General features: G+C 67.3%; 58 protein-coding genes, 1 tRNA gene and 1 pseudogene. 33 read left to right on the forward strand and 27 right to left on the reverse strand.

Translation table 11 applies throughout. The annotated features are described in order from the left end of the window. Positions 1-46 precede the first annotated feature (46 nt). Together FG154_RS15915 and FG154_RS15920 are read right to left on the reverse strand one after the other, a co-directional pair. Positions 47-991: a phage tail tube protein gene (locus FG154_RS15915; protein WP_097031797.1), complete on the reverse strand. Its 945-nt coding sequence runs from the start codon at positions 989-991 to the stop codon at positions 47-49. A 24-nt stretch (positions 992-1015) separates the two neighbouring features. Further along, positions 1016-1435: an acyl-CoA transferase gene (locus tag FG154_RS15920; RefSeq protein ID WP_097031798.1), complete on the reverse strand. Its 420-nt coding sequence runs from the start codon at positions 1433-1435 to the stop codon at positions 1016-1018. A gap of 87 nt (positions 1436-1522) precedes the next feature. Here FG154_RS15920 and FG154_RS15925 point away from each other — a divergent pair, with 87 nt between their 5' ends. Next, on the forward strand, positions 1523-1900 hold the full coding sequence (locus FG154_RS15925; protein ID WP_141400098.1) for a hypothetical protein: 378 nt from the start codon (positions 1523-1525) through the stop codon (positions 1898-1900). Between the two features lie 42 nt (positions 1901-1942). On the opposite strand, the gene FG154_RS15930 is transcribed toward FG154_RS15925, so the two are convergent. Beyond that, a complete protein-coding gene (locus FG154_RS15930; RefSeq protein WP_097031799.1) occupies positions 1943-2575 on the reverse strand; it encodes a DUF6441 family protein in 633 nt (210 codons plus the stop codon). A 5-nt stretch (positions 2576-2580) separates the two neighbouring features. Further along, positions 2581-2895 carry a head-tail joining protein gene (locus FG154_RS15935; protein ID WP_097031800.1) on the reverse strand — a complete coding sequence of 105 codons (315 nt, stop codon included), beginning with the start codon at positions 2893-2895 and terminating at the stop codon, positions 2581-2583. A gap of 84 nt (positions 2896-2979) precedes the next feature. Between FG154_RS15935 and FG154_RS15940 the strand changes: the two genes are divergently transcribed. Continuing rightward, positions 2980-3756, forward strand: a complete 777-nt coding sequence (locus FG154_RS15940; protein WP_246100343.1) for a PGN_0703 family putative restriction endonuclease — start codon at positions 2980-2982, stop codon at positions 3754-3756. Position 3757: 1 nt separating this feature from the next. Here the strand turns inward: FG154_RS15940 and FG154_RS15945 are convergent, their stop codons facing one another. The 7 genes from FG154_RS15945 to FG154_RS15975 form a co-directional block, all read right to left on the reverse strand. Beyond that, positions 3758-4771: a major capsid protein gene (locus FG154_RS15945; protein WP_097031802.1), complete on the reverse strand. Its 1014-nt coding sequence runs from the start codon at positions 4769-4771 to the stop codon at positions 3758-3760. A 25-nt stretch (positions 4772-4796) separates the two neighbouring features. Continuing rightward, positions 4797-5162, reverse strand: coding sequence for a head decoration protein (locus tag FG154_RS15950; RefSeq protein ID WP_097031803.1), 366 nt, complete (start codon positions 5160-5162; stop codon positions 4797-4799). 4 nt (positions 5163-5166) lie between these two features. After that, positions 5167-6192, reverse strand: a complete 1026-nt coding sequence (locus FG154_RS15955; RefSeq protein WP_097031804.1) for a head maturation protease, ClpP-related — start codon at positions 6190-6192, stop codon at positions 5167-5169. Between the two features lie 4 nt (positions 6193-6196). Next, positions 6197-7642: a phage portal protein gene (locus FG154_RS15960; RefSeq protein WP_246100345.1), complete on the reverse strand. Its 1446-nt coding sequence runs from the start codon at positions 7640-7642 to the stop codon at positions 6197-6199. A 79-nt stretch (positions 7643-7721) separates the two neighbouring features. Continuing rightward, positions 7722-7937, reverse strand: a complete 216-nt coding sequence (locus FG154_RS15965) for a phage head-tail joining protein (protein WP_093359498.1) — start codon at positions 7935-7937, stop codon at positions 7722-7724. A 3-nt stretch (positions 7938-7940) separates the two neighbouring features. Then, complete coding sequence (locus FG154_RS15970) at positions 7941-9941, reverse strand: phage terminase large subunit family protein (protein WP_114348932.1); 2001 nt, start codon at positions 9939-9941, stop codon at positions 7941-7943. After that, positions 9889-10485, reverse strand: a complete 597-nt coding sequence (locus FG154_RS15975; protein ID WP_114348933.1) for a hypothetical protein — start codon at positions 10483-10485, stop codon at positions 9889-9891. The genes FG154_RS15970 and FG154_RS15975 overlap by 53 nt, the downstream gene beginning before the upstream one ends. A gap of 111 nt (positions 10486-10596) precedes the next feature. Between FG154_RS15975 and FG154_RS15980 the strand changes: the two genes are divergently transcribed. After that, positions 10597-10869 carry a hypothetical protein gene (locus FG154_RS15980; RefSeq protein WP_028720222.1) on the forward strand — a complete coding sequence of 91 codons (273 nt, stop codon included), beginning with the start codon at positions 10597-10599 and terminating at the stop codon, positions 10867-10869. 95 nt (positions 10870-10964) lie between these two features. Then, positions 10965-11537 carry a DUF3489 domain-containing protein gene (locus tag FG154_RS15985; protein WP_028720221.1) on the forward strand — a complete coding sequence of 191 codons (573 nt, stop codon included), beginning with the start codon at positions 10965-10967 and terminating at the stop codon, positions 11535-11537. 53 nt (positions 11538-11590) lie between these two features. Here the strand turns inward: FG154_RS15985 and FG154_RS15990 are convergent, their stop codons facing one another. The 11 genes and pseudogenes from FG154_RS15990 to FG154_RS16035 form a co-directional block, all read right to left on the reverse strand. After that, positions 11591-11815, reverse strand: coding sequence for a DUF7220 family protein (locus FG154_RS15990; RefSeq protein ID WP_028720220.1), 225 nt, complete (start codon positions 11813-11815; stop codon positions 11591-11593). Continuing rightward, a complete protein-coding gene (locus FG154_RS21485) occupies positions 11812-12294 on the reverse strand; it encodes a hypothetical protein (RefSeq protein ID WP_177208252.1) in 483 nt (160 codons plus the stop codon). The genes FG154_RS15990 and FG154_RS21485 overlap by 4 nt, the downstream gene beginning before the upstream one ends. Before the next feature lie 202 nt (positions 12295-12496). Next, positions 12497-13006 (reverse strand): annotated as a pseudogene (locus FG154_RS21490) (DNA cytosine methyltransferase); the annotation flags it as partial. Between the two features lies 1 nt (position 13007). Further along, positions 13008-14372, reverse strand: coding sequence for a site-specific DNA-methyltransferase (locus FG154_RS16000; RefSeq protein WP_093359550.1), 1365 nt, complete (start codon positions 14370-14372; stop codon positions 13008-13010). A gap of 416 nt (positions 14373-14788) precedes the next feature. Next, positions 14789-15169, reverse strand: a complete 381-nt coding sequence (locus FG154_RS16005) for a DUF6362 family protein (RefSeq protein ID WP_018303644.1) — start codon at positions 15167-15169, stop codon at positions 14789-14791. Continuing rightward, positions 15162-15371, reverse strand: a complete 210-nt coding sequence (locus tag FG154_RS16010) for a hypothetical protein (RefSeq protein ID WP_425456854.1) — start codon at positions 15369-15371, stop codon at positions 15162-15164. Before FG154_RS16010 ends, FG154_RS16005 begins: the two co-directional genes overlap by 8 nt. Continuing rightward, positions 15368-15892 (reverse strand): hypothetical protein, encoded by a 525-nt coding sequence (locus FG154_RS16015; RefSeq protein ID WP_246100347.1) that lies wholly within the window; start codon positions 15890-15892, stop codon positions 15368-15370. The genes FG154_RS16010 and FG154_RS16015 overlap by 4 nt, the downstream gene beginning before the upstream one ends. After that, complete coding sequence (locus tag FG154_RS16020) at positions 15892-19383, reverse strand: toprim domain-containing protein (RefSeq protein WP_145110062.1); 3492 nt, start codon at positions 19381-19383, stop codon at positions 15892-15894. The genes FG154_RS16015 and FG154_RS16020 overlap by 1 nt, the downstream gene beginning before the upstream one ends. A 395-nt stretch (positions 19384-19778) precedes the next feature. After that, a complete protein-coding gene (locus FG154_RS16025; RefSeq protein ID WP_145110065.1) occupies positions 19779-20129 on the reverse strand; it encodes a type II toxin-antitoxin system RelE/ParE family toxin in 351 nt (116 codons plus the stop codon). After that, positions 20129-20386 (reverse strand): type II toxin-antitoxin system ParD family antitoxin, encoded by a 258-nt coding sequence (locus FG154_RS16030; RefSeq protein ID WP_145110068.1) that lies wholly within the window; start codon positions 20384-20386, stop codon positions 20129-20131. The genes FG154_RS16025 and FG154_RS16030 overlap by 1 nt, the downstream gene beginning before the upstream one ends. A gap of 72 nt (positions 20387-20458) precedes the next feature. After that, positions 20459-21172 (reverse strand): hypothetical protein, encoded by a 714-nt coding sequence (locus FG154_RS16035; protein ID WP_145110071.1) that lies wholly within the window; start codon positions 21170-21172, stop codon positions 20459-20461. Between the two features lie 388 nt (positions 21173-21560). Here FG154_RS16035 and FG154_RS16045 point away from each other — a divergent pair, with 388 nt between their 5' ends. The 9 genes from FG154_RS16045 (at position 21561) to FG154_RS16085 (ending at position 33221) form a co-directional block, all read left to right on the forward strand. Continuing rightward, positions 21561-22016: a DUF2924 domain-containing protein gene (locus tag FG154_RS16045; RefSeq protein ID WP_145110074.1), complete on the forward strand. Its 456-nt coding sequence runs from the start codon at positions 21561-21563 to the stop codon at positions 22014-22016. Further along, complete coding sequence (locus tag FG154_RS16050; protein ID WP_145110077.1) at positions 22013-23338, forward strand: recombinase family protein; 1326 nt, start codon at positions 22013-22015, stop codon at positions 23336-23338. The genes FG154_RS16045 and FG154_RS16050 overlap by 4 nt, the downstream gene beginning before the upstream one ends. After that, positions 23335-23724, forward strand: a complete 390-nt coding sequence (locus FG154_RS16055) for a hypothetical protein (RefSeq protein WP_145110080.1) — start codon at positions 23335-23337, stop codon at positions 23722-23724. The genes FG154_RS16050 and FG154_RS16055 overlap by 4 nt, the downstream gene beginning before the upstream one ends. Positions 23725-23814: 90 nt before the next feature. Further along, positions 23815-24012 carry a type II toxin-antitoxin system Phd/YefM family antitoxin gene (locus FG154_RS16060; RefSeq protein WP_100651825.1) on the forward strand — a complete coding sequence of 66 codons (198 nt, stop codon included), beginning with the start codon at positions 23815-23817 and terminating at the stop codon, positions 24010-24012. Next, entirely contained in the window at positions 24009-25520 is a 1512-nt protein-coding gene (locus tag FG154_RS16065; RefSeq protein ID WP_145110083.1) for a type I restriction-modification system subunit M, read from the forward strand. The genes FG154_RS16060 and FG154_RS16065 overlap by 4 nt, the downstream gene beginning before the upstream one ends. Beyond that, entirely contained in the window at positions 25517-27019 is a 1503-nt protein-coding gene (locus tag FG154_RS16070) for a type I restriction-modification system subunit M (RefSeq protein ID WP_145110086.1), read from the forward strand. Before FG154_RS16065 ends, FG154_RS16070 begins: the two co-directional genes overlap by 4 nt. Continuing rightward, positions 27012-28205, forward strand: a complete 1194-nt coding sequence (locus FG154_RS21095) for a restriction endonuclease subunit S domain-containing protein (RefSeq protein WP_186312401.1) — start codon at positions 27012-27014, stop codon at positions 28203-28205. Before FG154_RS16070 ends, FG154_RS21095 begins: the two co-directional genes overlap by 8 nt. After that, positions 28202-31165 (forward strand): type I restriction endonuclease subunit R, encoded by a 2964-nt coding sequence (locus FG154_RS16080; RefSeq protein WP_145110089.1) that lies wholly within the window; start codon positions 28202-28204, stop codon positions 31163-31165. Before FG154_RS21095 ends, FG154_RS16080 begins: the two co-directional genes overlap by 4 nt. 61 nt (positions 31166-31226) lie before the next feature. Beyond that, positions 31227-33221: a hypothetical protein gene (locus FG154_RS16085; RefSeq protein WP_145110092.1), complete on the forward strand. Its 1995-nt coding sequence runs from the start codon at positions 31227-31229 to the stop codon at positions 33219-33221. Between the two features lie 301 nt (positions 33222-33522). On the opposite strand, the gene FG154_RS16090 is transcribed toward FG154_RS16085, so the two are convergent. After that, positions 33523-33612 (reverse strand) — tRNA-Ser (locus FG154_RS16090). Positions 33613-33766: 154 nt separating this feature from the next. Between FG154_RS16090 and FG154_RS16095 the strand changes: the two genes are divergently transcribed. The 7 genes from FG154_RS16095 to FG154_RS16125 all read left to right on the forward strand — a co-directional run bounded on the left by FG154_RS16095 (position 33767) and on the right by FG154_RS16125 (position 39788). Next, a complete protein-coding gene (locus tag FG154_RS16095) occupies positions 33767-34651 on the forward strand; it encodes a DUF2059 domain-containing protein (protein ID WP_145110095.1) in 885 nt (294 codons plus the stop codon). A gap of 221 nt (positions 34652-34872) precedes the next feature. Further along, positions 34873-35268, forward strand: a complete 396-nt coding sequence (gene rplU, locus FG154_RS16100) for a 50S ribosomal protein L21 (protein ID WP_145110098.1) — start codon at positions 34873-34875, stop codon at positions 35266-35268. A 6-nt stretch (positions 35269-35274) separates the two neighbouring features. Continuing rightward, the gene (gene rpmA, locus FG154_RS16105) at positions 35275-35544 is read left to right on the forward strand and encodes a 50S ribosomal protein L27 (protein ID WP_011910687.1); all 270 of its coding nucleotides are present in this window, start codon (positions 35275-35277) and stop codon (positions 35542-35544) included. Between the two features lie 144 nt (positions 35545-35688). Then, on the forward strand, positions 35689-36240 hold the full coding sequence (locus FG154_RS16110) for a GNAT family N-acetyltransferase (protein ID WP_011910688.1): 552 nt from the start codon (positions 35689-35691) through the stop codon (positions 36238-36240). A 94-nt stretch (positions 36241-36334) separates the two neighbouring features. Then, entirely contained in the window at positions 36335-37363 is a 1029-nt protein-coding gene (gene obgE / locus FG154_RS16115; RefSeq protein WP_145110101.1) for a GTPase ObgE, read from the forward strand. Further along, the gene (gene proB, locus FG154_RS16120) at positions 37363-38475 is read left to right on the forward strand and encodes a glutamate 5-kinase (protein ID WP_145110148.1); all 1113 of its coding nucleotides are present in this window, start codon (positions 37363-37365) and stop codon (positions 38473-38475) included. Before obgE ends, proB begins: the two co-directional genes overlap by 1 nt. Before the next feature lie 50 nt (positions 38476-38525). Beyond that, complete coding sequence (locus FG154_RS16125; RefSeq protein WP_145110104.1) at positions 38526-39788, forward strand: glutamate-5-semialdehyde dehydrogenase; 1263 nt, start codon at positions 38526-38528, stop codon at positions 39786-39788. Positions 39789-39791: 3 nt separating this feature from the next. Here FG154_RS16125 and FG154_RS16130 read toward each other — a convergent pair whose 3' ends face one another. Beyond that, positions 39792-40388: a histidine phosphotransferase family protein gene (locus FG154_RS16130; RefSeq protein ID WP_011910692.1), complete on the reverse strand. Its 597-nt coding sequence runs from the start codon at positions 40386-40388 to the stop codon at positions 39792-39794. Positions 40389-40420: 32 nt separating this feature from the next. Between FG154_RS16130 and FG154_RS16135 the strand changes: the two genes are divergently transcribed. Genes FG154_RS16135 through olsA form a run of 4 tightly spaced genes read left to right on the forward strand, consistent with a single transcriptional unit; the run spans position 40421 to position 42393 of the window. Then, a complete protein-coding gene (locus FG154_RS16135) occupies positions 40421-40600 on the forward strand; it encodes a DUF3553 domain-containing protein (RefSeq protein WP_145110107.1) in 180 nt (59 codons plus the stop codon). Then, a complete protein-coding gene (locus FG154_RS21100) occupies positions 40578-40751 on the forward strand; it encodes a hypothetical protein (protein WP_186312402.1) in 174 nt (57 codons plus the stop codon). Before FG154_RS16135 ends, FG154_RS21100 begins: the two co-directional genes overlap by 23 nt. Beyond that, complete coding sequence (gene olsB / locus FG154_RS16140; RefSeq protein WP_145110110.1) at positions 40748-41533, forward strand: L-ornithine N(alpha)-acyltransferase; 786 nt, start codon at positions 40748-40750, stop codon at positions 41531-41533. The genes FG154_RS21100 and olsB overlap by 4 nt, the downstream gene beginning before the upstream one ends. After that, positions 41530-42393 (forward strand): lyso-ornithine lipid O-acyltransferase, encoded by an 864-nt coding sequence (gene olsA, locus FG154_RS16145; protein WP_145110112.1) that lies wholly within the window; start codon positions 41530-41532, stop codon positions 42391-42393. The genes olsB and olsA overlap by 4 nt, the downstream gene beginning before the upstream one ends. Here the strand turns inward: olsA and FG154_RS16150 are convergent. Beyond that, a complete protein-coding gene (locus FG154_RS16150; RefSeq protein WP_145110115.1) occupies positions 42377-42997 on the reverse strand; it encodes a thiamine phosphate synthase in 621 nt (206 codons plus the stop codon). The two genes, olsA and FG154_RS16150, sit on opposite strands and share 17 nt — an antisense overlap. Positions 42998-43110: 113 nt before the next feature. Between FG154_RS16150 and FG154_RS16155 the strand changes: the two genes are divergently transcribed. The 6 genes from FG154_RS16155 to FG154_RS16180 all read left to right on the forward strand — a co-directional run bounded on the left by FG154_RS16155 (position 43111) and on the right by FG154_RS16180 (position 47566). Beyond that, entirely contained in the window at positions 43111-43842 is a 732-nt protein-coding gene (locus FG154_RS16155; RefSeq protein WP_145110118.1) for an RNA methyltransferase, read from the forward strand. Between the two features lie 73 nt (positions 43843-43915). After that, positions 43916-44230, forward strand: coding sequence for an EthD family reductase (locus FG154_RS16160; protein ID WP_145110121.1), 315 nt, complete (start codon positions 43916-43918; stop codon positions 44228-44230). 84 nt (positions 44231-44314) lie between these two features. Beyond that, positions 44315-45490: a heme A synthase gene (gene ctaA / locus FG154_RS16165; RefSeq protein ID WP_145110124.1), complete on the forward strand. Its 1176-nt coding sequence runs from the start codon at positions 44315-44317 to the stop codon at positions 45488-45490. Next, on the forward strand, positions 45487-46968 hold the full coding sequence (locus FG154_RS16170; protein WP_145110127.1) for a carboxypeptidase M32: 1482 nt from the start codon (positions 45487-45489) through the stop codon (positions 46966-46968). Before ctaA ends, FG154_RS16170 begins: the two co-directional genes overlap by 4 nt. An 8-nt stretch (positions 46969-46976) precedes the next feature. Then, entirely contained in the window at positions 46977-47231 is a 255-nt protein-coding gene (locus FG154_RS16175; RefSeq protein ID WP_011910701.1) for a hypothetical protein, read from the forward strand. Positions 47232-47416: 185 nt separating this feature from the next. Further along, positions 47417-47566 carry a hypothetical protein gene (locus FG154_RS16180; protein WP_145110130.1) on the forward strand — a complete coding sequence of 50 codons (150 nt, stop codon included), beginning with the start codon at positions 47417-47419 and terminating at the stop codon, positions 47564-47566. 64 nt (positions 47567-47630) lie between these two features. Here the strand turns inward: FG154_RS16180 and FG154_RS16185 are convergent, their stop codons facing one another. After that, the gene (locus FG154_RS16185) at positions 47631-48416 is read right to left on the reverse strand and encodes an enoyl-CoA hydratase (protein ID WP_145110133.1); all 786 of its coding nucleotides are present in this window, start codon (positions 48414-48416) and stop codon (positions 47631-47633) included. A gap of 56 nt (positions 48417-48472) precedes the next feature. On the opposite strand from FG154_RS16185, the gene FG154_RS16190 reads away from it, so the two are divergent. After that, positions 48473-48898, forward strand: a complete 426-nt coding sequence (locus FG154_RS16190; protein WP_145110136.1) for a PaaI family thioesterase — start codon at positions 48473-48475, stop codon at positions 48896-48898. Between the two features lie 21 nt (positions 48899-48919). On the opposite strand, the gene FG154_RS16195 is transcribed toward FG154_RS16190, so the two are convergent. Continuing rightward, on the reverse strand, positions 48920-49279 hold the full coding sequence (locus tag FG154_RS16195; protein WP_011910705.1) for a bactofilin family protein: 360 nt from the start codon (positions 49277-49279) through the stop codon (positions 48920-48922). 262 nt (positions 49280-49541) lie between these two features. Between FG154_RS16195 and FG154_RS16200 the strand changes: the two genes are divergently transcribed. Together FG154_RS16200 and FG154_RS21220 are read left to right on the forward strand one after the other, a co-directional pair. Next, positions 49542-51194 carry an amidohydrolase gene (locus FG154_RS16200; RefSeq protein WP_145110139.1) on the forward strand — a complete coding sequence of 551 codons (1653 nt, stop codon included), beginning with the start codon at positions 49542-49544 and terminating at the stop codon, positions 51192-51194. A 119-nt stretch (positions 51195-51313) separates the two neighbouring features. Then, positions 51314-51539 (forward strand): hypothetical protein (locus FG154_RS21220; protein WP_222120565.1); only part of this gene is annotated, 226 nt, incomplete at its 3' end.

Consider the following 51539-nt stretch of genomic DNA (forward strand, 5'->3'; position numbering starts at 1 on the left):
GGTGCCGGACAGCGGCTCCCGTATCGCACGGGAACCGGGGGAAATCTTAAGACAAGGTCTCCACGTCGTTCACGAGGGTTGCGGTGCACATCCGGCCGACGACGCTGTCGCGCGCCGCCTGCCAGTCGAAGGTGGCCTGCACGCCTTGCGGCCCCGAGATCTCGATGCGCGGACGCGGCAGGTAGACGGCGTGCACGGTGAAGGTGAAGCTTTCGCCGGACGGCAGGAGGTAGGCGAACTCCATCTCGCAGGCCTCGCCGTTGATTGCCTGCGTCACCAGCGTCTGGTCGGCGAAGCGCACCTCGATCCGGCCGGTCAGCGCGGCGATGGACGGGTCCGCGCCGTCGATGCGGCCATCCGAGCGGATGGTCTCGATCCGGTCGAGGTTGTTGGCATAGGTGATCTCGGCCGAGACCACGTTGCCGAGGGCGGACCCATTCCGCGTGATCGCCCCGTTGAAATGCCCGAAGCGCTTCAGCTCCAGCGCGGCGGGCGTTCCGGCGCTGGTCGTGGTGCCGACCGTCTCGCCCTGCGCCACCAGCCGGGCTGTCGCGGTCAGGAGCCCGGATCGCTGCATCTGCCAGGTGATCTGGTCGAGCACGCAGCCCGAGTACATCGCGTAGCGCGGCACCTCGGGCATGCCGGTCTCGATCGACATGCTGGGCAGCGTCCAGGACCCCGACTGGAACTCGTGGCTGTAGGGCGCCTCCGCACCCGTGGTCGTCGGTGTCCCGAAGGCCGCCTTCAGCCAGAACCCGAAAGCCTCGGCGTCGAGCGGCACGACGACGTCGCCATCGGCCGTGACCGCATCCTTGATCGGCGCCAGCGGATCGCGGCCGTAGCCGAGAAGCTCCGAGTTCAGCAGTGGCTGCTCGGCGCCGAGCGAGGTGCTGGCGAAGGGCATGCGGGTGAAGCCGCTGGCGGGCGGCGTTCCATAGGTCGTCTCGAACGCAAGCGCCATCAGCGCCCGCGCCCCCTGGGCTCGTGCCATGGTGTTCTCCTCGGGTTGTCGGGATCAGCCGAGCGGATCGGCCGTGGAATAGTGCAGCACCACCGGGATCACGGCCGCCTTCAGGCTGGCCGCGCCCTCGACCGGCAGATCGACCGGGCGCGGGGCTTCGGCCTCGACCCAGTCGCAGAGCCCGCCCAGCGTCCGGTCGGCGGCAAGCGCTGCGCCGATGCTGGCGGTCAGCGTGTCGAACGCAGCGTCGCGATCGGCGCCCTGAACGACCGCCTCGATCTCGGCGCGGTGCTGGTAGTGGTAGCGCAGGGGCGACAGCGTGACTTCGGGCTCGCCTGGTTCGCCGTCGCGCAGGATCAGCAGGCCTTCGGCCGGGACGCGCTCGGGTAGCACCTCGCCGCGGAGGGCGGTGGCGGGCAGCGCCGAGAGCCGCGCGTGCAGCGCGGTGAGGATGGTTTCGCGAGGGGTGGGCATATCTGTCACGCGACTCCGCGCTTGACGTTTGTTTCGAGGGTGTTTGGATTAATGAAGGCCGCGCGGAACCAAGCGGTGGGAGGAAAGATGCTGCTTGATCCGCATAGACTCGAAGAACAGCTACGAGCGGCAACAGCCATCGATGCTGCCGTCCGCGACGCCTATTTGACCTTTGCCCATGCTCATTTTCCTGGCGGGACCACGGTGCGCCCGGCCGGACATGGTTACATAGAACGAGAACTTCGTTTCGAAGCCAAGGGCGACTGGCTGTATTCAGCTGTCCTGAATCAGAAGTGGGTCCTGTGGTACTTTCGGAAGCCTGCCTTGAATGCAGGGCTTATTGATCCGGGCAAGACCAAAGAGCACTTTCCCGCTTCGGAAGAAACGTCACGCGGGGAAATCAAGCTTCGAGTTCGTAGTTCGCCAGAGGCACTTGCTGTGTTGAAGTGGGTGGGCGCTGAATAATGCGCTCCGTCGAGCGTCCGGTTTATTCCAATGGTTGCGCACTCATCCAAGCCGCCCCTCAACCCAATTCGCCACGATCAGACCCGGCACGCTGTCCAGCGCCCGCTCGGCATCCCGGTCTAGGTTGAGCCGCTTCGGCAGCTTGACCTGCGGCACCAGCAGGAAGATCGGCACCGTCGTGCGCCCGCGGCCAGTCTTCGAGCGTGACGCGACACCGAGCCCACGACTGTTCAGCCGTCCCTCTGCCACCAGCAGGCTGGGCCCGCGGCGACGGTAGACGAAGCGGAGCCGCAGCCCCCGGCGGCGCTCCCATTCGCCGGGGGTGATCCTGCCGCCGCGCAGGCCGCGTCCGGCGGCTGGCGTCGGGATCGCAAGCCAGAACCCGTCCTTGGAGCGGATCAGCGGCCCGGTGTCGTGAGCGCCGACGATGACCGGGGCCTTGGACCACACGAGCGCCGCGGCGTTCAGGCTCTCGCCGGCCTTCGGGAAGGTCTGGCTCCGGATCGAGTTGGCGAGCCGCCGGCCGAGCCCCGCGCCGGTGATCTGGCCGCGCCAGGCGGTCTTCAGCCCGGTGCCCGCCTCGCGCATAGCGGCGGTGACGGCCTTCTCTCCGGCCTTCACCTCTGCCGCCATGGCGGCGACGAGGTCCGGGGTGATGTCGAGCTTCAGCTTCATCGCGATCAGGCCGGACGCAGATCCACTGTCCAGACCAGCCGTTCGCGGTCGCGGACGGGCTCGCCCTGGATGAGGAAGGCCTCGCCGTCGATCTCGATGCGGTCGCCGGGACGCGGGTTGGCCACCTCGGAAAGGCGCAGATCGAGCCGGGTGCTCTCCGACCAGATCCGCGCCTCGCCGAAACTGGTGACGTCGTCGGGGCGCCGCAGGATGGCGCGGACCAGCGAAGGCGCGCCGCCCTCGGCGATGTAGACGATGTCACTCGCGAGATGCGCATCCGCGAAGAGCGCCTCGAGGGCGGATGCGAACGCGCTGGCCATGGCTATACTGCTCCCATGAAACAGGAATCGATTTCAGAACGCCCGACGAGGGTCCGAGCCGTCCAGGCGCTGTCAGAGGCGTTCATGGGCCAGCACCCGGACACGTCCCTCGACCCGAAGGGCTACGTTGCAGATTTTCGCGACACCCTGCTTCCGCAGGTCACGCTGAAGGATTTCGAAGCAGACCTGTCCTCAGGCGACGGCAACGAGCTGCAGACCAAGTTCCGGGCGGCCCATTCTTCATCTGGGCTGGCGGTCAACTGCTTCGCGCCGTTTCGGAGCCGGATCGCCGACCTCGCCATGCCGATGGCTGCCGGTTTCGACGATCTTCGCTTCGAACGGAAATGCCCCACCGGACTCCGCGGCGGCCGTGCACCCAACCTCGATGTCGTGCTTTCGGGCCCCGGCGGCGTGGTCGGGATCGAGTCGAAGCTGACCGAACACCTGTCGCCCCACCGAGCCGAATTCTCACCCGCATACGAGGAGCAGATCAGAGACTCGCGGCGCGACCAGGGATACTTCCGCGAAATGCTGCGCCTCCGGGATCGGCCAGACAAGTACACCTGGCTCGACGCTGCGCAGCTTATCAAGCATGCGTTCGGACTGGCACGCAGCTTCCCCGACCGACCGGTGACGCTGCTTTATCTGTTCTGGGAGCCCGCGAACCCAACCGCCGGTCCCGAGTTTGTGGCCCATCGAGACGAGATCGAGGAGTTCAGGGCGCGCGTGGCAGGATCATCGCCGGCGTTCGAGGCGATGAGCTATCCCGAACTCTGGCGCTTCTGGCAGGATACCGAACCGGCCGACTGGCTGGTCCGGCATCTCAGCGATCTTCACGCCCGATACGGCGTCACGCTCTGACTCAGGTCCGCCGTGCCGAGCGCAACACCTGCGGCCGTGTGCAGATCGGGAGCGGGTTGCTCTCGATCTCCAGCCGCACCCATTCGTCGCGGTCCCGGTCGGGGATCGTCCGGGCATAGAGCGGCTGGCCCAGCGTGTTCACCGTCTCGAAGGTGTCGGCTGGGGCGTAGTAGATCTCGAAGAGCCCCTCGATGCCTTCGGGATAGAAGAACGCCTTGTCGGCCGGGACCGTGAAGCCGACCCCGCCCCGGTAGCGGCGGAAGGTGATGCCGCCGAAGCTCACCTCGTCGGCCACGCGGCCGCGCAGGTCGGCGGCGGCTGCGGTATTGAGGTAAGTCTCCCGTACCTCCTTGTGGGCGACGAGATCGGCGAAGAAGGCCGAGCCGCATTCGGCACGAACCTGAACGGCGCCGGCCGAGAGCCCGCCCATCGAGTCCTCGACGCTCTCGATCAGCGCCTGGCAGCGCTTGCGCAGCGCCCCGGAGGCGGGGGTCGCGTTGTCGAGATCGAAGTCGATCTCGGCCGCCGGTGTGATCCCGAACTCGGTGAAGTAGTTCACCACCGTGGCGTGGTCCTTCGGGTCCTTCACCAGCCCCTGGATGCCGTTCAGCAGGTGGTACTCAAAAGTGGTCTCGGCGTCCTGGCGGAGCTTCCTGAGCCGGTAGGCCACTTCGGTCTGCACCTGTTGGGTTGCGCTTTCCGAGCCAAAGTCGCGGACGGACTGGATCTCGGAGGCCCAGAGCACGTCCTGCTTCTTGAACTGGCGGCAGACGAAGGCGCGCATCTCGCGGCGATCAGGAACCTGCTGCTCGTAGGCCGAGCCGCGCTCGGAGAACGGGATCAGCGACAGCGTGCCGTCCCGGCTCTCGATGACGACCGTGCGGGAGCGCACGCCGCGCGGGCTGAAGAGGGCCGAGCCCGAGAGCAGCGCGGGCTTGAAGGGGATGTTCTCGAGCGCGCGGGTCAGCTCGACGATGGTGAAGGCATCGCCTTCGAAGATGTCCATGGTGGCCATGAGGATGCCTCCTGTCGGGATTGGATCAGCGGACGAGGATGCCCGCGGCGAGGAGCGCCGTGTGGGCGGCCGCGATCTCGCCCTCGCTGGGGGTGCCCGCGAAGAAGAGGTCGTGGCGGTTGACGATGGCGGGTCCGCGAACGACGGCGACGGCGGGCGCATCGCCGGCGCTCGCATCCGCATTGCCCCAGAGCACCGCGACGGCTGTCTCGGTGCCGTCGACGGCGGCGGGATCGTGCGCGGCGTATTTGCCGGACGCGGTGATCTTGCCCAGCACCGTGCCGGGCTCAAGCGTGCCCGAGGCGACGGTGATCGTCTCGCGGGTGTAGTCGCGGAAGGCTTCCCAGACGAGGAAACCGCCGGGGTGCGTGCCTTCGACGAGCGTGGTCATGGTGTCATCCTTTCAGCTTGAAGGTGCGGGCGACGATCTCGCCCCAGGGGCGCGCGGCCGAGGAGCGGCCGGGCTGCGGGTGATGGGGCACGATCTCGGGTTCGGCCTCGGCCTTGGCGGCGAGGAGCGCGGCGCGCACCTCGTCGAGGCTCGCGTTCTCTTCGAGGAAGCGGCCGGCCATCTGCGCCTGGCCGGCAAGGAGGCAGAGATCGATGACGGCGCGGGCGTGGCCGATGGCATCGGCCCGGATCGCGGCGGGATCCGGCGGCGCGCCGCTGGGAGGTGGCGTCTCGGCCGGAGGCTGAGCGGTGTCGGCGGCGGCGGCCTGCTCGTTTTCGACATCAGAAAGCTGATCGCCTTCGGCGGCCTCGTCGGTGTCCTCGTCCGCTTCGATCTCGACGCAGTCGGCCGCGTCGTCGGAGTCCTGATCCGCTTCGACCTGCTCTACCAACACCGGCGGCGCATTGCGGAAGCGCCCAATGTCGAAGTTCGCGGCGATGCGGACGGGCTCGATCAGCCGGTCGGCGAAGCCCTGCGCCACGGCGTCCGACGCGTCGAACCATGTCTCGGCGGCCATGAGCGCGGAGACCTCTTCCGGCGTCCGGCCGGATTTCGCGGCATAGCCGGAGACGAGGCTGCCCTTCACCTTGTCGAGCGCCTCGGCCATGGCGCGCATGTCCTCGGCCGTGCCCATCACGAGGCCGGCCGGGTCGTGGATCATCAGGAAGGCGTTCTCGGGCATGACGATCTCGTCGCCCGCCATGGCGACGTAGGATGCGGCGGAGGCGGCGATGCCGTCGATCCAGACGGTGACCGTGCCCTCGTGGCGCTTCAGCGCGTTGTGGATCGCCACCGCGTCGAAGACCGATCCGCCGGGGCTGTTGAGCCGCAGATCGACAGGCGTGCCCTCAGGCAGCGCGCCCAGTTCTGCCAGAAACCCCTTCGCCGAGACCCCGTAGGCGCCGATCTCGTCATAGATTGCTACTTCCGCACCGGTCCCCCGGGCGCGGATCGCATACCAGCTTGCCATGTCGTCACTCCTGTTCGGTGGCCGGATCGGTCGTCGCCGCTCCGTCGTCCGTGTCGTTGCCGGCGCCGTTGCCGGGCTCGGCCCGCGTTGCCGGCGTCGCGCGGGCGCCCTGCGTCTCGCCGGGGCTCGTGCGGTAGCGAAGGCCGAGACCTGTCGCGCGGGCGGCGTCGGCGGCGTTCTCGCGGTCGATTTCCTCGATGTCGTAGCCGGTGGCCTCGACCACTTTGCGCCGCGACGTGATGCCGGCCTCCATCGCCAGCACCTGTGCCTGGATGTCCTTCAGCGGATCGACCCAGTCCCAGCGCGGCGGGATCCACTGCACCGGTCGCACCTCTGCCGGATCGGCCTCCAGCGCGCCCGACAGGACCGCGGTCTCCAGCCAGCGCCGCCAGACTGCCCGGCAGAGCTGGTGCACGATGACGCCATGCTGCAGCTGGCCGATGCGGCGACGGAACTCGACGAGTTCGGCCCTGAGACTCGAGTAGTTCGCTTGCCGGACATCGCCGGTGACGAGGTGATAGGGCAGCCCAAGCGAGGCCGCGACCGAGAGCAGCGTCCGGTACTGGAACGCCTCGTAGCCGCCGCCGACATCCGCCGGGGACGAGAACTTCACGTCTTCGCCGGGCAGCAGCACCTGCATCGTGCCGGGCTCGAGGCTCGCGATGGCCGCCCCGTCGAGATCCGCCTCCGCCTCTCCCATCATGGGCTCTTCCGGCGCGGTCTTGGTGATGAAGCCCGCGAACATCGCCGCGGTCTTCTTCCGGTCGAGCTCGGCGTCGTCGTACTGGTCGAGCAGGAACAGCCGCACCATGGCCGGCGCGATATGCGGCAGCCCCCGGATCTGGCCCGCGTCGATGGGGCGATAGATGTGCAGCACGTCCGCCGCCGGCACGCGCACCGTCTCCGGGATGGCCGCCCCCTGGTCGGTGCTGTCGCCCGGGTGGCGGCGGCGGAAGTGGTAGGCCACGCGGCGCCCGATGGCATCGAACTCGATCCCGCAGCGGATGCGGTTGCCGTTCGCCGCGGTCTCGGTCTTCTCGAAGGGCAGCATCTCGGACTGGAGAAGCTGCAGCTGCAGCGGGACCAGTAGCCCGTCTTCGACCCGACGCGGGCGCATCCGGACGAAGCATTCGCCGGCCACGAACATCTCCCGCGCGACCATGGCCTGCAGGCCGTAGAAGTCCGTCAGCCCGTCCGCGTCGGCCTCGTCTGTCCAGGCGAGCCAGAGCTGCTGGACCCGGTCGCGGAGATCCGCGTCTCCGATGAGCGAGGACGGCTTGATCCCGTCGCCGACAAGGTTCGCGGCGAAGGCCTCGCAGGCGTTGGCGGCATAGCCGTTGGTCACGACCAGCTCTCGGGACCGCGCCAGCAGACGCGGGCCGCCCGAGGCGACCAGCGCGTTGATGTTCTCGAGCGGCGGGTTCCAGCCGCGCAGCCGACGCTTCGCCATGGCGCCCTCAAGGCGAGCGCGCACGGCGGCGGGGCCGCCGGCGGACCGGCGGCGGAAGCGGTCGAAGAAGCCCATGGGTTCAGAGCCCCTTCGCCGTCGTCACGCGCACATGCCGCACGATCCGACGCCCTTCGGCTGCGGCGATCTCACGGTCCAGCGCTTCGATGGCCCGGTCGATCTCGGCGACGCTGCGATAGTCCACGGTCTTGCCGTCGTAGCTGACCCGCGCCACGCCCGAGGACCGCTGCGCGGTCAGCGCGTCGCGGCGGGCGCGGAGCTCTGCGGCCGTGGCCATGGATCACCTCATGTAGCTCGAGCGCACCGCGCGCCGGCGCTGCATCGTTCGTGTCGGGACGGCCGGCGCCGTTGCCGGACCGGCTTCGGATCCGTCCTGCTTCGCCACCCCGAGCTGCGCTTCCAGATCGGCCCACCGCGCCTCGGGCCAGCGATCCGCCCCGAGGATCCACGCGGCGGCGCGGGCATAGACCCGGATGTCCAGCGCCTCGTTGCGCTCGCGGAGCTTCTGCCATTCGAGCCGCGTGAAGCCACGCTTGCCCTTCACCGTCACCAGCTGCTCGGCGGTCAGCTGCTTGAGCCATTCGCCGTCCGCCCAGTCCGGCAGGTGGATCGTGCCGGGCGGGCACAGAGCGCCCGCCGCCTGTTCCTCTCTCGTCGGCCGGTCCTGCCGCAGGAAACGATAGGTCTCGGCCTTGAAGGTCGAGGTGGCCACGGTCCAGAGCCGGGCGCCGCGCCGGAGCCGCTTACCCGCGACGGTCGCGTCGACAAAGGTTGGCCCGGTCACCGGGCTGGTGCGGGTGAACCCTTCGACGCCCTTCACCGGCGCCACCTGCGCGAACCCCACCTGGCGCGACCAGGCATAGACCGCGCTCGTCTCGTAGCCCGTGTCGATCGCGAGCCGGGCGAGCGTCATCCGCTGACCCGAAGCATGCGTCCAGGTCCGCCCGAGCAACTCTGTCAGCTGCTGCCAGCAGGCCGGATCGCCGGGGCCGCCCTCGAGCACGAGGTGATCGACAAGCCAGCTTTCCAGACCCTGACCCCAGGCCCAGACGTCGACCTCGATCCGGTCCTTCTGCACGTCGGCGCCCGCGGTCAGGAACAGCCCCCGCTGCGGCACCGTGCCTGGAGCCCATGCCTCGCGCCGGTCCGCCAGCCTCTGCCAGTCGGGCGCCTCGCCGGTCTCCATCCAGGTCTCGCCGAGGATGGTGTTCCGGAACGCCCGCATCGCCTCGTCGCTGCCCCGTGCCGCCTCATGCGCCCGCGCGATCCGCTGCCAGCTGAGCCAGCCCACCGGCGAATAGAGCGCCGAGAGGTGGTAGCCGACCGTGGTCGGATCGGCGGCCGTCGTGGTCGCGCGCCACTCGCCGCGCTCGAGCATCTGCGTCTTGTGGTGCTCTGCGATGGTCCGCTCGCAGCCCTCGCAGTGATATTCCGCCGTCTCCGGGCGGCCCTTCTCCCAGCGCAGCCGGTCGAACTTCAGCCACTGCATCGCGCCGCAGTGCGGGCACGGAACGAAGAACCGGCGCTGGTCGGACGCCTCGAACTCCCGCTCGATCCGGCTCAGCCCCCGGATCGTCGGGGTTGAGACCAGGAACACCTTGCGCCGATGGGCGAAGGTCAGCGAGCGCGCCTCGGCCAGCGTGACCGGGTCGCCTTCCTCGTCGGCCGACGCCGGATAGGCGTCGACCTCGTCGAGGAAGATGTAGCGCGCCGGGGTCGAGCGCAGACCCACCGCCGAGTTCGCGCCGGTCATGATCAGGATGCCGCCCGCGAACTCCTTGGACAGCATCGTGTTGCCCGCGTCGCGCGAGCGCGCGGGCTTCACCCGCTCCCGTAGCTCGGGGCTTTCGTCGATCAGCGGGTCGATCCGCTGGCGCGAGTTGCGCTTGGCCAGTTCCACGGTGGGCTGGACAGCGAGCATCGGCCCCGGCGCCTGGTGGATCGCGAACCCGATCCAGTTGTTGCCCGCCTCGGTCGCGCCGACCTGCGCCGCCTTCATGAACACGATCCGCTGCGTGGGATCCCCCGGCGACAGCCGGTCCATGATCTCGCGCATGTAGGGCGTGCGCACGGTGCGATACCGCCCCGGTTCGGCCGAGGCGCGACCCGAGAGCATCCGGTGCCGGTCAGCCCATTCCGAGACGGTCAGGTCCGGATCAGGCCGCAGCCCGTTGCCCCAGGCGCGCAGGATCTCGCCTGCGCCGTCGAAGTCCGTCAGCGCGTCATCATCACCGGAAGTCGGGCCGGACCTCGGCGAGTTCGTCGAGGTGGGCGCGTACATGTCTCTCCAGCACCTTCTGCATCGCGGCTGGCTCCACGGTGATCTGCTGGCCGGTCACGTCGGCGCACGAGGCTGACAGTTCGGCCGCCATCAGCGCCGCCGCGCGTGCAGGCCAGTTCACCCACGCGTCCCGTTCCTCCCGCGCCAGCCGGAACACCAGCGCCAGCGCGCGGGCCCGCTCGATCAACTCCCCCTTCAGCTTCTGGAGCCGGATGCGCCGCTCCTGCGCTTTCAGCACCTCGTTCGCGGTCTTCGCCTGCAGGAAGGTCGTGCCGCCGCCGACGGCCGGGACTGCCAGCCCCTGTTCACGCAGCGTGTCGCCAACAGCGGCCACGGCCGCCTCGGGGACGGGCTTCAGCTTCGGCGTGGGCGGCTTGCGGGTCTTGGACGGGTCGGTCGTCTCGGCACGTCTGGCGTCGCTGGCGGCCGCGTTGATGCTGCCGTCGGGATAGAGGACCAGCCGCTCGGCGGCCTTGGCCTTCTGGATCGCGCCCCGCGACAGCCCGACATGCGCGGCGTACTGGCGCTCGCTCATGCCCTGCATCGACGGCTCCGATTATCTATCGAAATCATGTTCTTATCGAGTTGATAAGCAGCGCGACCGGAGCGAACGTCCGTTCAGAAGGACGATGCAACTCACCAAGGAGCCATCACGATGACCACGCGCCTGAACCCGATCACCACCCCGCGCCACGAACTCCGCGCCGAGAAGGCGCGCCGGAATAAGGAAGCCGCGCTCGCGGCCTTCATCGGCAAGAAGGCCGAGATCGACGAGATGCTCGCCCGGCTGCAGACGCTGAGCGACGACCACTTCAACGCCCACCCCGACGAGATCAACTGGGGCCATGTCGGCACCCTCGAACACTACGCCAGCCTCCTGAAGCGCATCACCGACAGCGCCTTCGGCGAGGGCGAGCACGCCCGCTGATCTCCGGCACTGCCGGAACTCCCGCCGCGCGCCCTGCGCGGCTCGGGGTCGTAGGAGGCGCCGCATGACGCGGGCCCGAATACGGAGACGATCCCATGACCAAGCTTTCTGACACCCAAGCCATCATCCTCAGCGCCGCCGCACAGCGCGAGGACCGCATCGCACTGCCGCTGCCCGAGAGCCTGCGCGGCGGCGCCGCTGCCAAGGTGGTCGGCGCGATGCTCGCGAAGAACTTCCTGCAGGAGGTCGACGCCGACACGCGCAAGGGCGAGCTTATGTGGCGCGAGACCGGAGACGGCCACGGCGTCACGCTGGTTGCCACCGACGCGGGCCTTGCCGCCATCGGGATCGAGACCGAGGACGCGAACCCCGCGCCTGCGGGCGCGACGGACGCGCCTACCGAGGAGGCCGCGCCGGACACCCCCACCGTAGCCGAAACCGCGCCCAAGACGCGCACACCGCGCGAGGGCACCAAGCAGGCCACGCTGATCGCCATGCTGCGCGCACCGGACGGCGCGACCATCGAGGAGATCATGGCCGCGACGGGCTGGCAGTCGCACACGGTGCGCGGCGCGATGGCGGGGGCGCTGAAGAAGAAGCTCGGGCTCGAGGTGACCTCGGAGAAGGTCGAGGATCGGGGGCGCGTGTACAAACTCCCCGCCGCCTGACGCGCCGGACCCCGACAAGCTGATGACCGCCGTCCCTACGGGGCGGCGGTCGATCATTTGGCGCTCCGCATCCGGATCGCCTCGAACACCCGCCGCAAGGCGAAGGAACGGGCGATCGAGACGACGGTGAAAATGGCGCCCATCTTCAGGTTCTGCGCAAGCGTCGTGTGCAGCCCGAAGATCGGGAAGATCAGGATCTGCGTCACGACCGCGACGCCGTAGCCGACGATCACGTTGGCGACGGACTCGACCAGCGACATGAGGCGGGTCTGCTTCATGCCGCTGCCTCATCCATCGGCCAGCAGTTCAGCCGCGAGAGTTCGCAGCGCATGCGCCGCAACCAAGGGGACCACGCCGTTGCCACAGAGGCGAAGCCGGTCCACCCGGTGGGCCAACCCATCAGTGCCTCGACGAACAGCGGGTTCAAGGTCCGGCGCGGCTCGGAGGTATCGCTCCCAGCCATCGGCGTCACCAGGACCTGGCGGCCAAGCAGGCCGTTCACCGGCGTGTTCGCGAGTGTCGTCGCCCCGTCCTTGTGATCCCGCGCCGTCGGCGTCATCCACAATCCCACCGCATGGGTCAGATCGGCCGTCTTGCGGTTGCCCGCGCTCGGCTTGCAGCCGTCGTTCGCCATCGGCGTCGGCCAGTCCCGCGCCATGCGGTCCAGACCCTTCTCGTCTCGTCGTTCGCCGCCCCGGCTGCGGAAACTGTCGGTCTGCGGCGTGGGCCACATCGCAGCCGTGGTCGCCAGGTTCATGCCGTGCTGGCCCGCTTTCTGCGACGGCGTCGGTATTGTCTGCCTGTTCTCGTTGGCGCTGGCCCTTGGCGTCGGCCAGAGCCGCAGCAGTTCCGTCCGGTTCCCGCCACTCGACCGGGTGCCAGAGCAGGCGCGCGGGGTCGGCCAGCTCGTCCCCTTCGCGGATGGCGAGGATGAAGAGCCGCTCGCGCTTGTGGGGCGCGCCGACTTCCGCCGCCGTGAAGAGGCCTGCCGCAAGGCGGTAGCCCATGCCGACCAGTCCTGCGGCGACTTCGGGGAAGCCGAGGCGGAGATGATGGGCGACATTCTCGAGGAAGACGAAGGGCGGTTCGACCTCGCCGATGATGCGGGCGACATGCGGCCAGAGGTGGCGCGGGTCGTCGGCGCCCCGGCGTTTGCCCGCGACGGAGAACGGCTGGCACGGATAGCCCGCAGTGACGATGTCCACCGCGCCGCGCCACGGGCGGCCGTCGAAAGTTGCAACATCGTCCCAGACAACAGCCTGATCCAGGGACGCGTCTTCCATCCGCGCCACGAGAGTGGCTGCGGCGAAGGTTTCCCGTTCGACATGGCCCACAGCACGATATCCGGGGATGGCGATGGTGAGCCCGAGGTCGATACCGCCCGCGCCGGAGCAGAGGGAGAGGCCGAACAGACATGCGTCTCCGGCTCCGGAAGCGTCTCCGGAGGAAGGTAGAGCCAGGTCATGCATGTCACGCGGCGGTCTGGCGCTTTCGCGCGGGTTCGGGTTCGGCGTCCGTGTCCGGCGTATCGGTGACGTCGCCCAGCCGCTCCGCCTTCACCTGCGCGAAGGTCCGGCCGTCGCCGTCGAGGATCGCGTCCTTGTCGGTTTCGGCCTGCCAACGCTCCACGGCGACATCGACATACGCCGCGCTGATCTCCATTGCGAAGACGCGGCGGCCATTGGCCTCGCCCGCCATGATCTGCGACCCGGAGCCGGAGAACGGCTCATAGCAGAGGCCGCCCCGCGCCACATGCTGGCGCATCGGGATCCCGAAGGCGTCGAGCGGCTTCGGCGTCGGATGGTCAGGCCGGTCATCCTTGGCGAAGCTGGGAAGCGCCCATGTCGATGGCAGCGTTTCCTCGGCCACCTTCGGCGGGCGGTTCGGGCGACGCCAGCCCATGAAACAGGGCTCGTGCTTCCAGAGGTAATGCGACCGGGTCAGGACGCCCCGGTCTTTCACCCAGATGATTTGCTGATGCACAAAGGCGCCTGCCTTCTCCCAGCAGGCTTCCAGCATCGCCTGGCGGCGCGAGGCGTGCCAGCAGTACCAGGCAGCATCCTCGGCGATGGCTTCCGCCACGGCTGCAGCGATGAACCCGTCATAGAGTTCCGCGCCCTGCGAACTGTCGTCCCAAGTCGTGCCGTAGGACGCCGACCAGTCCTTGTTGCGGGTCGGATGGTTCGAGCCGTCGTAGTCGACGAGATACGGTGGATCGGTCGCGAAAAGGATCGCGCGCTCACCGTTCATCAGGCGGCGCACATCGGCCGCGCTGGTGCTGTCGCCGCAGAGCAGCCGGTGATCGCCGAGGATCCAGAGATCGCCCGTCCGCGACGCCGGATTGCGTGGGGGTTCGGGGATGGTCACCGGCGGCACGGAGCCCCCGGCGCCCTCTTCCTCGCCGCCACCGTCGAGATCGAAGGCCAGCAGCTTGTCGAGTTCGCCATCGGAAAACCCGACCAGCGACAGGTCGAAGTCTTCGGCCAGCAGGTCGTTCAGTTCCGCCGACAGCAGCGCCTCGTCCCAGGTGCCGAGTTCCGTCAGCTTGTTGTCCGCAATCCGGTACGCCCGGCGCTGCGCTTCGGTCAGGTGCCCGAGCACGATCACCGGCGCCTCGGTCAGCCCGAGCTGCGTCGCGGCCAGCACGCGCCCGTGGCCTGCTATCAGTTCGCCGTCCTCGCCGACGAGGCAGGGCACGGTCCAGCCGAACTCGGCCATGCTGGCGGCGATCTTCGCGACCTGATCCGCGCCATGCGCCTTCGCGTTCTTCGCGTAGGGCTGGAGGCGCGACAGCGGCCACGTCTCGATCGCGTCCGGGGCGAAGCTCAACGTCATGATGGGCACGGTTCCTCGGTCGGGTGGATGCCGGTGGCTTCCGGACTCCGGATGCCGGGCCGGACTCCACGCGGGGTCCAGCGGCCACCAGCGGTGTCCGGTCGGAAGGCCAGCGTTCATTGGTGTTTGCGCGGGGCGCGCGTGGCTCCGGCTTCCGGGTGGCTTCCCAAAAATCCGGCCCTGTCGCTGGCGATGTTCCGCGCTTCGCCCGCCAGCATACGATTTCGGCCTGGAAGGAACCGGAAACTCCCTCGGGGTGGACCCCGGCCGGACCCCGCTGGATGCCGGGGTCCAGAAGGCCCCCGTCAACGCAAAGGGGAGAGCGAGCCCTTCGGCGCACTCTCCCCCATCTTGTCCTTTGGATAGCACGATCATGTTGTAGATGTCGAAAGAAAAAATGTTGCAACACATTGGAGTCACTGCGCATTCAGGCGCGCTGCGATCTTGGTCAGCGCCAGCTGCCAGCGTCGCCATGCGGTCGTGCGGTCGCAGCCGAGCTCGCCGCTGATCTGCTTCCACGGCACGCGGGCGGCGCGCGACCAGACCAGCTTGCGCTCCGCCTCCTCGATCCAGAGCACCCAGTCGAAGGTCTGCTCGAGCCGGGTGATCGCGGCGGCCGAGGGCCAGACCCGCATCGGCTGGGGTTCCATCGCCGCGATCTCGCGGCTGGTCCGCACGATGTCGGGCCAGGTGTTGAAGTAGCCCTGCGCCTTCACCGGCGGCAGCTTGCGCAGGGTGCGGAACGCTTCCTCGAAATGATCGGCGACGCAGTCGGCGGTCCATTCGCGATCAGCCATGGCGTGCCTCCCTGTCGGAAGGGCGCGGGCCGTAGAGCTTCTCGCCCAGCTGGCGGACCAGTTCACGCTCGGGCCAGGTGAGGCGGTCGTCATCGGCGGAGACCGCGAGGACGCCCTGTTCCTGCCAGCCCTCGCGCTTGACCTGCTCGGGATCCCGGCGCCGACCGCCGTAGCCGTTCGGCATGAGCCGCATCCCGGTCATGCGGCGGACCCCTTGCCGCCTTTTGCCATGGCCTGACGGACCTGTTCGGCCCGGCGCCGGTTCCGGTCGTTGTCGAGATCAATCCGGCTCAATCCCGTCTCGCGATCGACATGGCTGCCTTCGCCGTGGCGCGCCCAAGCGATCAGGGTATTGGCGATCTTGCTCTGCATCTGCAGCACGGCGCTCTGCGTCGAGGTTGCGATCAGGGGTGCGAGGTATTTCGAGAGGAACGGCAGCCAGTCGGTCGGGTTCAGGATGACGACCTGCTCGACGAGCCCGAGGGGGTCCTCGATCAGGACAAGGATGCCGTTCATCTCGCTCGGCCAGAAGCGGATTTCGAGGCCGGCGCTGGCCGTGCAGTCCTCCGTCAGCAGCGTGTATTCGCAATCGAGCACACGCTCGAGGGCGCAATGCCAATCGATGCGTTCCGCCTGGCTGAGGCGTTGGGCCTCGCGATACCAGTCGGGCAGTTCCGTGTCATGGAAGCGGCCGGCGTCGTAAAGGCGCATCCGGTCGAACATCATGCGTCTATCTCCTCTGTGGGTTTGGGGTGAACGGATCGCGTCGGGGCGACGGGCTTCGCCGCCTCCAGCCGTGCCGAGAGCACATCGAGGGCGGCGCGGCGCGCGACGAGGACGGCCTGCATGCTGGCGGTCAGACGGGATGCGAGGGCGTCGAGACGCACGGCGCTTGACGGACCATTGGCCTCTGATGCATCGCTGTTGCACACCGTCAGCTCGAAGCTGGCGAGTGGCCCGAGGCGGTTGGTGAGCCAAGCTTCCGGATCAGGGATGCGGGTGAGATCGGCGCGAGCGGTCCGGGTGCGATGGCCAGCACCTGTCGGGCGGTAGGTCACTTCCGCAGAGGAAGGGGACAATCTGCTATTATAGAGGTCTCTATAATAGTCATTTGTCCCCTTCCTCTGGCCGTCCTTCTTCGCGGCCTCGCGGGTAGGCCAGAGCTCCGGAAAGCAGGCGGCCATGTCGGCGGCGTTCTCGAGCACGATGCCGGTCAGCGCCATCAGGTCGCGCCGGGTCGGCCGGAGCTCGGACCACGGCACCAGCGCATCCACCGTGATCGGCAGGACCACGTCCGTGAGCAGGTCGATCTCGAGCGGAGTGGCGGCGGTGCGGTTGACACCGCGCCCACGGCCCATCGCCTGGATCAGCTCGCCCTCGCAGATGCTCCAGCGCACCGCCTCGGCGATGGGATCGGCATGTTCCTCCATCGCGAGCGGCGCGGTCCGGTCGCCAGCGAGCCGCACGCGGCGTTCGACCATGGGATACCACCAGCCCGCGTCCTCCGGGTTCGGTGCGGGCATCCGGCCGGTCAGCGCCATGGCGATCAGTTCGACCGTGTGAGGCGCAGGCAAAGTGCGGCCGAGGATCACCATGCCGCCGATCCCGCCCCAGCGGTCGAGCCCGCTCAGCGCGTTGAAATGCACCGCTTCCACACGCGGCGGCAGCCCGGCCGACCTGAGCGCATCGATGGCTGCCTTCTGCCCAACGATCAGCAGATCGATGGCCTGTCCGGGGCGATGGCACTGGCGGGCCCGGAGCTCGATCCAGGCGCGGAGATCGCGCAGACGGCTCGCGGCGGCCTTGCGGTCCCGCTCGGGCGCATCGGCCGAGGGCGTCAGGGCGCGAGCCGAGGTCGGGCTGCCGGTGACCTGGAGGACGCGGACATGGGGCTGGCGCGCGGCGACGGGCGTGCCTAGACGCAACCGCGGCAGGTAGGTTTGGACGAGTTCCGGGCGCAGCGTCGCGTCGAGATGCAGGATCGGCGCTGCGGCCGCCCAGCCGGTCCGCATGCGGCTGCGCCAGCGCAGGCGCAGGGCGCGGACGGAACCGGCGTCGGTCATCTCGTGCACGAGCTCCGCGCCGGCCGCGTCATGGCCGTTGTCCAGTGCCTCGGCGAGGATCAGCCAGAGCGTGGCGCAGCGCCCGGGCGGGGCCCACGGCTCGCCCGCGGGCAGCAGGACCGCCTCGATGCGCTTGCGCCGCTCGACCGGCGACATGCCCGGACGGAGGCCCGCGTCGCGCATCCGGCGGCGTTCCAGCGTCGCGGCGTGGCGGCAGTCGTCCGGCGTGAGACCGACGGCTTCCAGCAGGCCCAGACGCAGCGGACCGGGCTCGGTGACACGCAGCGCCTTGCAGAGGCGCTCGCGCGCGGCGACCAGGTCGGCGGTGGCGCCGACATCCATCTTTCCCTTGCCGGTGTAGCAGGTGACCGAGGTGCGGCCGGGCTCCAGCCCGTCCTGCGTGAGCGTCGCCTTGCCGTCGAAACCGCGCAGACCCGACTGCCAGAAGCCCTCGTCGATGACGAGGAGCCCGACTTCGCCGATGGCCTGCGGCTTCATGTGGAAAAGGCTGTCATGGGCGCAGACGATCACCTGCGCCGCCTGCGCCAGCGGCTTCTGGCGCTGGTAGCCGCACTCGTGGAACCAGGGGCAGAGCAGCAGTTCCGCCCCGTTCTTGACCTTGCAGCAGCTCTGTTCGACCGGGTGCTCGATCTCGAGCGCGTCGAAGGTGGCCTCCGTGTCGAGGCACATCAGCCGGTCGGAATTGTCGTCGGTCGGATCGGGTGCGGTACGGCCCTTCCAGAGCATGGCGCTGAGGCCGAGCGCTTTGAGCTCCGTGACCTGATCGGCGCCGAGATCGTGGCGTGGGACGGCATAGACGACCTTGCGTTGCCCAAGCCCGCCTGCGGCGATCAGCTCGGCGATGGCGGCGCGCGCGCTCGAGGTCTTGCCGAGGCCCACATCGACCGGCAGGCCGAGGAGCGGCGGCAGCGCCGCCCGCGCCACGATGTTGAAATCCAGCGGGTCGCGGTCGGCGTCGGGATTCGTCGCCTCCTCCTGCGCCGCCTCGACGGCGGCCCAGTAGTCCGGGATCGCGGCCATGAAGCCGGCGATGGCCTCGGCAAGGCTGGCGCGGGCCTCGTCGGGCGTCCGGACCGGCGCCGGATAGGTCGGCGGTGGCGGCGGGATCCGGGCCGCACCGGCGACGAGCGCCGCAACGGCGTCCGGCCCCTCTGCGCAAAAAAGGTCGTTGGCGTCGCCAGGGCTGTCGGGCACGGCAAGACGGCCGTCGACCGCGAGCGCGACCTTGCGGGCCGCCTCGACACCGGGATTGCTGTCGCGGTCGGGCTTCGCGTCGTTGTCGGCGACGAGGACGAGGTCGGCCGCCGGAAAGCGCGCCCGCAGCGCCTCGGCGACGGGCATCAGATTGCCGGCATCCATGGCGGCAATGACAATGTGGCCCGTGGCGATGTGCAGGCTCGCACCCGTGGCCCAGCCCTCGCAGATCAGGACGGGGCTTGTGGGCTCCTTAAGCGGCCGGGGGTCCGCACCCACCACCGCGAAATGCCCCTTCTTCGCGCCGCCGGCCAGGAAACGCTTGGCCCCGTCCGGCGCGATGGTCTCGAGACTGTGGATCCGGCCGTCGATGTCCTGCAGCAGAACGATGAGGCGGCGGCCCACGTCCATGCGCAGGGCGAGCGGCTCTGCCTGCTTGGCGACGAGATAGGGGTGGTCGGCCGGGGCGGGACCGGCGCTGGTCCAGATCCGGGCCGCGCGCTCGGCGGCCTCGTCCGCGCGGTTCGGCGCGGGCGCGGCATCGTCATCGGGGTTGCTCTCGGGCGGCGCCGTGGCCGGTGCCGTTGGCGGCTCGCCCGGATTGTTTGCGCGCATTGCGCCTGGTGTCGATCGCTGACGAGTCGGCCGTGGCAGCGCCGCCATGCCGATCCGGTCGGCGATCCAGTCGGTCGCATCGTCGCGCGCCATGCCGAGATCGCGGCCGACGAGATCCGAGAACCAGCCGCCCCGACCTTCCTCGTGGTCGAACCACATCCCCGCCCGCGCGCCCCCGACGACGACCGAGAGGCTGCCCTTGCGGCCCCAGCGCCATTCCTGCCCCGCGCGGAAGGTCGGCTTGCCCAGAAGCTCCACCGCCAGCTCCGGCACGCGGGCGCGCAGCTCGGCATCGAAGGCCCGCCAGTCCCGCCCGCTCATCGCCGGCCCCGCGAAACGGGAGCACGCACGCCAGTTGGCCGGAGGGCCGCAGCGGCAGTGCGGAGGGGTTGGCGGAGACGGGGGGACACGGGGGCTGCGGAACCGGTTGAAGGGCGTCGTTGCCCTCGGTTCTGCCGCGCATCAGAGCGCCCTCGCGACGTCGGAACCGGTCCTCCCGGCCGCAAACCATCGCGCCGGAAAGGGGTGACCCCTTCCAGCAAGATCATGAAATTACGTCAGATCATGGGTGGACCCCAACGGGTCAAATGACTAATCCGGAGCGCCCTTGGCAGCCGTGCCCGATCAGAGGGGTGACCACTCTGCTGCGCGAATGGGGTGAGCGGTTCACCCCTCGATCAGGATGCCGACGCCGCGGGCTCACCCCTCGGTGTTGGCTACTGCCAGGGGTGTTCCGGATCCTTCGGAGGCCCCAGGGCCGCTAGCCGGCGCGGCAGGTCAGAGCGGCCGTGAAGCACGTCGACGACGATCACCTGGTCCGGCATCTCGAAGAACACGATGAAATGCTGTCCCGCCCGCGTGAAGCGCAAATCCTCCGGCAGGTCGGGGTCGATCAGGCGGCGGCAGTCCTGCGAGTACGCCTCACCGGCGGCAATAGCGGCGCAGCGGGCGACGAGGTCCGCCTCGTAAGCCTCGGCCTGGCGCGGCCCAAAGGTCTCCAGCGTCCAGCGTGCGATCTCGACGAGCGCGCGTTCCGCGTGTCGCGTGAGCCGCCAGGGCTTCGGCATCAGGACGCGGTGCGCGCGGCGGCAAAGGCCCTGCGGATCGCGTCCTCACCGGAGCCCTCGGAGAGCACACCCGAGCGTGCCTCCTCGAGCCCCGCGGCGAGCCGGTCGCGCAAGGCGGTCATCTCGGCCTCCTCGCGCTCCAGCAGGCGAAGCCCGGCGCGCAGCGCCTCCGAAGCATTCTGGTAGCGGCCATCGGCAATCAGCCGGTCGATCAGGTCGGTCTGGCTGTCGGTCAGGACGACATTGCGAGTCGGCATCGGCATCTCCCTCGGCGCATTGGCAATATATGCCAGTGGCCGCCCGATGTCGACCAGCGACAATCCCGCGTGTCAGCCGGTCTGTCGCAGATCGGGTCCAAGCACCCGCTTCGCACCACCGCGCTGTGCAGAAGGCAGTCGGATCAGCGTGGCCATGGCGTCGGCGAGCTTGTTCGACACCGGCTCGCCCTCGATCTGCTGCTCGAGAAACCAGTCCATGAGGCATTCCTTCTTGCCCTGGTTCCCCGGTGAAATTCCGAAATGTGCAATCGCGGCCTGCATCAGGTCGAGATAGGGCGTGGTGTATATTGCATCTGCTGCGCCTTGCGCAGGTCGCACCGGCTCCGGGATGTAATCCGGCCAGATCGCCCTCACGAGGAAACGCGCCACGCGGATGTCGATGAATTCCCAATCCCGCGCGGTCAGTCGCCCGAATGAATACTTGCCCTCGCGCCACTGCTCGGGACGTATGCTGGTGTGGTAGCCCGAATGCAGACCAAAGCCGCTACTACTGCCGCCGTTGCCCCAACCATGCGTCCGCTCCTCGGTGAAGCGCCCCTGCGCCAGAAGATCTCCGTCTCGCAGAGCGACGAGCAACTCGGTCTCCGCCTCCGCCTTCCAGGCCACTTTGGGATCCTGCGGCGGGTTCCAGGTCTGGTATGCCGGCACCGGTTTGGGCGGCAGCTTTGCCGCTTCCACCGCGCGCCGCGCGACCGTCACATTCTGCACATGGGCCAGCGCCTCTGCAAAACTCCATTGGGTACGGTCGAGCGATTGCAGCGACATGGGCGGCCTCGTGAATCGATTGGGGACAGTTCGAACATAGTGGGAACGCCCTGATCCCTCAACCCATCGCGGTGTTGCAACATCGGAGGGGTTCACCCTTTCCTGTCGGTCGCGGGCTGACCCGTTCCGAGGTCGCGGCCGGCGGCGCAATCCGACACCGATGGATCATGATGTTCGATCCCGGTCCCATTCGTCGCCCCAACCCACTCGCCCCTTCGGCGATGACGCCCGCAGAGCGCCGTGCCGAGTTGTGCGGCCTGCTGGCGCTCGGGCTGGTTCGGTTGCGGATGCGGGATGGGGGTGAAGTATCTGACAATACTGGAGAGCGTTGCCTACACTATCCGCCCGACCAATGCCGTCATGCAACTCCAACTCACCGGAGAAATGCATGAACAAGCCCGATCCCATCCCCGCGCGCCTGGCCGCGCTCAAGACCACGCCGACGACCGACCTGAAGCAACAGTGGCGCGACCTGTTCGACGGCGAGCCGCCGCCGTTCAACCGGCGCTATCTCGAAAGCCGCATCGCCTACCGCATCCAGGAACTCGCCTATGGCGGGCTGAAGCCCGATACGATCAGGCGGCTTGAGCGGCTGGGCGAAGAACTGGACGGCGGCGACAAGAGGAAGCGCAGCATCCGCGCCGATCGCGACCGCCCGATCACCGGCACGCGGCTGCTGCGCGAGTGGCAGGGCGTCGAGCATATCGTCACCGTCACCGCCGACGGCTTCGAATGGCAGGGGCGGCCCTACAAGTCGCTGTCCGCCATCGCCCGCGCGATCACCGGCACCCGCTGGAACGGGTGGGTCTTCTTCGGCCTCAAGAACCACAGGAGGCGGACATGACGAAGCCGCCCGAGAAAACGAAGGTCGTCCGCAAGTTGCGGTGTGCCGTCTACACCCGGAAATCCTCCGAGGAAGGGCTGGAGCAGGAGTTCAACAGCCTGCATGCCCAGCGCGAGTCCTGCGAGGCGTACATCGCCAGCCAGCGGTCCGAGGGCTGGGTGCTGGTCCGCGATCAGTATGACGACGGCGGCATTTCGGGCGGCACGCTAGAACGCCCCGGCCTGAAGCGGCTGCTGGAGGACATCGAGGACGGGCTAGTCGACGTGGTCGTGGTCTACAAGATCGACCGCCTCAGCCGCTCGCTGGCCGACTTCGCCAAGCTGGTCGAGGTGTTCGACCGGAACGGCGTGACCTTCGTCTCGGTCACCCAGTCGTTCAACACGACCACGTCCATGGGGCGACTGACGCTGAACATTCTGCTGTCCTTCGCCCAGTTCGAGCGCGAGGTTACGGCCGAACGAATCCGCGACAAGGTCGCCGCCAGTCGAAAGAAGGGCATGTGGATGGGCGGGGTGCCGCCTTACGGCTACTGCGTCGAGAACCGGAAGCTGGTCATCGACGACGAGAGCGCCGCGCATGTGCGCTGGATCTTCGCGCACTTCCTCGAGATCGGGTCCTGCACGGAACTGGCGCGAGAGGTCGGCAAGCGCGGCATCCGCACCCCGCGCGGGAACAGGATCGACAAGAAGTACATCTATCGGATGCTCAGCAACCGCGCCTACATCGGCGAGGCGGTCCACAAGGGCGAAAGCTATCCCGGCGAGCACGACGCGATAATTGACGGGGCGACATGGGACCGCGTCCACGCCATCCTGCAGGAGAGCCCGCGCAAGCGCGCTGCCCGAACTCGCGCCGACACGCCCGCGCTGCTGAAGGGGCTGCTGTTCGGTCCCGATGGCGCCGCCTTCTCGCCGACGCATACCCGCAAGGGCGACAAGCTCTACCGTTATTATGTCAGCCAGACCGTGCTGAAGCATGGCGCCGGGTCGTGCCCGGTGGGTCGTGTCCCCGCAGGTGAGATCGAGGCTGCCGTCATCGACCAGTTGCACGCCGTGTTCCGCCAGCTAGAGATAGTGGCGGGCACATGGAAGGCGGCGTGCGTCCACGCTGACGACATCACCGAGGCCGACGCCCGCACGGCCCTGCAGCAGCTCGATCCGCTATGGGACGAACTGTTCCCCGCCGAGCAGGCGCGCATTGTCACGCTGCTGGTCGAGCGCGTGGATATTGGAGGGGGCGGGTTGAAAGTTCGTTTGCGCATTGACGGGCTCGGCAGCCTCGCGCGCGAGATGCTGTCTGGCAGCATCGGAGCAGCGGCATGACCCGCGCGACGGCGGTCCCTGAGACGGTCACAATCCACGTGCCATTCCGCATCGTGAAGCGCGGTGGGCGCAAGGAGATGCAGATGCCGGAAGGCGCCGCGCAGCTGCGGCGGACCGACAACACGCTGGTCAAGGCGCTTGCCCGCGCCTTCCGCTGGAAGCGGATGCTCGAGTCGGGTGAGTTTGCCACCATCGCTGAACTGGCCGAGCGAGAGGGGATCGCGACGTCCTATATGACGCGCATCCTGCGCCTGACGCAGCTTGAGCCTGGCATCATTGAGGCGGTTCTCGACGGACGGCAGAACGATGCCGTTACGCTTGCCAGACTTATGGACCCGTTCCCGATCAGCTGGATCGAGCAGAAGAACATCTTCTTCGGCACCTGATCACCTCGCTGCACGATCTCACGCCACTGCTGCTATTGCTTCATTGGGCCAAATTGGCCAAAAATGGTGAAGGCATAGGCGGGGAGTCGAATGCAGACCCTGAGCGCGAAAGACGCGAAGTACGGCTTCGGACGGTTGATCGATCTCGCCCGCGCCGAGCCGGTGGCGGTGGCCAAGCACGGGCGGACTGTCGTCGTCGTGTTGGCCGTCGAGGAGTATGAACGGCTCAAGGCAGTCGAGGCCGGCGCAGCCCCCAAAGCCCCCGGTGGCGCTCAGAGTGAAGAATGAACAATTCGGCGAACAATGGTCTGCAATTAAAATCTGCGATGTGGGACGCCGCGAATACTCTCCGCGGCTCAGCTGTCGATCGCACCGATTGGAAGGGTTACATTCTTCCCCTGCTTTTCTTCAAGCGCATCTCCGACGTCTGGGACGAAGAGACCGCTGAGGCTCGGGAGATCTATGGCGAAGCGGACCCCTCCCTGTTTCCGGAGGTGCACCGTTTCGTGCTGCCTGAAGGCTGTCACTGGAACGACATCAGAGAAGTTCCGGCCAACGTCGGCGCGGCCCTCCAGAAGGCCATGCAGGAGATCGAGCGAGCCAATCCGGACACGCTTTTCCGCGTATTCGGTTCGGCGGACTGGGGCAACAAGGAGAAGTTTTCCGACGAGTTGCTGAAGGATTTGATCGAGGGGTTCTCCGAGATCGGGCTCGGCAACACCACCGTCAGCACTGACGTGCTGGGTGACGCCTACGAATATCTGGTGGGCAAGTTTGCCGATGTCACCCGCCGCAACAAGGCGGGCGAATTCTACACGCCGCGTAGCGTCGTGCGCATGATGGTCGAAATCCTCGACCCCAAGGAAAGCGAAAGCATTTATGACCCCGCCTGCGGTACGGGCGGCATGCTGCTCGGGGCGATCGAGCACGTGATGCGCAAGGGCGGCGACCCGCGCACCTTCTACGGGAAGATCTACGGCCAGGAGAAGAACCTGACCACAGCAGCGATCGCCCGGATGAACCTCGTCCTGCACGGGATCGAGGACTTCCAGGTGGCCCGTGAGGACACGTTGCGGAATCCTGCCTTCACGGACTCCAGCACGGGCGGCCTCGCCACCTTCGACTGTGTCATCGCGAACCCGCCGTTCTCGCTGAAGGAATGGGGGCGAGACCTGTGGGAGGCCGACCCCTGGGGCCGGGCCCAGTACGGGATCCCGCCTGAGAGCTACGGCGACTACGCCTTCGTCCAGCACATGATCGCGTCGATGGCACCGACGGGGAACAGCCGCATGGCGGTCGTCCTGCCGCAGGGCGCGCTGTTCCGGAAGTCGGCCGAAGGCTCGATCCGGCAGGCCCTGCTGGAAAAGGACATGGTCGAGGCGGTCATCGGCCTTGCGCCGAACCTCTTCTATGGCACGCAGCTGGCCGGATGTGTCGTCATCCTGCGCCGCAAGAAGCCCGAAGCCCGCAAGAACAAGGTCCTTATCATCGACGCCTCCAGTCTGTTCCGCAAAGGCCGGGCGCAGAACTTCATGGATCAGGAGCACAGCGACCAGATCGTCGCCTGGTACCGCGCCTTCGAGGATGTCGAGGATCGCGCCAAGGTGGCGACGCTGGACGAGATCAAGAAGGAAGGCTGGACGCTGAACATCTCGCGCTACGTCCTGCCGCCCATCGGCCAGGACATCCCGCCGCTGCCCGAGGCCGTCGAGGCGTTCAAGACCGCGTTGGCGGATGCCCGGGCAGCCGAGGATCACCTGCGCAAAGTGCTGGTAGAAGGGGGGTGGCTGCAATGAGCGGGCTGACCCAGCGCGAACTCGAAAGCTATCTCTGGGGCGCCGCCACGCTGCTGCGCGGGCTGGTCGATGCCAGCGATTACAAGCAGTACATCTTCCCGCTGATGTTCTTCAAACGGCTGTCCGATGTCTGGGACGAGGATTACCAGCAGGGGCTCGACGAAACCGGCGACGAGGGCTACGCCACCGACACCGCCAACGACCGCTTCGTGATACCTGAAGGTGCGCACTGGAACGATGTGCGTGCAGCACCACGCGATGTCGGCCGGGCGCTGCTGTCGGCCTTCCTAGCCATCGAGGCCGCGAACCCCGAACGCCTGCAGGGCGTTTTCGGCAATGCGAACTGGACCGACAAGGCCCAGATGCCCGACAGCACGCTGAAGAACCTGATCGAGCACTTCTCGAAACATGACCTGACCCTTGCCGCAGTGCCGGAGGACGAGCTTGGCAATGGCTACGAATACCTGATCAAGAAATTCGCCGACGACAGCGGCCATACCGCGCAGGAATTCTACACCAACCGCACTCTTGTGCATCTGATGGCGCAGATGCTGGAACCCCAGCCCGGCGAAAGCATCTATGACCCGACCTGCGGCACCGGCGGCATGCTGATCTCGTGCCTGGCCGAGGTAAAACGGCGCGGGGGCGACATCCGCACCACCGGCCTTTACGGGCAGGAACTGATCACCATCACCGCCGCCATCGCGCGGATGAACCTTGTCATCCATGGCGTGGACGATTTCCACATCGCCAGCGGCAACACGCTGGCCACGCCCGCCTTCGTGCAGGGCGACCGGCTGCGCAGCTTCGACGTGGTCCTCGCCAACCCGCCCTATTCCATCAAGAAATGGAACCGTGGCGCGTGGGAGCAGGATGCCTGGGGCCGCAACTTCCTTGGCACCCCGCCGCAGGGGCGGGCGGATTACGCCTTCTTCCAGCACATCCTGTCGTCGATGCACCCCAAGACCGGGCGCTGCGCGATCCTGTTTCCGCATGGCGTGCTGTTCCGCAACGAAGAGGCCGAGATGCGGCGCAGGCTGGTGGAATCCGACCGGGTCGAATGTGTGCTGGGGCTTGGGCCGGGGTTGTTCTACAACTCGCCGATGGAGGCCTGCGTGGTGATCTGCCGGTCGCAGAAGCCCGAGGCGCGCAAGGGGCGCATCCTGTTCATCGACGCGGTGGCCGAGATTGCGCGCGAACGTGCGCAGAGCTTTCTGCGCCCCGACCATCAGGCGCGTATCCTGTCGGCCTATCAGACCTTTGCCGATGAGCCCGGCTTTGCCACGGTGGCAAGCGTGGCCGATGTGCTGGCGGCCGACGGCAACCTGTCGATTGCCCGCTATGTGAAGCGGCCGAAGGCGGCGGTGGCGGGCGGGGGCGCGACGCTGGCGGCGACCTGGGCGGCGTTTGACGAGGAAGGGCGCGAGTTCTGGTCGGGCATGGACGCGCTGGTGGACATGCTCGATGGCCTGACGCCTGCGGAGGATGCCGATGCTTGAATGGCCGATTTCCAAGGCAGGGTGGATGCGCGTGGCCTTTGGCGACGTTGTGCGCCTGTCGAAAGCGCGCGTTACCGATCCCGAGGCGGCCGGGATCGAACGTGTCGTAGGGCTGGAGCATATCGAACCCGGCGATCTGCGCATCCGGCGCTGGGGTGATGTGGCCGATGGCACGACCTTTACCACGCTGTTCAAGCCCGGTCAGGTTCTGTTCGGCAAGCGCCGCGCATATCAGCGCAAGGTGGCGGTGGCGGATTTCGAAGGGGTCTGTTCCGGCGACATCTATGTGCTGGAACAGGCGAACGACCGGCTGATGCCGGAACTGTTGCCGTTTCTGTGCCAGACCGACGCCTTCTTCGATCATGCCGTCGGCACCTCGGCCGGGTCGCTGTCGCCGCGCACCAACTGGACCAGCCTCGCCAGCTTCGAGTTCCTGCTGCCGCCGATCCAGGAGCAGGCGCGGTTGGTGGACTTGTTGAAAGGAGCAGAGTCGACGACTGAAGCCCTTCGAAGTGTGGTCTCGGCTGCGAAGGTTCTGCGCCAGTCCACCATCGATCACTTTTCGAGCATCTCTGTCCGACCATCCGTGCCGCTCGGTGAAATCTGCGAAATGCAGAATGGGCGGCCGTTCCCCGGTGATGAATACCAGCGCCAAGGACCCCGATTGCTGCGACCGGGCAACCTTGGCGTCAATGGATACTTCAAATGGGATGATGGCGCGACTGTATGCCTTCCAGCGCGATTTGAGGCTGAAGCGGCGGCTTTCGTTGTGGACACTGGCGATGTGGTCATCAATCTAACGGCTCAGTCGCTTGAAGAAGGATTCATGGGCCGCGTGTGTCTTGCCCGTGAAGGTGATCGTTCCTTGCTGAATCAGCGCATCGGGCGGTTTCAGGGTTTCTCGGAGGATTTCCAGCCTGAGTTCGTATTCCGCGTCCTGCAAAGCTCCCGCTTTCAGAACCATGCGGTTCGCATGTGCGAAGGCAGCAAGATCAAGCACCTTTTCTGGCAGCATCTTGCGCCCTTCCTCGTCCCGAAACTGGACTTGGTAGAACAGTTGGCAATCATCGAAACGATCAGGTCAATTGATGTGCAGATCGAAGGGGCCCAAGCACGATTGGCTTCCGCGATGCTTGATCGCGCGAGGTTGTTCGATTTGACGCAAGCCGAAGAGGTCGACGCATGACCTTTACCGAAGCCAATACCGTCGAAGCCCATCTGCGCGACCTTCTCGCGGGCGCGGCCTCGGCACGCCCGGCGCAACTCTCCATCGGCTTCGCCCGCACGGGCGGCAAGGTCGCGGGCCTCGGCTGGCATTACGTCGCCCCCGCCGACCTTCCTCGCCAGCCGCAAGAGGTGCTGGTCGAACCCCATCTGCGCGACGCCCTGATCCGCCTGAACCCCGACATCGCCGCCAACCCCGGCCGGGCCGATGACGTGCTCTACCGCCTGCGCGCCATCGTCATGGGCGCGCGGTCGGACGGGTTGGTCAAGGCGAACGAGGAATTCGCCGCCTGGTCGCTGGGCGAACGGTCGATGCCCTTCGGCGCGAATGGCGAACACGTCACCATCCGCCTGATCGACTTCGACGATATCGAAAAGAACAGCTTCGTCGTCACCCAGCAATTCACCATCCGGGCAGGCAAGACCGAAAAGCGCGCCGATCTGGTGCTGCTGGTCAACGGCATTCCGCTGGTCCTGATCGAGGCCAAGACGCCGGTGCGGTCCAGCCAAAGCTGGCTCGACGCCGCGTTGCAGGTGCATGACGACTACGAGCGGAACGTGCCGGAGCTGTTCGTGCCCAACGTCTTTTCCGTGGCGACCGAGGGCAAGGAGTTCCGCTACGGCTCGGTCCGGATGCCGGTCGACATGTGGGGCCCCTGGCGCGACGGCGACGGGCCGCAGACGATGGGCGCGGTGGAAAAGGCCGCCACCTCAATGCTGCGACCGGCGATGGTGCTGGATATGCTCGACAGCTTCACGGCGTTCGCCACGCAAAAGGGCAAGCACCGCATCAAGATCATCGCCCGCTATCAGCAGGTGGACGGGGTCAACAAGATCGTCGCGCGGGTCGTGGCGGGCCAGCCGCGCAAGGGGCTGATCTGGCATTTCCAGGGGTCGGGCAAATCGCTGCTGATGCTGTTCGCCGCCCGCAAGCTGCGGCTGCACCCCGCGCTGAAGAACCCCACGGTGCTGATTGTGGTGGACCGGATCGATCTGGACAGCCAGATCTCGGGCACCTTCTATGCCGCCGACATGGCCAACATGGTGCGCACGGAAAGCCGCAAGGAACTGGCAGATCTCTTGGCCAAGGACGCGCGGAAGGTGGTGATCACCACGATCCACAAGTTCGCGGAAGCTGACGGCGTGCTGAACGACCGCGACAACATCATCGTGCTGGTGGACGAGGCACACCGCACGCAGGAAGGCGATCTGGGCCGCAAGATGCGCGACGCGCTGCCGAACGCGTTCCTGTTCGGCCTGACCGGCACGCCGATCAACCGCGCCGACAAGAACACCTTCTACGCTTTCGGCGCCGACACGGACGAAGGCGGCTACATGAGCCATTACAGCCTCGGCGACTCGATCCGCGACGGGGCGACGAAGGAGCTGCATTTCGAGCCCCGGCTGGTCGATTTGCACATCGACCAGAAGGCCATCGAGGAAGCCTATGCCGAGCTGACGCAGGGACTGACCGACGAGGACCGGGATCGGCTGGGCAAGGCGGCGGCCAAGATGTCGATCCTGGTGAAATCCCCGAAGCGGATCGCCGCGATCTGCGCCGACATCGCCAAGCACTTCCAGGAGAAGGTCGCCCCGAACGGCTTTGGCGCGCAGGTGGTGACCTTCGACCGCGAGAGCTGTCTGCTCTACAAGCAGGAACTCGACCGCCACCTGCCGCCCGAGGTTTCGGACGTGGTGATCTCGGTTAACAGCGGCGAGCCCGAGTATGCGGCCTTCAAGCGCGACCGCGATGCCGAGGAAAAGCTGCTCGACCGGTTCCGCGACCCGAAGGACCCGCTGAAGATCATCATCGTGACGTCAAAGCTGCTGACCGGCTTCGACGCGCCGATCCTGCAGACGATGTATCTGGACAAGCCGCTGCGCGACCACACACTCTTGCAGGCGATCTGCCGGACGAACCGTCCCTATGGCGAGCAGAAGACCCACGGCCTGATTGTCGACTACCTCGGCATCTTCGACGACGTGGCGCAGGCGCTGCAGTTCGACGAGGAGGGCGTGCAAAAGGCGGTGTCGAACATCGCCGAGCTGATCAACGCCCTGCCGACCGCCCTGCAGAAGTGCCTCGCCTATTTCGCGGGCGTAGACCGGAGCCTGACTGGCTACGAGGGCCTGATCGCCGCGCAGGAATGTATCCCGAACAACGACTTGCGCGACGCCTTTGCGGCCGATTTCAGCGTTCTGGCGCGCATATGGGAGGCGCTGTCGCCTGATCCGGTGCTGACGCAGTACGAGACCGATTATCGCTGGCTGGCGCAGGTCTACGAATCCCTGAAGCCCTCCAGCGGCACAGGGCGGCTGCTTTGGCATCGGCTGGGCGCCAAGACCATCGAGCTGATCCACGAGAACGTCCATGTGGATGCGGTCCGCGACGACCTCGATACACTGGTTCTGGATGCCGAACTGCTCGAAGCGGTCCTCGGCAACCCTGACCCGGAAAAGAAGGCCAAGGAAATCTCGGTCAAGCTGGCGGGCCGCCTACGGAAGCATGCGGGAAATCCGAAGTTCAAGGCGCTGGGCGAGCGTCTGGAGGACCTGAAGAACCGGCATCAGCAGGGTCTCCTACTGTCGATCGACTTCCTGAAGGAGCTTCTGGCGCTGGCGAAAGACGTGGTGAAGACCGAGCGCGAGACGCCAGAGGAAGAGGACATCGACCGGGGCAAGGCGGCGTTGACCGAACTGTTCGAGGAAGCGCGGAACGGCGACACGCCTGTGATGGTCAAGCGGGTCGTGGACGATATCGACGAGATCGTGCGCGCGGTCCGGTTCGACGGCTGGCAAGCTACGCACGCGGGTGAACGCGAGGTCAAGAAAGCGCTTCGCCAGACCCTCTTCCGCTACAAGCTGCACCAGGACGCAGAACTGTTCGAGAAGGCATACGGCTACATTCGAGAGTACTATTGATGATAAGCTATGCGGGAGTGCGGCGATTATCGCTGGCCGCCTTTGCGGACGCGGTAGCAACTTGAAGCTTGCCGCGACATACGCTTCGTCCGAGGCGTTCCGCGCGCATTGGCCCAAGTGCGTCGATGCGCTGTCGCGGCTCTGCGAAGGCCCGCTCTCCCCTCCCGACGATCGCTACTCAATGGCGCGCGCCATGATTGAGGACACGAGAGACCGGCCTGAAGTCGCAGGCATCGAGCAGGCACTGGGCAAACTCTGGGCCTTCGATGAGCGGTTCTTCGGAGACGTCATCGGCGGTAGCGAGCCAGATTTTCGATGGGCCGTCTATTGTTCCGCGTATCTGATCGACGATCCGCATATCGCCGCCGACCTTCTCGACGCGTATTGCCCGCTGCTCGGTACTTTCGCCGTCGAGACATTCGGGGAGACCTTCGTGCGGAAGGTTTGCTCGACCTTTCGGGACGACGTTTCCGAAGTGATTTGGGAGCATCAGGAATTGGAAGCCCCGCGACACGAGAGCGAGTTCTTCGACTGGCACGGACAGTTGAACGGTTCTCCCGACAACGTTCGTGCCGCGCTTATCGCCCAAGCCGGCATACCGCCACTGGAGCACGAGTCCCTTCCGCCTCTGGATGTCATGCGGGTTTTCAGCCCTCAGGTAAGCAGCCCCGCACAACTTGGATCCTCCGCGGATGAATACTTACGGGATCTGGCCCAATTCTATGAACAGCATGGATACATTGATGTCAGCAAGGAACTTTACGACCTTGAGAAAAGGCGCAGCAGGATGACTGATGGCACCCTTTTCAGCAACCTCACGTCCGATGCCATCGCCAGAGTGATCCGCACAGCGAAGCATTCAGTCTGCTTTGCCGCACCCGGCATCCAGATGGAGCCAGCAAAGGCTATGGCCGAGGTGGCCGGGCGGATTGGACCAGAATTGATCACGGTGTGCCTCGATTTTGACGAGCGAGTTATGCGTATGGGGTTTGACGACCTTAATGCCGTTAAGGCATTGCAAGGTGCTGGAATTTCAGTGAACTCAACGCCTGGGCTACGGACCGGTCTCGTGATTGTTGACCACAACGGGTACATCTTCACGCCGACCGCGCTCTATCTCGAAGCGGAAGATCGCCCGGCAGAGGCTCCTAATGCGATGCACCTGTCAAAGGACCAAGTCACTGAGGCTTTGGCACGGCTTTCCCCAGCGGCGAAGGCCATTGCCATCGCAATGGCCAAGACGGACGAAGAGCGGGAGCACATCCGCAGGACGGCCGTGGAGGTGCGGTCGCAGCAAGTCGTCGCAACAACGGTCGAGCAGGTCGAACGCCGGCTTACAGAAGCGCCACCCGTGCGTTTCGACGTCGCCCGGCAGGTCCGCGTGTTTAATGCCTACCTACAGTATGTCGACCTGAAGCTTGAAGGCGCGGCGATACAGCGTCACCGCGTGGCAATTCCACCAAATATCCAAAAGCTCGGCGGCGCCAAGGATCTGGAAGGCCGACTTAAGACCACTTTCGATCTGATTGAGAAGGGCGGCAAGCTTTCGTCGAAGGCGCTTGAGGACAGCCTGAACGAAATCCGGAAGAATTTTACGCCATCGCTTGGCAAGGATCATGGGCGAGTGGTGCTGAAGGCGGCGAAACCGCACCTAGAGGAAAAACTGAAAACCTTCCGGACCGAACTCGAGAAACACCAGGAGACCGTGAAGACCGAGTTACAGGACAAGCTGAACGAGTCACGAAAGCAGATCGTGGATTACTACGCTCCAATTGTCGTGAAGAACCCGCCTGATGCGATGAGGGGCCAGTTCCTGAAGTTTGAAGAGCCAGAAGCGCGCACCTGGCTCGATCATGAGCTTGATCGGGCCTTCCCAAAGGCCGAGGCCCTGATCCAGAAAATGCAACTGGACGTCCGCTATAAAGATGTGACGTTCGAAACGCTGAACCGCGAGGATTTCTTGGCAGCGATCAAGAAGGCCTTCCCGGGTGTCGATTGGGACAAAGCCTACAGTGAGTTCCGGGCCGCAGGAGAAGATCAGGAGCATCAGGGTTGATGCAGGCCTTTGCCAAAAGGAAGCTGCCGACGGGGCGTTGTTCGATTTCAGTTCCCTCTGGAAGAGGTCCCTGAAATCGAAGTGCTTAGCCGATGCATCAAAAAAATTTCATGAATACAGTTACTTGAACGAAATTTACCAAACCTGCGAAGGCAACAGGTCCGGAGAATATCGGCCCTGAGAGACCGCTTCCGAGGCTCTTGGCACCGGGGCCGGTTAACAGCCCGTCCCGCATAACCCTCGAAAACAACGGAAAAATCCGGCCGCAGCCGGATCGGGAGAACGCTTTCGCGGGGGCAAGTGGCGGAGAGACAGGGATTCGAACCCTGGGTCGGCTCACACCGACAACGGTTTTCGAGACCGCCGCATTCGACCACTCTGCCACCTCTCCGCGTCAGGGGTCGTCGTGGAGGGGCGTTTAGCGAAGGTCGCGGACGCTTGCAAGGGTCAAAACGACGGCGGTATCGCGCCGCGCCGCCACGGCGGCCTTGGCAAGGGCCGGGCGAGCCACTAGCTCTGGGCGAAACCACCCCCAGAGGCTTGCCATGGTCCCGTCGTCGCTGTTTCGCCTCGTGCTCCTTCTCGGCGTGGGTGTCGCCCCGATGCCGCTTGTCGCGCAGACGGCGCCGGTTCCGGGCCCGCAGGGCGAGGCGGTGGTCGCCCCCGCGGTGCAGGTGGCGGCGCTGGAAGAGGCGCTGCGGATCGGGGACGTCATCGCCATCATGCGCGAGGAGGGGCTCGAGTATGGCTCGAGCCTCGAGTCGGAGCTCTTCCCCGAACGCGGCGGGGCGCGGTGGCGCGCCGTGGTCGGCCTGATCTACGATACAGCCACCATGCGCAAACGGTTCGACGCGGCCTTTGAGGCCGAAATCGGCGCCGATACCGAAGCCATCGGGCAGATGCTCGACTTCTTCGGCAGCGAGAAGGGTCAGCACATCCTGCAGCTCGAGATCGAGGCGCGGCGTGCGCTGCTCGACGAGGCGGCCGAGGAAGCCGCCAAGGTGGCCGTGGAGAACATGAGCGCGAAGAACGACCCGAGGCTCGAGCTTCTGCGCGAATTCGCGGAGGCGAACGACCTGATCGAGTTGAACGTCGCCGGTGCGCTCAATTCGAACCTTGCCTTCTACCGGGGGCTCGTGGAGGGCGCGGCCTTCGATCAGCCGATGGGTGAGGGCGACATGCTGGCCGACGTCTGGTCCCAGGAGGCCGAGGTGCGGCGCGAGACCGAGGAGTGGCTGTTTCCCTATCTGACGCTGGCCTACGGTCCGCTGTCGGACGAGGATCTGCGCGCCTACATCGACTTCTCGCGGTCGCCGGCAGGGCGCAAGCTGAACGGAGCGACGTTTCGGGCGTTCGATGCTGTGTTTTCCTCGATTTCCCGGGATCTGGGCCGGGCCGCCGCGCGCCAGATGCAGGGCGAGGACATCTGAGGCGCGACGGGGCCGGAGTGCTTGACTCGAGAGGAGCTTTCTAAGATAAGCGCGCATCCCGGCCGGGGTTCTCTGGCAGGGCACTGCATCCGTTGGCGAATCGCCCCTTGGGGACGGCCTCCGGCAAATCACCATGACACCCTTCGGGGTGCGCTGTCCGAAGGCACTGAACGCCGGGTCGCACCGGGGCCGCAGGACGCGGAGCAATGAAGGAAAGACCCATGTTCGCGGTCCTCAAGACAGGCGGCAAGCAGTACAAGGTCCAGGCGGGCGACGTGCTGCGCGTCGAGAAGCTGGCGTGCGAAGCTGGCGACAAGATCCAGTTCAACGACATCCTGATGGTCGGCGGCGAGTCCGTGACCGTGGGCGCGCCCTTCGTGACCGGCGCTGCGGTTCAGGCGGAAGTGATCGCCCAGATCAAGGGCGAGAAGGTCATCCACTACGTCAAGCGCCGCCGGAAGCATTCGTCGCAGCGCACCAAGGGTCACCGTCAGCAGCTCACCCTGCTGCGCGTGACCGACGTGCTCGCCTCGGGCGCCGAAGCCTCGGGCGTGGCCGCCGCGACCGGCACCGCCGATGCGCGCCGCGCCGCTCACAACGCCAGCGCGAAGGAGTAACAATCCATGGCACACAAGAAGGCAGGCGGTTCGTCCCGCAACGGCCGCGACTCGGCTGGCCGTCGTCTCGGGGTGAAGCTCTACGGTGGCCAGGAAGCCATTCCGGGCAACATCATCGTGCGTCAGCGCGGCACCACCTGGTTCCCGGGCGCCGGCGTCGGCATGGGCCGCGACCACACGATCTTCGCCACCGTGGAAGGCCGCGTGCAGTTCAAGAAGGGCCTCAAGGGCCGCACGTTCATTTCCGTGCTCCCGGCCGCGGAGGCTGCGGAGTAAGCCGAACCTTCACAGTTCGTCTGTAACGGGGGGATCGGCACAAGCCGGTCCCCTTCCGCGTTTCCGGCTTCGGTCGGCGAGCGGAGCCCGTGCCGGGGCAGGCCGCTCCCGTCCCAGGTGCCAGTGCTTCAGAGGAGGAAGCCCGTGACGCTTGACATGATCTCGACCACGCTTCCGGCGACGGAGGCCCATCCGGCCGGCGGCCGCCTCGTGCTGCGCCCGGTGCGCAAGTCCGATGCGGGGCTCTTTGCCATGTATGCGGGCGACCGGCGCGTGGCCGAGGGCACGCGCGGCATCCCGCACCCGCTGCCGCCGGGTGCGGCCGAGGCCTTTGTCACCCGCTCGACGGCCGAGGGCCGGTCCGAGGATGTGTGGGTCATGGACGGCTCCGCCTCGGGCCTGTCGGAGGTGCTGGGCGTGATCTCGCTCAAGCGGATGGACCGCGACCAGTCCGAGATCGCCTACTGGGTGGCGCCGGCCTTCTGGAACGCGGGCTTCGCCTCCGAGGCGGTGCGGGCGCTGATCGAGGCCAATCCGCAGGGCTCGCGCACCATCTTCGCCGAGGTCTTCCAGGACAATCCGCAATCGGCGCGGGTGCTCACCAACTGCGGCTTCGAATATATAGGGGACGCCGAGGCCTTCTCGGTGGCGCGCAACGCCCGCGTGCCGACCTGGACCTATCTGCGCCGGCTCTGACCCAACGGTCGCAGGCGTCAAACGACGGGCGGAGGCTTGAGCCTTTGCCCGTTTCTCTCTATCGCCAGAAGCGACCAACCGGAAAGCCGCACCCATGAAGTTCCTCGACCTCTGCAAAGTCTACATCCGCTCGGGCGGGGGCGGGGGCGGCTGCGTCAGCTTCCGGCGCGAGAAGTTCATCGAGTTCGGCGGCCCCGACGGGGGCGACGGCGGCAACGGCGGCTCGGTCTGGGCCGAGGCGGTCGAGGGGCTGAACACGCTGATCGACTTCCGCTACCAGCAGCATTTCTTCGCCAAGTCCGGCCAGCCGGGCATGGGCAGCCAGCGCACCGGCAGGTCGGGCGACGACATCGTCCTCAAGGTGCCGGTCGGCACCGAGATCATCGACGAGGACGAAGAGACGGTGATCGCCGACCTGACCGAGGTGGGCCAGCGCGTCCTGCTCGCGCAGGGCGGCAACGGCGGCTGGGGCAACCTGCGCTTCAAGTCCTCGACCAACCGCGCGCCCGCGCGGGCGAACCCCGGCCAGCCGGGCATCGACCGGACCATCTGGCTCCGGCTGAAGCTCATTGCGGACGCGGGCCTGCTGGGCCTGCCCAACGCGGGCAAGTCCACCTTCCTTTCGGCCACCTCGAACGCCCGGCCGAAGATCGCGGATTATCCCTTCACCACGCTGGTGCCGAACCTTGGCGTCGTGGGGGTGGACGGCAAGGAATTCGTGATCGCCGATATTCCGGGCCTGATCGAGGGCGCCTCCGAGGGCCGCGGCCTCGGCGACCAGTTCCTCGCCCATGTCGAGCGGTGCTCGGTGCTGCTGCATCTGGTGGACGGCACCTCCTCGACCATCGTCAAGGATTACCGCACCATCATTGGCGAGCTTGAGGCCTATGGCGGCGACCTCGCGCTGAAACCGCGCATCACGGCGATGAACAAGATCGACGCGATGGACCCCAAGCAGATCTCCGACCGTCGCCGCGCTCTCGAGAAGGCGACGGGGGGCAAGGTCTTCACCATCTCGGGCGTCGCCGGCACCGGCCTGATGGAGGTGCTGCGCGCGCTCTGGGCCGAGATCGACGCGGCGCGCGGCGAAGCGGCGGAGGAGCATGTGCCGTGGCAACCCTGATGCCCCTTCAGGCCCCCGATATCCGAAGTGCCAAGCGGCTGGTCGTCAAGATCGGCTCGGCGCTTCTGGTGGACGGCGAGGGTCTGCGCCGCCAGTGGCTGTCGGCGCTGGCGCTGGATGTGGCCGAGGCGCGGACGCGCGGGACGCAGGTGATCCTCGTCTCTTCGGGCTCGATCGCGCTGGGGCGGCGGGTGCTGCATCTGCCGCCGGGGCCGCTCGCCCTCGAACAGAGCCAGGCGGCCGCCGCCGTGGGCCAGATCCGGCTCGCCCGCGCCTATGAGGAGGTGCTGGCCCCGCACGGGATCACCACCGCGCAGGTTCTGGTCACGCTGGAGGATACCGAGGACCGGCGGCGCTACCTGAACTCGCGCGCCACGATGGAGACGCTGCTCGCGCTCGGCACGGTGCCCATCGTGAACGAGAACGACACGGTCGCCACGGATGAAATCCGCTTTGGCGACAACGACCGGCTGGCGGCGCAGATCGCGGTCACGGTGGGGGCGGACCAGCTCGTGCTTTTGTCGGACGTGGACGGCTTCTATTCGGCGAACCCGAAGGAAGATCCCACCGCGGAGCGGTTCGATCTGGTCGAGACGATCACGCCCGCGCTCGAGGCGATGGCGGGCGATCCGGTGTCGGGCCTGTCCAAGGGCGGCATGAAGACCAAGATCATGGCGGCGAAGACCGCCGTCGCGGGTGGCTGCGCCATGGCGATCACCGAAGGCTCGGCCATGCGGCCGCTCAAGGCGCTGGAGCAGGGGGCCGCGCGCACCTGGTTCGTGGCGCAGGGCGATCCGCAGGCGGCGCGGAAACGCTGGATCAACGCGATGAAGCCGCGCGGCACGGTCCGGGTGGATGCGGGCGCGGTGCGGGCGCTGCAGGCGGGCAAGTCGCTGCTGCCCGCGGGCGTGGTGGCGGTCGAGGGCAATTTCGGGCGCGGCGATCCGGTCGAGATCGCGGGTCCGATGGGCGAGGTGCTGGGGCGCGGGCTCACCCGCTATACGGCGGTCGAGGCGGTGCAGATCGCCGGCCACCGCTCGGCCGAGATCGAGGGCATCCTCGGCTACAGCGGTCGGGCCGCGCTCATCCATCGCGACGATATGGTGATCTGAGGCCGCCGCCCCGTCCGGGCGGGCCACGGCCTGAAGGAGAGGACAGGGACATGGACGGAACCGATGTGACGATGCTCATGCGCGAGATCGGCGCCCGCGCCCGCGTCGCGGCGGCGGAGCTCGCTTTCGCCGAACCGTCGCGCAAGGAAGCGGCCCTGAACGCTGCCGCCGACGCCATGCGCGCCCGCACCGACGAGATCCTCGAGGCGAACGGGCGTGATCTGGCCTTCGGCGCCGAGAAGGGCCTGACGCCGGCCATGATGGACAGGCTGAAGCTCGATCCCGCCCGGATCGGCGGCATTGTCGATGGTCTGCGGGCGGTGGCGGCCCAGCCCGATCCGGTGGGGCAGGTGATCGCCGAATGGGACCGGCCCACCGGCCTGCACATCCGCCGGGTCCGCACGCCTCTCGGCGTCGTGGGCGTGATCTACGAGAGCCGGCCCAACGTCACGGCGGACGCCGGCGCGCTCTGCCTCAAGTCCGGCAATGCGGTGATCCTGCGCGGCGGCTCCGAGAGCTTCCACTCCTCGGGCGTGATCCATGCGGCGCTGCAGGACGGGCTGCGGCAGGCGGGCCTGCCGGTGGATGCGATCCAGCGCGTGCCCACGCGCGACCGCGCGGCGGTGGCCGAGATGCTGCGCATGGTCGAGCATATCGACGTGATCGTGCCCCGCGGCGGCAAGGGGCTCGTGGGCCTCGTGCAGGCCGAGGCGCGGGTGCCGGTCTTCGCCCATCTCGAGGGCATCTGCCATGTCTATGCCGACGGAGACGCGGATCTCGAGAAGGCGCGCCGGGTTGTGCTGAACGCCAAGACCCGCCGCACGGGCATCTGCGGCGCGGCTGAATGTCTGCTGATCGACCGGGCCTTCCTCGCCAAGCACGGGCCGGTGCTGATCGAGGATCTGCTGAAGGCGGGCGTCGAGGTCCGCGCCGAGGGCGAGCTGACGCAGGTGCCGGGCACCGTGCCTGCGCAAGCCGACGATTTCGGGCGCGAGTTCCTCGACATGATCATCGCGGCCAAGCTGGTGGACGGGGTGGACGAGGCCATCGCCCACATCCGCCGCTACGGCTCGAGCCATACCGAATCGATCCTGACCGAGAACGACGCCACGGCCGACCGCTTCTTCCGCAGGCTCGACAGCGCGATCCTGATGCGCAACGCCTCGACTCAGTTCGCCGACGGCGGCGAGTTCGGCATGGGCGCCGAGATCGGCATCGCCACCGGAAAGATGCACGCCCGCGGCCCGGTGGGCGCCGAGCAGCTCACCAGCTTCAAGTATCTGGTCGAGGGCGACGGAACGATCCGTCCCTGAGGCTCAGAAGGACAGGCGGATCTCGGTCTCGCGGATCTCGGAGGTCAGACGGCGGCCCTGACGGGACATCTCGTCGGGGACAAGCGCGAAATGCACGCGGGCTGCGGACATTTCCACCTGCGCCATCGGGTTCGAGAGCATCTCCCACAGGTCCGCGTCGATCCTGATCTTGTGCGCCTGGCCCACCAGCACCCACCGCGCATCGTTGCGCTCGACCCGGATGCGGCCGCCATAGGCCATCGCCGTCTCGAGGCAGAGGATGAGCAGGAAGGCGAGCTTCACCTCGCGGCGCTGCAGATCGGTCGGGCCCTGCCAGTCGATCTGCAGCCGGCCGCCGCGCGTCAGGTCCTGGAGGATCGACAGGATCTCGGGACGGCCGATCCGCTGCTCGGCGCCCGTCGCGCCAAAGGCCACCCGGAAGAAGCGTATGCGCGCATTGGCATTGGCCACGCTCTCCGAGATCAGCGTCATTTCCGGCCCCCGGATCGACCCGTCCATCATCAGAAGCTCGACGCCATTGCCGATCGCACCGATCGGGCTGATAAGATCGTGACAGATGCGCGAGCCCAGAAGGGCGGCCAGATCGGTCTTTTCGGTCATGGGCGTCTCCAAGAAAGCCGGAAGGAACGGAAATGAACACGCTGCTCGAGCCGGGGATGCTGGTCCGCCATCCGGGGCGACCCGACTGGGGGACGGGCCAGGTTCAATCGAACGTAAAGGGACGGATCACCGTGAATTTCGAGCATGCAGGCAAGGTCTTGATCGATGGGAGCAGGGTTCAGCTTCAACTTGTTCCTGATCTACCCAAATGATGTAGCGAAGCCCGAAGGCGTATTTCAATCATCAATTGAGGGCATTTCGGCGCAGGGTTGTGCCCGGCTGCCGCGGGCGGCGGTTGCATCCGGCGAGGGCATTTCCTATGAAGCCCTGACGGCCGGCGAGGGGGGCAAGATCGGGGAATGATTGCCGACGATCCGCATCTGGAGCTGCGGCTGGCCTCGTCCGAGCGCGATCTGCGGGCGGCGCAGCGCCTGCGCTATCGGGTGTTCGTCGAAGAGCTTGGGGGCGACGGCGACATGGTCGATCATCCGGCCCGCCTCGAGCGGGACGAGTTCGACGCGATCTGCGATCATCTTCTGCTGATCGACCGGCGCCGCGATGCCGGGGCGCTCGAGGATGTGGTCGGCGTCTATCGCCTGCTTCCGGGGGATCGGGCAGCGCACTCGGGGCGCTTCTATTGCGATAGCGAATATGATCTCGGCCCTCTCCGGTCGAGCGGCAGGCGGTTGCTGGAGCTTGGACGCTCCTGCGTTCATCCCGACTTTCGCGGCGGCTCGGCGGTCTTCCTGCTCTGGAGCGGGCTTGCCGACTATGTGCTGGCCCAGGGGATCGAGTTGCTGTTCGGGGTCGCAAGCTTTCACGGCACCGATGTCGAGGCGCTGGCCCAGCCCCTGTCGCATCTTCATGCGTTCCATCTGGCACCCGAGGAGTTGCGCGTGCGCGCAAGGCCCGATCATGCGCAGCGGATGGACCTTGTCCCGGCCGGTTCGGTGGACCGGCGGGCGGCGATGCTGGCGATGCCGCCGCTGATCAAGGCCTATCTGCGCCTAGGCGGCTTTGTGGGCGAGGGGGCATGGGTGGACCATGCCTTCAACACGACCGACGTCTGCCTTCTGCTGGACACGGCGCGCATGTCCACGCGGCACCGGGATTTCTACGCCCGCCGCGCGGTGACCGCGGAATGAGCGACTGGAAGGCGGACCGGCCGGCGCCAAGGCCGATCGGTGCGGCGGGATGGCTGCGCCTGGCGGTGAAGGGTGGCGCGATGGCCCTCCTCGTCTATGGCGGCTTGCTGCTTCTGCTGCTGTTGCGCCAGATCGAGCGGCCGGTCTGCGGCATGGCACGGCCGGTCACGCCCTGGATCACCCAGGGCGTCTGTCGCGGCGCGCTGGCCATCATGGGGCTGAGGGTCCGCGCCCGTGGCAGGCCGATGACGGTGCCCGGAGCGGTGGTGGCCAACCACGGCTCCTGGCTCGACATCTTCGTGCTCAACGCCGTGCAGCGGATCTACTTCGTCTCGAAGTCCGAGGTGGCGGGCTGGCCCGGCATCGGCTGGCTGGCGCGCGCGACGGGCACGGTCTTCATCAACCGCAAGGGCTCCGAGGCGCGGGCGCAGCAGCGGCTGTTCGAGGAGCGGCTCCGGTTCGGGCACCGGCTTCTTTTCTTCCCCGAAGGCACCAGCACCGACACGCTGCGCATCCTGCCCTTCAAGTCAACGCTCTTTGCGGCGTTCTTCACGCACGGGCTGGAACATGCGCTGCATATCCAGCCGGTGACGGTTCACTACATCGCGCCCGAGGGCGAGGATCCGCGCTTTTACGGCTGGTGGGGCGACATGGACTTCGGCAGCCACCTCGCCCGGCTTCTGGCGGCGCCCGGACACGGGAGGGTCGAGATCACCTTCCACGAGCCGGTGCCCGCCGACGGCTTCGACGGGCGCAAGGGGCTGGCGGCCCGTTGCGAGGCGCTGGTGCGGCAGGGCTTCCCGGCGGAGGGGCGCGAGGCGGCCTCGGCCGAAGGCTGGACCCTCAGCCCAGAGGGCTGAGCAGGCTCCGCAGCGCCTCGGCCGCGTCCTCTTCGCGCCAGATCTCCTCTCCGACGGCAAAGAAGTCGGTCACGGTTGCCAGTTCGGCGACCTTCTCGCGCGTCAGCGCGCCCTCGGCCACCACCGGAACCTCGATCATCTCGGACCACCAGGCGAAGAGGTCCGTCTCGGCAAGGCTGCCATCGCCAAGCGCGGTCGCGCCCACCGGGCCGAAGGACACGTAATCCGCGCCGCCCTCGGCTGCGTTGATCCCCTCGTGCCGCGACCGGCCGCAGAAGGCGCCGACGATCGCGTCGGGGCCCAGGTCCTTGCGCAGCTTGCGAACCAGCCGCGCGCCATCGGTCAGATGCACCCCGTCGAGGCCCAGCCGCTCGACCATCAGCACATGGTTCTCGATGACGATCGCCACGTCGCGCGCATGGGCCACCTCGCGCAGGGCATCCGCCGCGCGGGCGATCCGATCCTCGTCCTTGCCGGCCAGCGCCAGCCGCAGGCAGGCGATCCCGGTCGAATCCAGCACCCGCGCCAGCCGGTCGGGATAGATCCCGAGGTCGATCTCGGGCGGCGTGATCAGATAGATCTGCGGACGTTCGGCTTCGGCCATGATGGGTCTCCTTCGGTCGGCGAAGCCTATAGCCGAGGGGCGCCGGCTTGGAAATGCCATTGCGCCGCGTGGGCCTTCTCCCCTAGGAAGCGGCCCGGACCCGAGGGAGCGCCATGAGCATCGAACCCGTCTTCATCCTCGTCCGCCCGCAGATGGGCGAGAACATCGGCGCGGCCGCGCGCGCCATGCTGAACTTCGGTCTCGCCCGGCTGCGGATCGTCGATCCGCGCGACGGCTGGCCCAATCCCAAGGCCGTGGCCATGGCATCGGGGGCGGGACGGCTGCTCGATCACGCGGGGCTCTTTCCCTCGGTGGCCGAGGCGATCCGCGACTGCGACTATGTCTTTGCCACGACCGCGCGGGGGCGCGAACTGACCAAGCCCGTGATGACGCCCGAGCGCGCCATGACCCATGCCCGGGCGTTGACGGGCGAGGGGCGGCGCGTGGGCATCCTCTTCGGTCCCGAGCGGACGGGTCTCGAGAACGAGGATGTCGCGCTCGCCAGCGCCATCGTCACCGTGCCGGTGAACCCCGAGTTCTTCTCGCTGAACCTGGCGCAATGCGTGCTGCTTCTGGCCTACGAATGGCGGCGCCAGCACGACGAGACCCCGCCCGAGGTGATCGACATGGCACGGGTCGATTTCGCAAGCGGCCTCGAGATCGAGAAGCTGGGCGATCATTTCGAGGAGAAGCTCGAGGCGGCGGGCTTCTTCTTCCCGCCCGAGAAGGCGCCGGGGATGAAGCTGAACCTGCGCAACATGTGGGCCCGGCTCGCCCTGACGCGCGCCGATGTCCAGACCCTGCACGGGATGCTGCGCCAGATCGCCTGGAAGCTGAAGCAGTAGCGGGATCGACCATTGGATGAAGCCTCCGCCGCCGGAAACATGTCAGAGTGGCACGGCGGAACGGAGGACAGACATGGCCAGACTGATCGTGATGTATCGCACGCCCGAGGATGTGGCGGCGTTCGACAGGCACTATTCGGGGATCCACATCTGGCTTGCGTCGAAGATGCCGGGCCTGCGCAGCTACGAGATCAGCCACGGGCCCGTCATGACGCCCGACGGCGCCTCGTCCTATCATCTTGTGGCGATGCTGCGGTTTGACGAGATCGCCAGCCTGAAGGCGGCGCTTGCCAGCCCGGAGGGGCAGGCGGCGGTCGAGGATGTGGGCCGTTTCGCCACCGGCGGCGTGGACATCTACATGTTCGACGACCGGGTCGCCGGCGGGTAGCTCCGCGTCCTCGCGCCACTCCCCGCGGGCCCTTGAAGCGGGCAGGCGGGGGGCCTAGTCTCCCCCGCGGAACGGGAGAGCCGGATGGCAGTCAAGAAGCGCAGCATCTTCGAGGAAGTGGGGCAGGGGGCGAAGGCGCCGGTGCCGCAAGGCGGCAGCATCGATCGCGGCCACGGCGGCGCGCGGCGCGGCATCCGGCTGTGGCTGATGGCGCTGTTCGTTCTCGTCATGGCGATGATCGTGGTGGGCGGCCTCACGCGGCTGACCGATTCCGGCCTGTCGATCACCGAATGGCGGCCCGTCACCGGCGCCGTGCCGCCGCTGAACGAGGCGGAATGGACGGCCGAGTTCGAGAAGTACCGCCAGAGCCCGCAATACCGGCTGATGAACGCCGGCATGTCGATGGCCGAGTTCCAGCGCATCTACTGGTGGGAATGGGGGCACCGGCAGCTGGGCCGCGTGATCGGCCTCGTCTGGGCCGTGGGCTTCCTCGGCTTCCTGGTTGCCCGCAAGATGCCGCGGGGCTGGTGGCCTCGGCTGCTGGCACTGGGGGTCCTGGGCGGCATCCAGGGCGGCATCGGCTGGTGGATGGTAGCCTCGGGGCTCGAGGGCGACCGGGTCGCGGTCGAGAGCACGCGCCTTGCGGTTCACCTGAGCCTTGCCTTCATCATCCTCGGCATGATCGCCTGGCAGGCGCTCCTCCTCGGGCGGACCGAGGCCGAACTCTTCCAGGCCCGGCGCCAGCGCGAAGGGCGCCTCTACGGCATGACCACGGTGCTGATCGTGGTGGCCTTCCTGCAGGTGGTGCTGGGGGCGCTTGTCGCCGGCATCGACGCGGGCCGCGGCTTTCCGACCTGGCCCGACATGAACGGGACCTTCCTGCCGGCCGACATGCTCTATGTGCCGGGGGTCGAGACCGACTGGCGTAACCCGGCCTGGTGGCTGGGGCTGCTGCAGAACCCCGGGTTCGTCCAGTTCCTGCACCGCATGGCCGGCTATGCGCTGGTGGCGCTGGGGCTGGTCTTCTGGATCTTCGGCCGGCGCTCGAAACACCGGGCGACGCGCGGGGCCTTCGACCTGCTTGCGCTTGCGCTTCTGGCGCAGGTCGCGCTTGGCGTGGGCACCGTGCTGTCGGCCGCCGAATGGCAGGTGGCCATCGCCCATCAGGTCGGCGCGGTGGTGATCTGGGTGCTGATCCTTCATGCGCGCCACCTCGCGCACTATCCCCGCGTGGGCTCGATCCGGAAAGGAACGCTATGAGCGCCGATGTCGCCTTCACCGAGCTGATGGACTATCAGCGCCAGACCGAGGCGCTCGCGCAGGTCATGGGCCGGCTCTCGTGGGACCAGGAGACGGTGATGCCGCGCGGCGCCGCCGAGCAGCGGGCCGAAGAGATGGCCGCGCTGGAGGGGGTGCTGCACGCCCGTCGCACCGATCCGCGCATCTCCGAATGGCTGGAGCTGGCCGAGCCCGAGGATGAGGAGGACGAGGCGCAGCTTCGCCTGATCCGCCGCAGCTATGAGCGGGCGACCAAGGTGCCGGGCCGGCTCGCGCAGGAGATCGCACGCGTGACCTCGGCCGCGCAGGGCATCTGGGCCGAGGCACGGGCCGCGGACGATGTGGCGATGTTCCTGCCGACGCTGACCGAGGTGATCCGCCTCAAGCGCGAGGAGGCGGCGGCGCTGGCGGTGGGCCGCGACCGCTACGATGCGCTGATCGACGATTACGAGCCCTCGGCCACGGCGGCCTCGATCTCGGCGATCTTCGACCGGATGCGCCCGCGCCTTGTCGCGCTGCGCGAGGCGGTGCTGGGCGCCGAATACCAGCCGAAGCCACTCTCGGGCCATTTCGGCCTTGAGGCGCAGGTGCGCATGGCCCGCGATCTCGCCGCGACCTTCGGCTATGACTGGACGCGCGGGCGGATGGACATGGCGGTGCATCCCTTCTCGTCGGGCTCGGGCAGCGACGTGCGCATCACCATGCGGGTGGTCGAGGCCGACCCGTTCAACTGCTTCTACTCCACCATCCACGAGGTCGGCCACGCCGCCTACGAGCTGGGGATCGACCCCGACTACGCGCTCACCCCGATCGGGGCGGGCGTCTCGATGGGCGTCCACGAGAGCCAGAGCCGCATCTACGAGAACCAGCTCGGCCGCTCGCGCGCCTTTACCGGCTGGCTCTTTGGCCGCATGACCGAGCGGTTCGGCGATTTCGGCATTGCCGATGCCGAGGCCTTCTATGCCACCGCCAACCGCGTGCAGTCCGGCTACATCCGCACCGAGGCCGACGAGGTCCATTACAACCTCCACATCATGATGCGCTTCGACCTCGAGCGCGGGCTGATCCGCGGCACGCTCGAGCCCGAGGATCTGGAAGAGGCCTGGAACGCACGCTTCCTCGAGGATTTCGGCGTGGCGGTGGACCGGCCCTCGCACGGAATGCTGCAGGACGTGCACTGGTCGGTCGGCCTCTTCGGCTATTTCCCGACCTATGCGCTGGGGAACGTCTATGCCGGCTGCCTGATGAAGGCGATCCGCGAGGCGGTGCCGGATCTCGACGAGCAGCTTGCGCGCGGCGATACCTCGGGCGCGACCGGCTGGCTGCGCGAGAACCTGCAACGGCACGGCGGGCTTTACACGCCGCATGAGACCGTCACCCGCGCCTGCGGCTTCGAGCCCTCGGAAGAGCCGCTGCTGGACTATCTGGAAGCCAAGTTCCGCGGCATCTACCGACTCTGACGGCGGTCATGGAAGAGGACGGCTTTGCCCGGGCGGTCTGGCGTGCGGCGCGACGCAGCGCCGCCACGCTGGTTGCGAGCCTTTGGCGCGGCCTTTCCAGCGAAGAGGTGGAGGCCCGCATCGCCGCTCGGCCCCCGCGCGATCAGGCGGCAATCGTGGCCGGCGTGCTGGCGGCCCTGTTCCTTACCAGCACGCTGTTCGCGCAGGCGGGCGTGGTGGGGTTCCTGATCTTCCTGCTTCTGGTGGTGGTTCTGGTCCGCTGATGCGATCACGTTCAGTTGATCGCTGCGGGCGGCAGCGACAGACCGCTTCTTCTTCAAAATCTTGCCTGTCGCTTCGTGCGACGCGCCCGGCGTGCGCGGCAAAATCGCGCGGGCAGGGTGATCCGCCGCATCCATGCACCCGTATTTCCGTCACGACAACCCAGACAGGAAAGGGAACTGATATGATGAACTACCTGATCATGGAATATGTTCTGACCTTCGGGACCATCGGTTTCGTCCTCGTGCTCGCCTACATCAACATCCGCCAGACCGAGAAGCAGCTGGAAGACTCCCGCAAGCGCCGTCAGGCTCAGGCGGTCCCGGCCGCCGAGTGATGAAGTCCGGCCGGGCGAGGGATTGCCCGGCCGGTGTCTGCCGTGGACGCGAGGCGTCCGATCCTCAGGCCCAGTCTGGCCTGCGCTTTTCCAGAAAAGCCTTCACCCCTTCCTCGGTGTCCCGCCACATCATGTTGTCGGCCATCACCGCCCCGGTGAATGCGTAGGCGGCCGCCAGCCCCATGCCCGACTGATCGTAGAAGGCGCGCTTGCCGGTCCGCACGGCCGCATCCAGCTTTCCCGCCACCACCTCCGCCAGCTTTCGCACGTCCGCCGAGAGATCCTCGGCCGGGGCGATGCGGTTGATCAGCCCGACATCGCGCGCGCGCTCGGCATCGATGAACTCTCCGGTCGTCAGCATCTCGAAGGCGACCTTGCGCGGCACGACGCGGGTCAGGGCGACCATGGGGGTCGAGCAGAAGAGGCCGATGTTGACCCCGTTGACCCCGAAGCGCGTGCCATGCGCCGCCACCGCCATGTCGCACGAGGCCACCAGCTGGCAGCCCGCCGCGGTGGCGATGCCATGCACCTCGGCGATCACCGGCTGCGGCAGGGCCGGGATGGCCTGCATCACCGCAGCGCAGCGGGCGAAGAGGTCGGAAAAGTAGGCCGCGCCCCGGTCTTCGGACTGCCGTGCCGCCTGCATCTCGCGGAGGTCATGGCCGGCGCAGAAGGCCTTGCCCGCGCCTCGCAGCACGATGACGCGGATGCTCCGGTCCTCGGCCAGCGCGCGAAACTGCTCTTTCAGGGCGGCCAGCATCGCGTCCGATAACGCGTTCAGCGCCTCGGGCCGGTTCAGTGTCAGCGTCGCCACGGCGCCGCTGTCCTCGCGCAGCAGGATCTCGGTCATCTTGTCTCTCCTCCCCTTTGCGGTCAGCCTAGCGGGCCGGAAGCAGGGAGGAAAGCATGGGGCTGAGACTGGAGGCCGCGGAACTGTCCGCGTTCCTGACGCGGGAGTTTCCCGAGGTGGCGGACGATTTCGAGGTGCTCTCGGCCGGGGATGAGCTGGCCATGCGCCTGAAGGTCGGGCCGCAGCACCTGCGGCCGGGGGGCACCGTGTCGGGGCCCTCGATGTTCGCGCTGGCCGATGTGGCCATGTATCTGGCCATCCTGTCGCGGATCGGGCCGGTGAAGCTCGCCGTCACCACGAACATCTCGATGGACTTCATGCGCAAGCCCGAGGCCGGACGCGACCTGATCGGGACGGCGCGGATCCTCAAGCTGGGACGGGCGCTGGCGGTGGGGGATGTGCTGATCCGCTCGGCGGGCTCCGAGGGCGTGGTGGCGCGGGCAGGGCTGACCTATTCGATTCCGCCCGACCGCGCCGCCTGAAGGCGGCGCCGGCCCGAAGGGTCAGTCCTTGGTGATCTTGAAGCGGCCGTCCACGGTCGCGCCGCTCTCGATCACGACGCTGCGGTAGGTCACGTCCGAGGTGAGCTGCGCCGCCGCCCGCACCACCAGCGACGAGCAGGACAGCCGACCGTCGAGCTGCCCGCGCACCTCGACATTTTCCGCGCTGAAGGTGCCGCTGGCGCGGCCTTCGGGCCCGACCATCAGTCCGCGCGCGGTGATCGTGCCCTCGACCTCGCCCATCACCTCGATGCTTCCCGACGAGGTGATGTCGCCGACGATCCTGAGATCCGAGCCCAGCGTGGATTTGGAGGCATTGGAGCCATTGCGCTGCGGCGCAGGCTCGGCCGGTCTGTTCTGCATCGTGATTCCCTCTCTCGCACGGGCCCGCTGGGCCACGGTGCCGGGCGAGCGCCCGCGCGTTTGCCCGATAAAGGGTCAAGCCCGGTCCACGGTCAAGAGCGGCAGGGCCATTTTCCGCCGGTCGTGGACAAAAGCGGAAGCGGCTGTTCAGATGTCCCGGATGCCGGCGGGCCGCAAGAGGGGCCCGTTCTTCCCGCGGCCGGCGCGAGCCTTGCCGCCTGATCTTGCGCCTGCCGATCCAGTTCGTCGCCGGAGCCTTTGCATGACCGACCTGATCCTGACCAATGCCGCCGTCCTGACCATGGATCCCGCCCGGCCCGAGGCCGAGGCTGTCGCGGTTCTCGACGGCCGCATCACGGCGGTGGGCGCACGGTCCGAGATCGAGCCCCTCGCCCATGCCGGAACGGAGATCGTCGATGCGGGCGGGGGGACGGTGCTTCCCGGCTTTGTCGAGAGCCACCTTCATCTTGTGCTGGGGGGAACGGAACTCTCCCACCTCCAGCTGGGGGGCGTGCATGGCGCGGCGGCGCTCGCGTGGGCCGCGCTCGACTTTGCCGGGCGTCACCCCGAGAGGCCCCTCGTGATGGCGCAGGGCGGGGATTACGCGCTTCTCGGCCGTCCGATGACGCGGCACGATCTCGACGAGATCCTGCCGGACCGGCCCTTTGCCATCACCTCGCACGACCACCATACGGTGTGGGCGAACACCGCCGCCCTGCGAGCGGCCGGCATCCTGAACGGCGCCGAGACACCTCGCGGGCATGAGGTGGTGATCGGCCCGGACGGCCTCGCAACCGGCGAGCTGCGGGAGTTCGAGGCCTTCGCGCCCGTGATTGCCCTGGGAGGAGAGGCGCGGGTCAATCTGGGGATCGCGACCGGCGGCGAGCCTTCGCCCTGGCCCTCCGACGCCGAACGGGCCATCGACCGGGCCAGGATTGCCCGCGGTCTCGCCCATTGCGCCTCCCACGGCATCACCGCTATGGTGAACATGGATGGCAACCGCTACACGCTCGAGCTGCTGCGAGAGATGCAGCGCGCGGGCGATCTGACCGCCCGCGTCCGCGCGCCCTTCCACTTCAAGCCGCATATGGACCTGTCCGAGCTGGCCCGCGCCGAGGCCATGACACGCGATTTCGACGACGACTGGCTGGCCTGCAACTTTGTCAAGATGTTCATGGACGGCGTGCTGGACAGTGGCACGGCCTATCGGCTCGACGACTACCCCGCGCAGCCCGGCTGGCGGTCCGAACCGCTGTTCGAGCCCGCCCGCTTTGCCGAGATCGCCACCGCGGTGGACCGGCTCGGGATGCAGATGGCGGTGCATGCCATCGGAGACGGGGCGGTGCGTTCTGTCCTCGACGGCTACGAGGCGGCGCGACGGGCCAACGGGCCCCGCGACAGCCGGCATCGGATCGAACATATCGAACTGATCGCGCGCAATGACATCCCTCGGCTTGCCGCCCTGGGGGTCGTGGGCAGCCTGCAGCCACCGCACCCGCCCGGCGCGATGGACTTTCCGCTTCAGCCGACGCTCGACAGGATCGGCCGGGCGCGCTGGCCGGACGCCTACCTCTGGAGGACGCTCAAGGATGCGGGCGCAGCCCTCGCCTTCGCCTCGGACTGGCCGGTGACGGACGTATCGGTGATGCGGGGCCTGCAGGCCGCCCTGACGCGCCAGCCCTATGAAGGCTGCAAGGATGAGCGGATCGGCCTGTGGCCGAGTCTGCATGCCTACACCGCGGGCGGGGCCTGGGCCACGCACCGCGAGCGTCTGTTCGGCACCCTCAGACGCGGGATGGCCGCCGATTTCGCCATTCTGAACAGCAGGGTGACGGATGTGGCGCCCGAGTCGCTCGGCGCGATGGCCGTCGCCCGCACCATCTGTGGCGGCCGGACGACTCACATGGCGGCATGAGCCACCGAGTCGGCCCTTTCCGCCGCCGGCAACCTGGGCGGAAGCGTGCCGAGAGGGAGAGAAAACACCAATATTTCTTGGGTCCGACATGAAATCGTTGCGGAGCCCAAATTTTCCGCTTGCAGACCCGGGCGACTGCTCCTAAAAACCGCTTCACCGAGACGATGCACGGCGGCGCTGCTGCCGGCAGTCGAGAGAGCGACCGGATCAGCATCTGGAAGCGAACATCGGAAGGCAAGGCGCTGCGTGATCGCTGGTTATCTGGCGAGACCGTTGTTTTTTGTCTTCTGTGCTCTTTGACATTGATGATGATGAAGGGATATGCGGGCGGTTTGGTCGTTTCGA

Source organism: Cereibacter sediminicola (genome assembly GCF_007668225.1).
Lineage (GTDB): Bacteria > Pseudomonadota > Alphaproteobacteria > Rhodobacterales > Rhodobacteraceae > Cereibacter_A > Cereibacter_A azotoformans.

Bases quoted from the DNA above. Each gene is read 5' to 3' on its own strand.
- FG154_RS16010 (WP_425456854.1), bottom strand. From the start codon at position 15,371: ATGACCGGGATGCGGCTCATGCCGAACGGCTACGGCGGTCGGCGCCGG.
- FG154_RS16025 (WP_145110065.1), bottom strand. From the start codon at position 20,129: ATGCCGAAGCCCTGGCGGCTCACGCGACACGCGGAACGCGCGCTCGTC.
- FG154_RS16155 (WP_145110118.1), top strand. From the start codon at position 43,111: ATGAGCATCGAACCCGTCTTCATCCTCGTCCGCCCGCAGATGGGCGAG.
- FG154_RS21095 (WP_186312401.1), top strand. From the start codon at position 27,012: ATGCTTGAATGGCCGATTTCCAAGGCAGGGTGGATGCGCGTGGCCTTT.
- FG154_RS16080 (WP_145110089.1), top strand. From the start codon at position 28,202: ATGACCTTTACCGAAGCCAATACCGTCGAAGCCCATCTGCGCGACCTT.
- FG154_RS21485 (WP_177208252.1), bottom strand. From the start codon at position 12,294: ATGAACCTGGCGACCACGGCTGCGATGTGGCCCACGCCGCAGACCGAC.
- FG154_RS16200 (WP_145110139.1), top strand. From the start codon at position 49,542: ATGACCGACCTGATCCTGACCAATGCCGCCGTCCTGACCATGGATCCC.
- FG154_RS15945 (WP_097031802.1), bottom strand. From the start codon at position 4,771: ATGGCCACCATGGACATCTTCGAAGGCGATGCCTTCACCATCGTCGAG.
- FG154_RS16190 (WP_145110136.1), top strand. From the start codon at position 48,473: ATGGGGCTGAGACTGGAGGCCGCGGAACTGTCCGCGTTCCTGACGCGG.
- rplU (WP_145110098.1), top strand. From the start codon at position 34,873: ATGTTCGCGGTCCTCAAGACAGGCGGCAAGCAGTACAAGGTCCAGGCG.
- FG154_RS16160 (WP_145110121.1), top strand. From the start codon at position 43,916: ATGGCCAGACTGATCGTGATGTATCGCACGCCCGAGGATGTGGCGGCG.
- FG154_RS16195 (WP_011910705.1), bottom strand. From the start codon at position 49,279: ATGCAGAACAGACCGGCCGAGCCTGCGCCGCAGCGCAATGGCTCCAAT.
- FG154_RS15930 (WP_097031799.1), bottom strand. From the start codon at position 2,575: ATGAAGCTGAAGCTCGACATCACCCCGGACCTCGTCGCCGCCATGGCG.
- FG154_RS16005 (WP_018303644.1), bottom strand. From the start codon at position 15,169: ATGGCTGATCGCGAATGGACCGCCGACTGCGTCGCCGATCATTTCGAG.
- FG154_RS16065 (WP_145110083.1), top strand. From the start codon at position 24,009: ATGAACAATTCGGCGAACAATGGTCTGCAATTAAAATCTGCGATGTGG.
- FG154_RS16015 (WP_246100347.1), bottom strand. From the start codon at position 15,892: ATGTTCGACCGGATGCGCCTTTACGACGCCGGCCGCTTCCATGACACG.
- FG154_RS16095 (WP_145110095.1), top strand. From the start codon at position 33,767: ATGGTCCCGTCGTCGCTGTTTCGCCTCGTGCTCCTTCTCGGCGTGGGT.
- FG154_RS15960 (WP_246100345.1), bottom strand. From the start codon at position 7,642: ATGGCGAAGCGTCGGCTGCGCGGCTGGAACCCGCCGCTCGAGAACATC.
- FG154_RS16175 (WP_011910701.1), top strand. From the start codon at position 46,977: ATGGAAGAGGACGGCTTTGCCCGGGCGGTCTGGCGTGCGGCGCGACGC.
- FG154_RS15990 (WP_028720220.1), bottom strand. From the start codon at position 11,815: ATGAAGCAGACCCGCCTCATGTCGCTGGTCGAGTCCGTCGCCAACGTG.
- FG154_RS16035 (WP_145110071.1), bottom strand. From the start codon at position 21,172: ATGTCGCTGCAATCGCTCGACCGTACCCAATGGAGTTTTGCAGAGGCG.
- FG154_RS16180 (WP_145110130.1), top strand. From the start codon at position 47,417: ATGAACTACCTGATCATGGAATATGTTCTGACCTTCGGGACCATCGGT.
- FG154_RS15980 (WP_028720222.1), top strand. From the start codon at position 10,597: ATGACCACGCGCCTGAACCCGATCACCACCCCGCGCCACGAACTCCGC.
- olsA (WP_145110112.1), top strand. From the start codon at position 41,530: ATGAGCGACTGGAAGGCGGACCGGCCGGCGCCAAGGCCGATCGGTGCG.
- FG154_RS16070 (WP_145110086.1), top strand. From the start codon at position 25,517: ATGAGCGGGCTGACCCAGCGCGAACTCGAAAGCTATCTCTGGGGCGCC.
- FG154_RS15975 (WP_114348933.1), bottom strand. From the start codon at position 10,485: ATGCAGGGCATGAGCGAGCGCCAGTACGCCGCGCATGTCGGGCTGTCG.
- FG154_RS16060 (WP_100651825.1), top strand. From the start codon at position 23,815: ATGCAGACCCTGAGCGCGAAAGACGCGAAGTACGGCTTCGGACGGTTG.
- FG154_RS16030 (WP_145110068.1), bottom strand. From the start codon at position 20,386: ATGCCGACTCGCAATGTCGTCCTGACCGACAGCCAGACCGACCTGATC.
- FG154_RS16050 (WP_145110077.1), top strand. From the start codon at position 22,013: ATGACGAAGCCGCCCGAGAAAACGAAGGTCGTCCGCAAGTTGCGGTGT.
- FG154_RS15935 (WP_097031800.1), bottom strand. From the start codon at position 2,895: ATGGCCAGCGCGTTCGCATCCGCCCTCGAGGCGCTCTTCGCGGATGCG.
- FG154_RS15950 (WP_097031803.1), bottom strand. From the start codon at position 5,162: ATGACCACGCTCGTCGAAGGCACGCACCCCGGCGGTTTCCTCGTCTGG.
- FG154_RS15970 (WP_114348932.1), bottom strand. From the start codon at position 9,941: ATGTACGCGCCCACCTCGACGAACTCGCCGAGGTCCGGCCCGACTTCC.
- FG154_RS16020 (WP_145110062.1), bottom strand. From the start codon at position 19,383: ATGAGCGGGCGGGACTGGCGGGCCTTCGATGCCGAGCTGCGCGCCCGC.
- FG154_RS15965 (WP_093359498.1), bottom strand. From the start codon at position 7,937: ATGGCCACGGCCGCAGAGCTCCGCGCCCGCCGCGACGCGCTGACCGCG.
- FG154_RS15915 (WP_097031797.1), bottom strand. From the start codon at position 991: ATGGCACGAGCCCAGGGGGCGCGGGCGCTGATGGCGCTTGCGTTCGAG.
- proB (WP_145110148.1), top strand. From the start codon at position 37,363: ATGCCCCTTCAGGCCCCCGATATCCGAAGTGCCAAGCGGCTGGTCGTC.
- FG154_RS16125 (WP_145110104.1), top strand. From the start codon at position 38,526: ATGGACGGAACCGATGTGACGATGCTCATGCGCGAGATCGGCGCCCGC.
- FG154_RS16150 (WP_145110115.1), bottom strand. From the start codon at position 42,997: ATGGCCGAAGCCGAACGTCCGCAGATCTATCTGATCACGCCGCCCGAG.
- FG154_RS15920 (WP_097031798.1), bottom strand. From the start codon at position 1,435: ATGCCCACCCCTCGCGAAACCATCCTCACCGCGCTGCACGCGCGGCTC.
- FG154_RS16130 (WP_011910692.1), bottom strand. From the start codon at position 40,388: ATGACCGAAAAGACCGATCTGGCCGCCCTTCTGGGCTCGCGCATCTGT.
- ctaA (WP_145110124.1), top strand. From the start codon at position 44,315: ATGGCAGTCAAGAAGCGCAGCATCTTCGAGGAAGTGGGGCAGGGGGCG.
- FG154_RS15955 (WP_097031804.1), bottom strand. From the start codon at position 6,192: ATGGCAAGCTGGTATGCGATCCGCGCCCGGGGGACCGGTGCGGAAGTA.
- FG154_RS16185 (WP_145110133.1), bottom strand. From the start codon at position 48,416: ATGACCGAGATCCTGCTGCGCGAGGACAGCGGCGCCGTGGCGACGCTG.
- rpmA (WP_011910687.1), top strand. From the start codon at position 35,275: ATGGCACACAAGAAGGCAGGCGGTTCGTCCCGCAACGGCCGCGACTCG.
- FG154_RS15925 (WP_141400098.1), top strand. From the start codon at position 1,523: ATGCTGCTTGATCCGCATAGACTCGAAGAACAGCTACGAGCGGCAACA.
- obgE (WP_145110101.1), top strand. From the start codon at position 36,335: ATGAAGTTCCTCGACCTCTGCAAAGTCTACATCCGCTCGGGCGGGGGC.
- FG154_RS16000 (WP_093359550.1), bottom strand. From the start codon at position 14,372: ATGACGTTGAGCTTCGCCCCGGACGCGATCGAGACGTGGCCGCTGTCG.
- FG154_RS15940 (WP_246100343.1), top strand. From the start codon at position 2,980: ATGGGCCAGCACCCGGACACGTCCCTCGACCCGAAGGGCTACGTTGCA.
- FG154_RS16170 (WP_145110127.1), top strand. From the start codon at position 45,487: ATGAGCGCCGATGTCGCCTTCACCGAGCTGATGGACTATCAGCGCCAG.
- FG154_RS16055 (WP_145110080.1), top strand. From the start codon at position 23,335: ATGACCCGCGCGACGGCGGTCCCTGAGACGGTCACAATCCACGTGCCA.
- FG154_RS16045 (WP_145110074.1), top strand. From the start codon at position 21,561: ATGAACAAGCCCGATCCCATCCCCGCGCGCCTGGCCGCGCTCAAGACC.
- FG154_RS15985 (WP_028720221.1), top strand. From the start codon at position 10,965: ATGACCAAGCTTTCTGACACCCAAGCCATCATCCTCAGCGCCGCCGCA.
- olsB (WP_145110110.1), top strand. From the start codon at position 40,748: ATGATTGCCGACGATCCGCATCTGGAGCTGCGGCTGGCCTCGTCCGAG.
- FG154_RS16135 (WP_145110107.1), top strand. From the start codon at position 40,421: ATGAACACGCTGCTCGAGCCGGGGATGCTGGTCCGCCATCCGGGGCGA.